52 protein-coding genes, 1 tRNA gene and 1 pseudogene (1 of these 54 cut by a window edge) are annotated in these 55,742 nt (G+C 65.0%); 22 read left to right on the forward strand and 32 right to left on the reverse strand.

Annotated features, from left to right (window positions below):
• The 7 genes from ACT6QH_RS12245 to ACT6QH_RS12275 form a co-directional block, all read right to left on the reverse strand.
• Nucleotides 1-202, reverse strand: the 5' portion of a protein-coding gene (locus ACT6QH_RS12245) for a head-tail joining protein (protein ID WP_199257459.1). The gene continues 110 nt to the left of window position 1, outside the view; only the first 202 of its 312 coding nucleotides appear in the window; its start codon is at nt 200-202; the stop codon falls past the left edge of the window.
• Nucleotides 202-537, reverse strand: a complete 336-nt coding sequence (locus ACT6QH_RS12250; protein ID WP_444975092.1) for a DUF2190 family protein — start codon at nt 535-537, stop codon at nt 202-204. The genes ACT6QH_RS12245 and ACT6QH_RS12250 overlap by 1 nt, the downstream gene beginning before the upstream one ends.
• Nucleotides 538-614: 77 nt before the next feature.
• The gene (locus ACT6QH_RS12255; protein WP_444975093.1) at nt 615-2,681 is read right to left on the reverse strand and encodes a prohead protease/major capsid protein fusion protein; all 2,067 of its coding nucleotides are present in this window, start codon (nt 2,679-2,681) and stop codon (nt 615-617) included.
• A gap of 5 nt (nt 2,682-2,686) precedes the next feature.
• Nucleotides 2,687-4,243, reverse strand: a complete 1,557-nt coding sequence (locus ACT6QH_RS12260; protein WP_444975094.1) for a phage portal protein — start codon at nt 4,241-4,243, stop codon at nt 2,687-2,689.
• Nucleotides 4,243-4,452, reverse strand: coding sequence for a phage head-tail joining protein (locus ACT6QH_RS12265; protein ID WP_444975095.1), 210 nt, complete (start codon nt 4,450-4,452; stop codon nt 4,243-4,245). Before ACT6QH_RS12265 ends, ACT6QH_RS12260 begins: the two co-directional genes overlap by 1 nt.
• 2 nt (nt 4,453-4,454) lie before the next feature.
• Nucleotides 4,455-6,458, reverse strand: a complete 2,004-nt coding sequence (locus ACT6QH_RS12270; RefSeq protein ID WP_444975096.1) for a phage terminase large subunit family protein — start codon at nt 6,456-6,458, stop codon at nt 4,455-4,457.
• A complete protein-coding gene (locus tag ACT6QH_RS12275) occupies nt 6,406-7,002 on the reverse strand; it encodes a hypothetical protein (RefSeq protein ID WP_444975097.1) in 597 nt (198 codons plus the stop codon). The genes ACT6QH_RS12270 and ACT6QH_RS12275 overlap by 53 nt, the downstream gene beginning before the upstream one ends.
• A 111-nt stretch (nt 7,003-7,113) precedes the next feature.
• Here ACT6QH_RS12275 and ACT6QH_RS12280 point away from each other — a divergent pair, with 111 nt between their 5' ends.
• From ACT6QH_RS12280 to ACT6QH_RS12295, 4 genes are all read left to right on the forward strand, one after another.
• The gene (locus ACT6QH_RS12280) at nt 7,114-7,383 is read left to right on the forward strand and encodes a hypothetical protein (RefSeq protein ID WP_444975098.1); all 270 of its coding nucleotides are present in this window, start codon (nt 7,114-7,116) and stop codon (nt 7,381-7,383) included.
• A gap of 5 nt (nt 7,384-7,388) precedes the next feature.
• On the forward strand, nt 7,389-7,577 hold the full coding sequence (locus tag ACT6QH_RS12285; protein WP_444975099.1) for a hypothetical protein: 189 nt from the start codon (nt 7,389-7,391) through the stop codon (nt 7,575-7,577).
• Nucleotides 7,578-7,667: 90 nt separating this feature from the next.
• A complete protein-coding gene (locus ACT6QH_RS12290) occupies nt 7,668-8,180 on the forward strand; it encodes a DUF3489 domain-containing protein (RefSeq protein ID WP_444975100.1) in 513 nt (170 codons plus the stop codon).
• Nucleotides 8,181-8,363: 183 nt separating this feature from the next.
• Entirely contained in the window at nt 8,364-8,762 is a 399-nt protein-coding gene (locus ACT6QH_RS12295) for a GFA family protein (RefSeq protein ID WP_444975160.1), read from the forward strand.
• 109 nt (nt 8,763-8,871) lie between these two features.
• Here ACT6QH_RS12295 and ACT6QH_RS12300 read toward each other — a convergent pair whose 3' ends face one another.
• From ACT6QH_RS12300 to ACT6QH_RS12385, 18 genes and pseudogenes are all read right to left on the reverse strand, one after another.
• On the reverse strand, nt 8,872-9,093 hold the full coding sequence (locus ACT6QH_RS12300) for a DUF7220 family protein (protein ID WP_444975101.1): 222 nt from the start codon (nt 9,091-9,093) through the stop codon (nt 8,872-8,874).
• A complete protein-coding gene (locus tag ACT6QH_RS12305; protein ID WP_444975161.1) occupies nt 9,090-9,572 on the reverse strand; it encodes a hypothetical protein in 483 nt (160 codons plus the stop codon). The genes ACT6QH_RS12300 and ACT6QH_RS12305 overlap by 4 nt, the downstream gene beginning before the upstream one ends.
• Before the next feature lie 202 nt (nt 9,573-9,774).
• Nucleotides 9,775-10,284, reverse strand: a pseudogene (locus ACT6QH_RS12310) (DNA cytosine methyltransferase); the annotation flags it as partial.
• Nucleotide 10,285: 1 nt separating this feature from the next.
• On the reverse strand, nt 10,286-11,626 hold the full coding sequence (locus ACT6QH_RS12315) for a site-specific DNA-methyltransferase (RefSeq protein ID WP_444975102.1): 1,341 nt from the start codon (nt 11,624-11,626) through the stop codon (nt 10,286-10,288).
• 417 nt (nt 11,627-12,043) lie between these two features.
• Nucleotides 12,044-12,424 carry a DUF6362 family protein gene (locus ACT6QH_RS12320; RefSeq protein WP_444975103.1) on the reverse strand — a complete coding sequence of 127 codons (381 nt, stop codon included), beginning with the start codon at nt 12,422-12,424 and terminating at the stop codon, nt 12,044-12,046.
• A complete protein-coding gene (locus tag ACT6QH_RS12325) occupies nt 12,417-12,617 on the reverse strand; it encodes a hypothetical protein (RefSeq protein ID WP_018303645.1) in 201 nt (66 codons plus the stop codon). Before ACT6QH_RS12325 ends, ACT6QH_RS12320 begins: the two co-directional genes overlap by 8 nt.
• Nucleotides 12,614-13,153 carry a hypothetical protein gene (locus tag ACT6QH_RS12330; protein ID WP_444975104.1) on the reverse strand — a complete coding sequence of 180 codons (540 nt, stop codon included), beginning with the start codon at nt 13,151-13,153 and terminating at the stop codon, nt 12,614-12,616. Before ACT6QH_RS12330 ends, ACT6QH_RS12325 begins: the two co-directional genes overlap by 4 nt.
• Before the next feature lie 340 nt (nt 13,154-13,493).
• The gene (locus ACT6QH_RS12335) at nt 13,494-15,809 is read right to left on the reverse strand and encodes an AAA family ATPase (RefSeq protein ID WP_444975105.1); all 2,316 of its coding nucleotides are present in this window, start codon (nt 15,807-15,809) and stop codon (nt 13,494-13,496) included.
• The gene (locus tag ACT6QH_RS12340) at nt 15,806-16,573 is read right to left on the reverse strand and encodes a PD-(D/E)XK nuclease family protein (protein ID WP_444975106.1); all 768 of its coding nucleotides are present in this window, start codon (nt 16,571-16,573) and stop codon (nt 15,806-15,808) included. Before ACT6QH_RS12340 ends, ACT6QH_RS12335 begins: the two co-directional genes overlap by 4 nt.
• Nucleotides 16,573-16,983, reverse strand: a complete 411-nt coding sequence (locus ACT6QH_RS12345; protein ID WP_230383231.1) for a DUF6511 domain-containing protein — start codon at nt 16,981-16,983, stop codon at nt 16,573-16,575. The genes ACT6QH_RS12340 and ACT6QH_RS12345 overlap by 1 nt, the downstream gene beginning before the upstream one ends.
• A 3-nt stretch (nt 16,984-16,986) precedes the next feature.
• On the reverse strand, nt 16,987-18,675 hold the full coding sequence (locus tag ACT6QH_RS12350; protein ID WP_444975107.1) for a DEAD/DEAH box helicase: 1,689 nt from the start codon (nt 18,673-18,675) through the stop codon (nt 16,987-16,989).
• Between the two features lie 14 nt (nt 18,676-18,689).
• The gene (locus ACT6QH_RS12355; RefSeq protein ID WP_444975108.1) at nt 18,690-19,313 is read right to left on the reverse strand and encodes a hypothetical protein; all 624 of its coding nucleotides are present in this window, start codon (nt 19,311-19,313) and stop codon (nt 18,690-18,692) included.
• A gap of 101 nt (nt 19,314-19,414) precedes the next feature.
• Complete coding sequence (locus ACT6QH_RS12360; protein ID WP_444975109.1) at nt 19,415-20,290, reverse strand: ATP-binding protein; 876 nt, start codon at nt 20,288-20,290, stop codon at nt 19,415-19,417.
• On the reverse strand, nt 20,290-20,586 hold the full coding sequence (locus ACT6QH_RS12365; RefSeq protein WP_036718273.1) for a hypothetical protein: 297 nt from the start codon (nt 20,584-20,586) through the stop codon (nt 20,290-20,292). Before ACT6QH_RS12365 ends, ACT6QH_RS12360 begins: the two co-directional genes overlap by 1 nt.
• 38 nt (nt 20,587-20,624) lie before the next feature.
• Nucleotides 20,625-20,819: a hypothetical protein gene (locus tag ACT6QH_RS12370; RefSeq protein ID WP_018303655.1), complete on the reverse strand. Its 195-nt coding sequence runs from the start codon at nt 20,817-20,819 to the stop codon at nt 20,625-20,627.
• Nucleotides 20,820-20,903: 84 nt separating this feature from the next.
• Complete coding sequence (locus ACT6QH_RS12375) at nt 20,904-21,626, reverse strand: RNA polymerase sigma factor (protein WP_444975110.1); 723 nt, start codon at nt 21,624-21,626, stop codon at nt 20,904-20,906.
• A 99-nt stretch (nt 21,627-21,725) separates the two neighbouring features.
• Nucleotides 21,726-21,971 carry a hypothetical protein gene (locus ACT6QH_RS12380; RefSeq protein WP_155046334.1) on the reverse strand — a complete coding sequence of 82 codons (246 nt, stop codon included), beginning with the start codon at nt 21,969-21,971 and terminating at the stop codon, nt 21,726-21,728.
• 78 nt (nt 21,972-22,049) lie between these two features.
• Nucleotides 22,050-24,293 (reverse strand): hypothetical protein, encoded by a 2,244-nt coding sequence (locus ACT6QH_RS12385; protein ID WP_444975111.1) that lies wholly within the window; start codon nt 24,291-24,293, stop codon nt 22,050-22,052.
• A 392-nt stretch (nt 24,294-24,685) separates the two neighbouring features.
• On the opposite strand from ACT6QH_RS12385, the gene ACT6QH_RS12390 reads away from it, so the two are divergent.
• From ACT6QH_RS12390 to ACT6QH_RS12425, 8 genes are all read left to right on the forward strand, one after another.
• Complete coding sequence (locus tag ACT6QH_RS12390) at nt 24,686-25,141, forward strand: DUF2924 domain-containing protein (protein ID WP_423206968.1); 456 nt, start codon at nt 24,686-24,688, stop codon at nt 25,139-25,141.
• Complete coding sequence (locus tag ACT6QH_RS12395) at nt 25,138-26,463, forward strand: recombinase family protein (protein ID WP_444975112.1); 1,326 nt, start codon at nt 25,138-25,140, stop codon at nt 26,461-26,463. Before ACT6QH_RS12390 ends, ACT6QH_RS12395 begins: the two co-directional genes overlap by 4 nt.
• Nucleotides 26,460-26,849 carry a ParB/RepB/Spo0J family partition protein gene (locus ACT6QH_RS12400; protein WP_444975113.1) on the forward strand — a complete coding sequence of 130 codons (390 nt, stop codon included), beginning with the start codon at nt 26,460-26,462 and terminating at the stop codon, nt 26,847-26,849. Before ACT6QH_RS12395 ends, ACT6QH_RS12400 begins: the two co-directional genes overlap by 4 nt.
• Before the next feature lie 121 nt (nt 26,850-26,970).
• Nucleotides 26,971-28,686 carry a DUF262 domain-containing protein gene (locus ACT6QH_RS12405; RefSeq protein ID WP_444975114.1) on the forward strand — a complete coding sequence of 572 codons (1,716 nt, stop codon included), beginning with the start codon at nt 26,971-26,973 and terminating at the stop codon, nt 28,684-28,686.
• A 20-nt stretch (nt 28,687-28,706) separates the two neighbouring features.
• A complete protein-coding gene (gene hsdR, locus ACT6QH_RS12410) occupies nt 28,707-31,073 on the forward strand; it encodes an EcoAI/FtnUII family type I restriction enzme subunit R (RefSeq protein WP_341870504.1) in 2,367 nt (788 codons plus the stop codon).
• Nucleotides 31,074-31,090: 17 nt separating this feature from the next.
• Entirely contained in the window at nt 31,091-32,656 is a 1,566-nt protein-coding gene (locus tag ACT6QH_RS12415) for a class I SAM-dependent DNA methyltransferase (RefSeq protein ID WP_374293130.1), read from the forward strand.
• Nucleotides 32,656-33,807: a restriction endonuclease subunit S gene (locus tag ACT6QH_RS12420; RefSeq protein ID WP_374398067.1), complete on the forward strand. Its 1,152-nt coding sequence runs from the start codon at nt 32,656-32,658 to the stop codon at nt 33,805-33,807. Before ACT6QH_RS12415 ends, ACT6QH_RS12420 begins: the two co-directional genes overlap by 1 nt.
• Complete coding sequence (locus tag ACT6QH_RS12425; RefSeq protein ID WP_374398066.1) at nt 33,804-34,391, forward strand: hypothetical protein; 588 nt, start codon at nt 33,804-33,806, stop codon at nt 34,389-34,391. The genes ACT6QH_RS12420 and ACT6QH_RS12425 overlap by 4 nt, the downstream gene beginning before the upstream one ends.
• A gap of 284 nt (nt 34,392-34,675) precedes the next feature.
• On the opposite strand, the gene ACT6QH_RS12430 is transcribed toward ACT6QH_RS12425, so the two are convergent.
• Nucleotides 34,676-34,765, reverse strand: a tRNA-Ser gene (locus tag ACT6QH_RS12430).
• Between the two features lie 180 nt (nt 34,766-34,945).
• On the opposite strand from ACT6QH_RS12430, the gene ACT6QH_RS12435 reads away from it, so the two are divergent.
• Nucleotides 34,946-35,611 carry an alpha/beta fold hydrolase gene (locus tag ACT6QH_RS12435; protein WP_444975115.1) on the forward strand — a complete coding sequence of 222 codons (666 nt, stop codon included), beginning with the start codon at nt 34,946-34,948 and terminating at the stop codon, nt 35,609-35,611.
• Here ACT6QH_RS12435 and ACT6QH_RS12440 read toward each other — a convergent pair.
• Complete coding sequence (locus ACT6QH_RS12440) at nt 35,608-36,783, reverse strand: hypothetical protein (protein ID WP_444975116.1); 1,176 nt, start codon at nt 36,781-36,783, stop codon at nt 35,608-35,610. The two genes, ACT6QH_RS12435 and ACT6QH_RS12440, sit on opposite strands and share 4 nt — an antisense overlap.
• Nucleotides 36,784-37,016: 233 nt before the next feature.
• Between ACT6QH_RS12440 and ACT6QH_RS12445 the strand changes: the two genes are divergently transcribed.
• Nucleotides 37,017-40,727: a hydantoinase B/oxoprolinase family protein gene (locus ACT6QH_RS12445; protein WP_444975117.1), complete on the forward strand. Its 3,711-nt coding sequence runs from the start codon at nt 37,017-37,019 to the stop codon at nt 40,725-40,727.
• 59 nt (nt 40,728-40,786) lie between these two features.
• On the opposite strand, the gene ACT6QH_RS12450 is transcribed toward ACT6QH_RS12445, so the two are convergent.
• Nucleotides 40,787-41,701, reverse strand: coding sequence for a DMT family transporter (locus tag ACT6QH_RS12450; protein WP_444975118.1), 915 nt, complete (start codon nt 41,699-41,701; stop codon nt 40,787-40,789).
• A gap of 117 nt (nt 41,702-41,818) precedes the next feature.
• Here ACT6QH_RS12450 and ACT6QH_RS12455 point away from each other — a divergent pair, with 117 nt between their 5' ends.
• Nucleotides 41,819-43,240, forward strand: coding sequence for an aminotransferase-like domain-containing protein (locus ACT6QH_RS12455; RefSeq protein ID WP_444975119.1), 1,422 nt, complete (start codon nt 41,819-41,821; stop codon nt 43,238-43,240).
• Nucleotides 43,241-43,299: 59 nt separating this feature from the next.
• Here the strand turns inward: ACT6QH_RS12455 and ACT6QH_RS12460 are convergent, their stop codons facing one another.
• Nucleotides 43,300-44,598: a lytic murein transglycosylase gene (locus tag ACT6QH_RS12460; RefSeq protein WP_444975120.1), complete on the reverse strand. Its 1,299-nt coding sequence runs from the start codon at nt 44,596-44,598 to the stop codon at nt 43,300-43,302.
• Nucleotides 44,599-44,893: 295 nt separating this feature from the next.
• On the opposite strand from ACT6QH_RS12460, the gene galU reads away from it, so the two are divergent.
• The 6 genes from galU to rsmA all read left to right on the forward strand — a co-directional run bounded on the left by galU (nt 44,894) and on the right by rsmA (nt 50,546).
• Nucleotides 44,894-45,778, forward strand: a complete 885-nt coding sequence (gene galU / locus ACT6QH_RS12465) for a UTP--glucose-1-phosphate uridylyltransferase GalU (protein WP_444975121.1) — start codon at nt 44,894-44,896, stop codon at nt 45,776-45,778.
• Nucleotides 45,779-45,897: 119 nt separating this feature from the next.
• The gene (locus ACT6QH_RS12470) at nt 45,898-46,548 is read left to right on the forward strand and encodes a DUF1007 family protein (RefSeq protein WP_444975122.1); all 651 of its coding nucleotides are present in this window, start codon (nt 45,898-45,900) and stop codon (nt 46,546-46,548) included.
• A gap of 29 nt (nt 46,549-46,577) precedes the next feature.
• Complete coding sequence (locus ACT6QH_RS12475; protein WP_444975123.1) at nt 46,578-47,603, forward strand: nickel/cobalt transporter; 1,026 nt, start codon at nt 46,578-46,580, stop codon at nt 47,601-47,603.
• A 128-nt stretch (nt 47,604-47,731) separates the two neighbouring features.
• Nucleotides 47,732-48,619, forward strand: coding sequence for a SurA N-terminal domain-containing protein (locus ACT6QH_RS12480; RefSeq protein ID WP_444975124.1), 888 nt, complete (start codon nt 47,732-47,734; stop codon nt 48,617-48,619).
• The gene (pdxA, locus tag ACT6QH_RS12485; RefSeq protein WP_444975125.1) at nt 48,619-49,698 is read left to right on the forward strand and encodes a 4-hydroxythreonine-4-phosphate dehydrogenase PdxA; all 1,080 of its coding nucleotides are present in this window, start codon (nt 48,619-48,621) and stop codon (nt 49,696-49,698) included. The genes ACT6QH_RS12480 and pdxA overlap by 1 nt, the downstream gene beginning before the upstream one ends.
• Nucleotides 49,695-50,546: a 16S rRNA (adenine(1518)-N(6)/adenine(1519)-N(6))-dimethyltransferase RsmA gene (rsmA, locus tag ACT6QH_RS12490; RefSeq protein ID WP_444975126.1), complete on the forward strand. Its 852-nt coding sequence runs from the start codon at nt 49,695-49,697 to the stop codon at nt 50,544-50,546. The genes pdxA and rsmA overlap by 4 nt, the downstream gene beginning before the upstream one ends.
• Before the next feature lie 36 nt (nt 50,547-50,582).
• Here rsmA and ACT6QH_RS12495 read toward each other — a convergent pair whose 3' ends face one another.
• From ACT6QH_RS12495 to epmA, 3 genes are all read right to left on the reverse strand, one after another.
• Nucleotides 50,583-52,124: a TerC family protein gene (locus ACT6QH_RS12495; protein WP_444975127.1), complete on the reverse strand. Its 1,542-nt coding sequence runs from the start codon at nt 52,122-52,124 to the stop codon at nt 50,583-50,585.
• Nucleotides 52,125-52,416: 292 nt separating this feature from the next.
• Nucleotides 52,417-53,607, reverse strand: coding sequence for a mechanosensitive ion channel family protein (locus ACT6QH_RS12500; RefSeq protein ID WP_444975128.1), 1,191 nt, complete (start codon nt 53,605-53,607; stop codon nt 52,417-52,419).
• A 130-nt stretch (nt 53,608-53,737) separates the two neighbouring features.
• Nucleotides 53,738-54,841, reverse strand: a complete 1,104-nt coding sequence (gene epmA, locus ACT6QH_RS12505) for an EF-P lysine aminoacylase EpmA (protein WP_444975129.1) — start codon at nt 54,839-54,841, stop codon at nt 53,738-53,740.
• 141 nt (nt 54,842-54,982) lie between these two features.
• On the opposite strand from epmA, the gene efp reads away from it, so the two are divergent.
• The gene (gene efp, locus ACT6QH_RS12510) at nt 54,983-55,552 is read left to right on the forward strand and encodes an elongation factor P (RefSeq protein ID WP_444975130.1); all 570 of its coding nucleotides are present in this window, start codon (nt 54,983-54,985) and stop codon (nt 55,550-55,552) included.
• Nucleotides 55,553-55,742 lie beyond the last annotated feature (190 nt).

Raw genomic sequence — 55,742 nt, forward strand, 5'->3', positions numbered from 1 at the left:
GGTTCGCCACCTCGGCGACGCGCAGGTCGATCCGCGTGGTCTCGGACCAGAGCCGGGCGTCCCCGAAGTCGGAGACGACATCCGCGCGCCTGGCGACGGCACGCACCAGCACGGGCGCGCCGCCGTCGGCGATGTAGACCGCATCCCGGCCGATGTTCGGATCGGCGAAGAGCGCGCTGAGCGCGGCGGCGAAGGCGCTCATCAGAAGGTCGCGTTCAGACGCACCCGGCCGATGGTGTCGCCCGCGCCGCTCGCCACCGCCTCGACAGCCACGCCGATGAGGGTGTTGTCGGTGGCGACCGTCGTGCAGCGCTTGTTGGTGTCGTCCCAATAGACCTTGGTGCCGACGGTCCAGGCCTGGGAGCCGACCTTGGTGATGTCGAAGACGCCGACGAGGGTGGCCTCGACGGGCTCGCCGAGGGCAGCGATGCCGGAGGCGACGCCGAAGATCGAGCCGACGAGCAGGCCATCGCCGGAGGCGACGGCATAGGGCGCGGTCAGGGTGATGGTGTTGCCGGGCTGGACGTAGTTTTTCATGGGGAGGATCCTCGTTGAAAGACGAAGGGCGGCCCGTCAGGACCGCCCGCGTGTCAGGGTTCAGCATGGGGTGCTGGTTACGCGCCCGGGTTCTTGTAGAGACCGCGCCAGTCGATGGCCTTGGCGCCGAAGTCGAGGCGGCACTTGATCTCGACGCCGTCGACGTCGAAGCCGTTGCGGGTCTCGATGTAGGCGCCCTGCTGGCCCTCGAGATAGGCGTACTCGATGGTGTCGATCTGGTTCGGGCTCGCGGCCAGATACCAGGCGGTCTCGCTGGCGGCGTCGAGGCGCGGCTCGCTGATCGGCGCGAGGGTGCGGATCGACTGCGGCACCACGTTGCCGCTGGACGCGGGCACGAGGTTCTGGGCGACCAGCTGCTCGGCTTTCAGTTCCAGAGAGGCGGGCACGATCAGGAAGGCCGGGCGGACGTTCAGCACCGTCTTCTTGTCGAGGCCGGTCTGCTTGGCCATCGCCGCTCGCGCCGCGCCGACGCTGCTCACATCGAGAGCCGCGCCGGTGCCCGCGAGGTTCTTGTGGGTGGTGTGGAAGAGCGCGTTGCCGTCGGCCATCGCCGGGTTGGCGGTGATGATCCCCCAGACCACGTCCGATTCCAGCTGGGCGATGGAGTTGCCGTACATCGCCGGGATCCGGGTGAAGGCGTCGAGGTCGTCGTTGATCAGCGTCTGGCGGGTGATCGCGACCACCCGGCCGTAGGTCTTGACCTTGTAGCTCTCCTTCGACTCCCCGAGCGTGCCGCGCTTGAACTCGCCGCTCTCGCCGACCTCGAGCAGCTGCGGTGCCTCGCCGAGCTGCACCCGGTGCATCGCCTTGAAGTCGGTGGCCAGCACCTGGCGGCAGAACAGCATGAAGGTGCGGGGATAGGCCTCGTAGGCCTGCCGCAGCGTCTTGTTGGTGACCGCCGAGAGGATCTCGGGGAAGTCCGAGGTCGAGTGCAGGGCGCGCGTCGCCACCTCGTCGCGCGAAAGACCCCGCGTGTTGACCCCGGCATTGCCGAGGCTTTCGCGGGCGAGTTCCAGCAGCGTCATGCCGCGGTACTGCCGGGCGGCGTCTTCCAGCTGGAACAGCGTCGGGCTGTAGCGGTGCAGCAGCGCGTTCGCCACCGCGTCCCGGCGGGTGATGCGCTCGTCCCGGCCGCCGAGCGGGACGGAGACATGGGGGAAGGTCCGGGTCTCGTCCGACTGGGCCGCGACCTGATCGAGGATCAGGCGGCGGGACTCGTCGACGCTGACGCCGCGCTTCACCAGATCCTCGGCGAAACCGCGCTCCAGGTTCAGCCGCCCGGCCAGATCGTAGATGGTCGAGACCCGGTCGCGCTCCGCCTCGCGGGCGCGGGTGGCGACCGTCTCGGTGTCGGGTGCCGCAGGGGCATCGATTTTCGGAGGCTTCGGCTGCGTCCGGGTTTCCACTGCGGCGACCTTCGGGTCGGGCGCAGCCGCATTCGGCTCGGTCATGGGGGTGTCCTCGGTTGCGACCGGCTCGGTCGGCTGGGTGGTGGCGGGGGTTGCGGCGTCGCGCGCCGGGGTCTGGGTCTTGTCCGTCATCGGGGTCGGTCCTTTCGTGCTTGAAGGGGCGTCCCGGCGGTGGAGGACGCAGTCGTGAAGGGGATGCTGGGCGCGGAAGACCGCGGCGGGGTCGGCGCCGACCGCGACGGCGGAGACCTCGAACGGGGTCCAGTCCACCGCCCGCCAGAGTTCGCGCGCGGCTTCGGGCTTCGAGACCTCGAAACGGTGGACCTGGTAGCCGATGGAGACCGCGCGGATGTGCCCGGCCTGGATGTCGCGCCAGATCGGCTCGACATCGGCACGCTCGCTGATCCGCACCAGCGCGATGCCGCGCCCGTTCTCGATCCGGGCCGAGCCCGGCACGACCGAACCGATCACCGCATCGAGCGTGTCGAGCTCGTGCACCTTCAGGAAGGGCGCGCCCGCATTCAGCCGGTCGAGCCGGACATGGGCGGGGTCGAGGCTCAGTTCCTCGTCATAGGGCTCGCCGAAGAAGGTGGCACGGCGGACGCGGGCCCCGGCCGACCAGACCACCTCGACGGTGCGGCTGTCGGCATCGGCCGTGTTCGGCGCAAGCTCCGCCGCCCGGCGCATGGCCGGCAGTTCGATCATCGTGTCCATGAGGGTCAGTCCTGTTGGTCGGCCTGCGCCGGGTCATTGTCCGCGTCGGCGGCCGGGTCGTCGGTGTCCGGTTCGTCGTCGGCAGGTTCGGACGCCGGATCGCTCGTCTGCGCGCTGCCGGTCTTGGTCACCCGCCGCGGATCGCTGTCGAGCACCAGCCCGAGCGCATCGAGCTTCGCGTTGGTCGCGGCGATCTCGGCCAGCACGGCGTCGGGGTTGCGGCCCTGCCGGGCGATCACCTCCGCCAGCGTCATGGTGCCGGACCGGATCGACAGCAGGTTCGCCATCGCGTCCTTCTGCGGATCGACAGCCTCGAACTTCGGCGGCGACCATTCGACCGGCACGGTCGGCGACGGGATCTGGCCCGCCGCCCATGCAGCCTCGGTGAACCACCGCCAGACGGGCGCGCAGAACATCGGGATGAACAGCTGCCACTGCACCGCGTCGATCTGGCGGCGGAATTCCACGAGCCCGGCCCGGATCGACGAATAATTCACCTGGCTGAGATCGCCGGTCAGCAGCTCATAGGGCACCCGGAAGCCCGCCGAGATCGTGTGCAGGCTCGCACGCTTGTATTCGCCGTAGCCGCCGGTCGCCGAGGGCTGGTTGAAGCGGATGTCCTTGCCGCCGCGGGCATAGGCGATCAGCCCCGGCTCGAACTGCTCGACCCGGTTGCCGTCGGCATCGACCACCGAGGGCGCGATGCCCTGCTGCGCCTCGTCGTCCCCGAAGACGATGGCGGTGACGCAGGCCTCGGTCTTCTTGCGGACCAGTTCGGCCACCTCGTAATCATCGAGATCGCGCAAGCTGCGGATCACCGGCGCGCCCCAGGGAACGCCGCGCGCCTGCGTGCGCTGCTTCTCGTAGACATGGGCGATCTCGGTCGCCGGGACCGGGCGGCTCTGCAGACCGTTCTGCAAGGCCCCGTAGGCGTCGCCCGGATGCTCGGCATGCAGCCAGTAGGCCCGGCGCGTGCCGACCGGGTCGAACTCGATCCCCTGCACGAGACGACCGGCGCCGATGGCGCCGGATTTCGTGGCGTCGAGAAAGTCGGCCTCCAGCACCTGCAGTTGCAGCGGCACCGGCAGACCGTCCGAGGATCGGCGCAGACGGCGGCGCACCAGGACCTCGCCCGCCTCGACCATCTCGCGGCAGATCAGCGTCTGCAGACCGTAGAAGTCGAGCTGGCCGTCGGCGTCGCACTCCGCCGTCCAGCGCTCGAAGAGCGCGTCGACCTTGCGGTCCAGCGTGTCGTCGCCACTGGCGGCGCGCGGCATGATCCCCGCGCCGATGATGTTGTTGACCAGCACCGCCACAGCCTTGGCCGCATGCGGGTTGTTGCGCACCAGATCGCGCATCCGGTCGCGCAAGAGCGCCCCGGCCACGCCGATCTCGGTGTCGGCCGAGGATCCGGGCGCACGCCAGCCCTCGGTCCGCCGGCCACGCGCGGCCCCGTCATAGCCGCGCGTCAGGGTCTCGAAGGCCTGACGCGCCATCACGCGGCGCGCGGCCATGCGCGGCGCCACCGTGGCGATGGCGTGGTCGAACCAGGTCGCCGACATCAGCGATCCCCGCGCGAGAAGCCAGCCAGCCCCGCCACCGGCAGCGGCCGTGTGGTGCCCGCGATGGCGCGCTCGATGGTGCGGATGCGGGCGAGCAGATCCTCGGCCGAGCCGTAGTCCACCGACTTGCCTTCATAGCTGACCCGGGTCGTGCCGCTGGCATAGGCCCGGCGCAGCGCCGAAAGCTCGGTTTCCGTCCAGTCGGTCATCTTCAGAACCATCCTCCGCGCCGCCCGAGCCAGTCGGAGCGGCGCTTGCCCTGCGGGGCCTGTCCCGGCCGGTTGATCTGTCCCGCGGGATCGGTGTCGGTGGGGGCGGCCCCGAGCTGATCCTCGAGGTCGCGCCATTTCTCGTCGGGCCAGCGGTCCGCGCCCGCAATCCAGGCGGCGGCGCGGGCATAGACCCGGCAGTCCAGCGCCTCGTTCCGCTCGCGCAGCTTCTGCCATTCCAGCCGGGCGAAGCCGCGCTTCGTGCGCACCGTCACCAGTTGCTCGGCCACGAACTGCTTCAGCCATTCGTTCTCGACCCAGTGCGGCAGGTGCACCGAGCCGGGCGGGAATGTTGCCCCGTCGGCCATCTCCTCATCGGTCGGGCGCGCCAGCCGCAGGAAGCGATAGGTTTCGGCCTTGAAGGTCGACACCGCCACAGTCCAGAGCCGGGCCCCGCGCCGCAGGCGTTTGCCGCCCTCGGTCGCGTCGACGAAGGTCGGCCCCGACACCGGGCTCGAGCGGTTGAACCCCTCGACGCCCTTGACCGGCGCTACCTGCGCGAACCCCTGCGCCCGCGACCAGGAATAGACCGCCGGAGCCTCGTAGCCCGTATCGACAGCAAGCCGCGCGATCCTGAGATGCGCGCCGCGTTCATGCGGCCAGGTTCGGTCAAGCAGCGCCGTCAGCTCCGACCAAGCGTCATGCCGGTCGGGCCCGCCCTCGATGACGACGTGATCGACGAGCCAGCTTTGCAGCCCGCGGCCCCAAGCCCAGACATCGACCTCGATCCGGTCCTTCTGAACGTCGGCCCCGGCCGTCAGGAACAGCCCGCCCGCAGGCACCGTGCCGGATGTCCAGCGCTCGCGCCGGTCGTAGAGCCGTTGCCAGTCGGGCGCTTCCCCGGTCTCGACCCATGTCTCGCCGAGGATCGTGTTGCGGAACGCCTTGATCGCCTCGTCCGACCCCTGTGCCGCGTCCCATGCCCGCACGATCCGCTCCCAGCTCAGCCAGCCGATCGGCGAATAGAGCGCCGAGAGGTGATACCCGACCGTCGTCGGATCGGCGGCCTTGGCGGTCGCCCGCCATTCGCCACCCTCCAGCATCGCCGTCTTGTGATGTTCCGCGATGGGCCGATCGCAGCCCTCGCAGTGATATTCCGCCGTCTCCGGGCGGCCTTTCTGCCAGCGCAGCCGGTCGAACTTCAGCCACTGCATCGCCCCGCAATGTGGGCACGGCACGTGGAACCGCCGCTGGTCGCTCGCCTCGAACTCGCGCTCGATGCGCGACAGCCCCCGGATCGTCGGCGTTGAGACCAGCAGCACCTTGCGCCGATGGGCGAAGGTCAGGGATCGCGCCTCGGCCAGCGTCACCGGATCGCCTTCCTCGTCGGCCGAGGCCGGATAGGCGTCGACCTCGTCGAGGAAGATGTAGCGCGCCGGGGTCGAGCGCAGCCCGACCGCCGAGTTCGCCCCGGTCATGATCAGGATGCCGCCCGCGAACTCCTTCGACAGCATTGTGTTGCCCGCATCGCGGGATCGCGCGGGCTTCACCCGCTCCCGCAGCTCCGGGCTTTCGTCGATCAGCGGGTCGATCCGCTGGCGCGAGTTGCGCTTGGCCAGTTCCACCGTCGGCTGGACCGCGAGCATCGGGCCCGGCGCCTGGTGGATGGCGAACCCGATCCAGTTGTTGCCCGCCTCGGTCGCGCCGACCTGTGCGGCCTTCATGAACACGATCCGCTGCGTGGGATCGCCGGGGCTCAGCCGGTCCATGATCTCGCGCATGTAGGGCGTGCGCACCGTGCGATACCGCCCCGGTTCGGCCGAGGCGCGGCCCGAGAGCATCCGGTGCCTGTCCGCCCATTCCGAGACGGTCAGGTCCGGGTCGGGCCGCAGCCCGCTGCCCCAGGCGCGCAGGATCTCGCCCGCGCCGTCGAAGTCCGTCAGGCCATCATCATCACCGAAAGTCGGGCCGGACCTCGGCGAGTTCGTCGAGGTGGGCGCGTACATGTTTCTCCAGGACCTTCTGCATCGCGGCCGGCTCCACGGTGATCGGCTGGCCCGCCGCGTCGCGGCACGAGGCCGAGAGTTCTGCCGCCATCAGCGCCGCTGCGCGCGCGGGCCAGTTCACCCACGTGTCCCGTTCCTCCCGCGCCAGCCGGAACACCAGCGCCAGCGCGCGGGCCCGCTCGATCAACTCCCCCTTCAGCTTCTGGAGCCGGATGCGCCGCTCCTGCGCCTTCAGCACCTCGTTCGCGGTCTTGGCCTGCAGAAAGGTCGTGCCGCCGCCGACGGCCGGGACCGCCAGACCCTGTTCGCGCAGCGTGTCGCCGACGGCGGCCACGGCAGCTTCGGGGACGGGCTTCAGCTTCGGCGCGGGCGGCTTGCGGGTCTTGGACGGGTCCGTCGTCTCCGCCCGTCGCGCGTCGCTGGCCGCCGCGTTGATGCTGCCGTCGGGGTAGAGGACCAGCCGCTCGGCCGTCTTCGCCTTCTGGATCGCGCCGCGCGAAAGGCCGACGCGGGCGGCATATTGGCGCTCGCTCAGCCCCTCCATGGCGCGCTCCGATTATCATTCAAAATCATGTGCTTATGTAGTTGATAAGCCTCCGCACCAGAGCGAACGTGGTTCCACGAAAACGATGCAACTCACCACGGAGCCGCCACGATGAGCCGCCTGAACCCGCAGACAACGCCCCGCCACGAGCTTCGCGCCGAGAAGACACGCCGCAACAAGGAGGCGGCTTTGAGTGCCTTCATGGGCAAGAAAGCCGAGATCGACGAAATGCTCGCCCGGTTGCAAGGCCTCAGCGACGAACACTTCAACTGCCACCCCGACGAGATCGGCTGGGCCACGGTGGGCAGCCTCGAGCACTACGCCAGCCTCCTGAAACGCATCACGGACAGCGCTTTCGGCGAAGGCGAATACGCGGAGTGAGCCCGATGACCAGCACCCTTGCAGAGCGCTACAACCGAGAGGCCAACCGCCTGATGCCACACATGGGCAGCGACCTGCAGGTCGACCCGACCATCAAAACCGCGAGCGAGATCGACGAGATCGTGTTTCGCCGCAGCGAATATCTCGGCGGCATGGCGGCCGTCCTCCTCGCCCTGATCGCACGCGACAACTGAGCGTCCGCGCGTCGGTCCCGGCCCGCCCAAGCGGCGGGCTCGCCTCGGTAGAAGCCACGCATTCCGCGCGGCCCAAACCCGGAGGCAAACATGACCAAACTCACAGACACCCAAGCCATCATTCTCAGCGCCGCATCTCAACGCGACAACCATATCGCCATGCCGCTGCCTGACAGTCTGCGGGGCGGTGCCGCCGCAAAGGTGGTCGGCGCGATGCTCGCCAAAGGCTTCCTCGAAGAGGTCGAGGCAGACATGCGCAACGGCGAACCCGTCTGGCGCGAGACCGGCGAAGGTCACGGCGTCACGCTGATCGCGACCGACGCAGGCCTTGCCGCCATTGGTATTGGGCCGGACACCTCCACCGCCCCCGAACCCACACCCAAGCCGCGCACACCGCGCGCGGGCACCAAGCAGGCGAAGCTGATCGAGATGCTCCGCGCCGAGGGCGGCGCGACCATCGACGAGATCGTCGCCGAAACGGGATGGCAAGCTCACACTGTGAGAGGTGCGATTTCCGGCGCGCTTAAGAAGAAGCTGGGCCTGACGATCACCTCCGAGAAGGTCGAGGGGCGCGGCAGGGCCTACATGATCGCAGAGGACTAACGGCGCACCACGACGGTCCCGATGCCGCCGTCCCGCATGGAGCGGCGGTGTCTCTGACCGTCGCCACGAATGCGACGAGCCGAATTTGACCTTGGTTTCGCACACGGATACTGATGGCGGGTCAAATCTACATTTGACTGGCGGCTCGATGGCTGCGCATCGAGGGAATTATGTATGGAAAATATGGCCACCGGTCAGTGCCTGTGTGGGGCTGTGAAGTTTCGTATATCGGGAGAGTTCGAGAGCTTCTTCCTGTGTCACTGTTCGCGCTGCCGAAAGGATAGCGGCTCGGCTCATTCGGCAAATCTGTTTTCGTCCACAGCGAGTGTTAGCTGGCTGTCCGGCGAGGAGTATATCAGGGTATTTCGGCTTTCCGGGTCGAGACACGTGAAGTGTTTCTGCACGAACTGCGGTTCCGCGCTGCCGTTTTCCGAAGAAGGTCAATCCCTGCTCGCAGTTCCGGCCGGGTCTCTCGATAGCCGGGTTGGCATGCGGCCCAACGCGCATATCTGCTGTGCCAGTCGCGCCGATTGGGACCACGACCTCGCGTCCGTTGAGGGGATCGACGGACTTCCAAGTTGACCGCTCCATCTGGCGCGCATCCCACAGAGCAACTAGACAACAAGGCGGCGCCAGTCCTCCTCGTCCGCATTGTCGCCGGACGGACCCATGATCGATTGATGGGAGTCGATCAAAGCTTTCGCAACTGGATCGCCTCGAAAAACCGCCGCAGGGCGAAGGACCGGGCGATGCTCACCACGGTGAAGATCGCGCCCATTTTCAGGTTCTGCGCCAGAGTCGTGTGCAGCCCGAAGATCGGGAAGATCAGGATCTGCGTAACCACAGCGACGCCGTAGCCTACCGCCACGTTGGCGACGGCTTCGACCAGCGACATGACGCGCGACTGCTTCATGCCACCACCTCATCCATCGGCCAACAGTTCAGTCGCGAGAGTTCGCAGCGCATGCGCCGCAACCAACGGGACCACGCCGTTTCCACAGAGGCGAAGCCGGTCCACCCGGTGGGCCAGCCCATCAGCGCCTCGACGAACAGCGGGTTCAAGCTCCGGCGCACGTCGGAGGTATTCGACCCAGCCATCGGCGTCACCAGGACCTGGCGGCCAAGCAGGCCGTTCACCGGCGTATTCGCCAGTGTCGTCGCCCCATCCTTGTGATCCCGCGCCGTCGGCGTCATCCACATCTGACTGGCATGGGTCAGATCGGCCGTCTTGCGATTGCCCGCGCTCGGCTTGTTGCCGTCCGTTGCCATAGGCGTCGGCCAATCCCGCGCCATCTGGTCCAGACCCTTCTCGTCGCGCCTTTCGCCACCCCGGCTGCGGAAACTGTCGATCTGCGGCGTCGGCCAGAGCGCGGCCGTCGTCGCCAGGTTCATGCCGTGCTGGCCCGCAGCCTGCGACGGCGTCGGCTTCGTCTGTCGGTTCTCGTTCGCGCTCGCCCTCGGCGTCGGCCAGAGCCGCAGCAGTTCCGTCCGGTTCCCGCCACTCGACCGGGTGCCAGAGCAGGCGCGTGGGGTCGGCCAGCTGATCTCCCTCGCGGGTGGCGAGGATGAACAGTCGCTCGCGCTTGTGCGGCGCGCCGACTTCCGCCGCCGTGAAGAGGCCTGCCGCAAGCTTGTAGCCCATGCTGACCAGTCCGCTGGCGACTTCGGGGAAGCCGAGGCGGAGATGATGGGCGACATTCTCGAGAAAGACGAAGGGTGGCTCGACCTCCCCGATGATCCGGGCAACATGCGGCCAGAGATGGCGCGGGTCGTCGGCGCCCCGGCGCTTGCCTGCGACCGAGAACGGCTGGCACGGATAGCCCGCAGTGACGATGTCCACCGCGCCACGCCAAGGGCGGCCGTCGAAGGTTCCAAGGTCGTCCCAGACAACAGCCTGATCCAGGGACGCGTCTTCCATCCGCGCCACGAGAGTGGCTGCGGCGAAGGTTTCCCGTTCGACATGGCCCACAGTTCGATATCCGGGCAAGGCGATGGTGAGTCCGAGGTCGAGACCGCCAGCGCCGGAGCAGAGGGAGAGACCGAAGAGGCATGCGTCTCCGGCTCCGGAAGCGCACTCGGAGGAAGGTAAAGCCAGGTCATGCATGTCACGCGGCGGGTTCGGTCAGGGTTTCGGGCTCGGCCGGGGCAACCCCCAGCCTCTCCGTTCTGATTTGCGCGAAGGTCCGACCGTCGCCGTCGAGGATCGCGTCGCGGCCGGTCTCGGCCTGCCAACGTTCCACCGCGACATCGACATAGGCAGGGCTGATTTCCATCGCGAAGACGCGACGGCCGTTGACCTCGCCCGCCATGATCTGCGAGCCGGAGCCAGAGAACGGCTCGTAGCAAAGGCCGCCCCGCGCCACATGCTGGCGCATCGGGATCCCGAAGGCGTCGAGCGGCTTCGGCGTCGGATGGTCGGGCCGGTCATCCTTGGCAAAGCTGGGCAGCGCCCATGTCGATGGCAGGGTTTCTTCCGCCACCTTGGGTGGGCGGTTCGGGCGACGCCAGCCCATGAAGCAAGGCTCGTGCTTCCACAGGTAGTGCGACCGGGTCAGAACCCCGCGGTCCTTCACCCAAATGATCTGCTGATGGACGAAGGCGCCGGCCTTCTCCCAGCAGGCTTCCAGCATCGCCTGGCGGCGGGAGGCGTGCCAGCAGTACCAGGCGGCATCCTCGGCGATGGCCTCGGCCACGGCGGCGGCGATGAAACCGTCGTAGAGCTCGGCCCCCTGCGAAGAGTCGTCCCAGGTCGTGCCATAGGAGGCCGACCAATCCTTGTTGCGGGTCGGATGGTTCGAGCCGTCATAGTCGACGAGATACGGCGGATCGGTGGCAAAGAGGATCGCCCGCTCGCCATTCATCAGGCGGCGCACGTCGTCGTGGCTCGTGCTGTCGCCGCACAGCAACCGATGCTCGCCGAGGATCCACAGATCGCCGGTGCGCGAGGCCGGATTCCGCGGCGGCTCGGGGATGGTCACCGGCGGCACGGAGCCCCCGGCGCCACCTTCTTCACTGTCCCCCTCCGGCACGAAGGCCAGCAGCTTGTCGAGTTCGCCGTCCGAGAAGCCGACCAGCGACAGGTCGAAATCCTCGGCCAGCAAGTCGTTCAGTTCGGCCGACAGCAGCGCCTCGTCCCAGATGCCGAGTTCCGTCAGCTTGTTGTCCGCGATCCGATAGGCCCGGCGCTGCGCCTCGGTCAGATGGCCCAGCACGATCACCGGCGCCTCAAGCAGCCCCAGTTGCGTCGCGGCCAGCACGCGCCCGTGGCCCGCGATCAGTTCGCCGTCCTCGCCGACGAGGCAGGGCACGGTCCAGCCGAACTCGGCCATGCTTGCGGCAATCTTCGCGACCTGGTCTGGCCCATGCGCCTTCGCGTTCTTCGCGTAGGGCTGCAGGCGCGACAGCGGCCACGTCTCGATCGCGTCCGGGGCGAAGCTCAGCGTCATGGTGGGCAAGGTTCCTTGGGGCGTGTGGATGCCGGTGGCTTCCGGACTCCGGATGCCGGGCCGGACTCCAAGCTGGGTCCAGCGGCCACCAGAGGTGTCCGGTCGAAAGGCCAGCGTTTATTGGTGTTTGCGAGGGGCGCGGGAGGCTCCGGCTTCCGGGTGGCTTCCCAAAAATCCGGCCCTGTCGCTGGCGATGTCCCGCGCTTCGCCCGCCAGCATACGAATATCGCCAGGAAGGAACCGGAAACTGCCGTGGGCTGGACCCCGGCCGGACCCTCGCTGGATGCCGGGGTCCAGAAGGCCCCCGTCAACGCAAAGGGGAGAGCGAGCCTTCCAGCGCACTCTCCCCATCTTGCCTTCGGAATAGCATGGATCTGTTGCAGATGTCGAAGGAAAAAGTGTTGCAACACATTGGAGTCACAGCGCATTCAGCCGCGCGGCGATCTTGGTCAGCGCCAGCTGCCAGCGCCGCCATGCTGTCGTGCGGTCGCAGCCGAGCTCGCCGCTGATCTGCTTCCACGGCACCCGGGCCGCGCGCGACCAGACCAGCTTGCGCTCCGCCTCCTCGATCCAGAGCACCCAGTCGAAGGTCTGCTCGAGCCGGGTGATCGCGGCGGCCGAGGGCCAGACCCGCATCGGCTGGGGTTCCATCGCCGCGATCTCACGGCTGGTCCGCACGATGTCGGGCCAGGTGTTGAAGTAGCCCTGCGCCTTCACCGGCGGCAGCTTGCGCAGGGTGCGGAACGCCTCCTCGAAATGGTCGGCGACGCAGTCGGCGGTCCATTCCCGATCAGCCATGACGCGCCTCCCTGTCGGAAGGGCGCGGGCCGTAGAGCTTCTCGCCGAGCTGGCGGACCAGTTCACGCTCGGGCCAGGTGAGGCGGTCGTCATCGGCGGAGACCGCGAGGACGCCCTGTTCGTGCCAGCCCTCGCGCTTGACCTGTTCGGGATCCCGGCGTCGGCCGCCGTAGCCGTGGGGATGCCATCTCATGCGACACCTCCCTTCGTCTCGATCGCCCAGAGCAGGATGGCGATGGCGTCGGCCTCGTTGTCGTCGGCCGGGCTGAAGCCGCGGGCGCGGACGGCGGCGACCATGGCGGCCTTGTCGGCGTTGCCCCTGCCAGCGGCGTGGCGTTTGATCGTGCCGACCGGAACGCCCTCGTAGGGCACGCCGCGCAGTTCCGCCCATGCGGTCAGCGTGGCCGTGAGCCCGCCGTAGATGTGGCTCGCGTCGGTGCCAGCGTGGCGGCGGACTTCCTCGAACCAGATGGCGGCGACAGGACCGGACAGCCGGTCGATCTGGGTCAGCCAGTTGGTGAAGCGCAGGTAGCGCATGCCGCCGCCGTCGAAGCGGCCGGGACGCAGCGAGACGGTGCCGCTGGTGATCAGGCCGTCATGGCCGCGGATCGCCCACCCGGTCGAGGTGCCGAGATCAAGCGCGAGGATGCAGCGGTTGCGGGGGGTGTCGAGCGGCAGCGATTCAAACCTTGCGCCGTCGCAATTCGGGATCAGAGTCGGCTGAGCCATGATGGGTCTCCTTTGCCGGTGGCCTGTGGTGGTGGAAGACGACGGCGGTCTGGTGCTTGGCGGTACGGGGCCGCCGTCGTCGGATTGGAGAGCACAAGGGAGCGTCACGGCGGCGCGCGCGGCTGGCCCGGACGTATGGGAGGAATGGCCAACCCTGTGGGGTGGCCCTCCCATACGTAGTATGGGGGTTTGACACCTAACTGTTCCGAGGTGTTCAAGTTGCTGAAATCATTGGGGAATAAGACTTCATGAAGTCTTCGGGCATGAGTTAGTGACCTAAGTCTTATTTGCCCGTAACCCGTTGATTTCGTTGAGTGCACAGTTGGCGCTGTCATATGAGTCAGGCCTCACTCATATGAGTTGGGTCGTCCTCCAGCCCCTCCGGGTAGACCCAGACGGCGGGGTTTTCGACCTGCAGGCAGAGCCCGGACTGGGGGCATTTGAAGTGGCTGGGCAGGACCGGACGGGCGGTTATGGTGACCTCGCCGGTGTCCGGATCGACATGCTCATCGGGCGCGCCGAACTGCATGCCTTCCACGCAGAGGTAGCCGAACCGGGACCGGGTGACGGGGAAGCCGAACCCCGAGGGGTCGCGCAGGAACTTCACGAACCCCTTGGTCGCCAGCACGCTGAGGCGCTCACGGATCGTGTGCTTGCTGCCCAGACCGCCCCGGTTCTCGAAGGTCTCGGCGAACTGCATCGCGGTGTACAGGCGCTCGCTCGCCGCCTCATCCAGCAACATGCCGAGGATGACGTCGTGCTTGCGCAGCCGCTCGGCATCGAGTTTGGCGCCGACCTCCTTGCGCACGAGGCGCTCGTTCAGCGGGTTCAGCTCGACCCATTCGCCCTTCACCTTGTCGATCAGCTTGCCCGGCAGCGCGGGGCCGTTGCGCAGCTCGATCTCCAGCCTGCGGACGCTGCTATCCTCGTCGGGCCGGTGCATGAGCAGCCCCGAGGTGTAGAAGCCGCGCAGCGCGCTTGCGCCGGAGAGCGCGAGGAAGGGATCGTCCTTGACCTGATGCTTGCTGGCCTTGCGGGTGTGGTGGGCGAGGATGACGCCGGCGTCCGGATTGACGGCCTCGCGGAGAAGCTCCACCCGGTCCTTCAGGAAGAACATCATGGCGGTGTTGTCGTTCTCGCCGCCACCCTCAGGTCCGCCGTCGAAGAGATTGCGGATCGGGTCGATGACGATGATGTCGGGCGGCGCGTCGGGGAATGCGGCCCGGATCGCCTCGGCCGCGCGGGCGACGCCCTCCGCGTCGAGCAGCAGCTTCAGCTTCGGCGTGGCGATGAAGGTGTCGCGCGCGGCGGCGATCACGGCGGCGGGCAGCGCGATCTGCTGCATGCGCTCGCGCAGGTAGTGATACTGGATCTCGGCCTGCAGGTAGAACACGCGCAGCGGCCGGGGCGGCGTGAAGCCGAGGAACGGCACGCCCGCCGCCATGTGCACGAGCCAGGAGATCAGGAAGTCGCTCTTGCCGACCTTGGGCGCGCCGCCCAGCACCAGGAGCCCGCCCGGCGTCAGCACGCGCGGCCCGATGACGTCCTCGGGCATCGGACTGGTGTCGTCGAGCAGTGCGCCGAGGCTGAAGGTCGGCAGCGGGCTGGCCGGGGCATGGGCGTGGGCTGCGCGCAGGAGCGGCGGACCGTTGCGCTTCACATGCAGCTCCCAGAGCCGTTCGGACTCGGCCATCAGCCGATCGAGCGGCCAGGACGGGCGCAGCATGGCGGCGTTGTAGCCGCAGATCGCCTCCCAGCCCGCGAACGGGTCGAGGCGGCCCTCGTGCACCAGGCGCACGTAATGGCCGATGGCGGCGCTGGCCCCCTGAAACCGGGACCAGTCGTCGACCGCGCCCTCCCGCACCGGCGTGGTGAGCACCGCATCGATGCCGGGCTTCGTGGTCGGCGCGGCAACGTCGCTGGCGAAGCCTACGCCGGGCAGCGGCGGCATCTCGGCGACCTTCTCGGCGAAATCCGCAAGATCCACCTCGACGTCTCGATGTTCGCGGATCTGCACGAGGCGCTGGTGGCCGTGCTTGTGATAGACGGTGCCAGGCACCCGGATCGGCTGGTGGGCCGAGCGGAAATGCGTGTCGCCGCCGACCTTCACGGCGATCTCGCCGCGAAGGCGGCAGAGGGTGACCAGGTCGTCGCCCTCGGCGGGTTCGGTCAGTTTCCACCAGACGTGCAGCTTCGCCGCACCCTCGGGAGTGCGCCCACCACTTTCGATGATCAGCGTGGGCGGGCCGAGGTGGCGGGTGACATGGTCCAGCTTCGCCGGGATGTCACCCGCGTCGAGATCGACCACGATGGCCTGCATCTGCAGCACGTCGGCGGCGCGGGCCTGACCCTGTTCCTCGACAGTGCCGGGGATGACATAGACGGCGGCGCCCTCCCGGTTCGCCCACGCAGCGAAGGTCGCGAGCTTTCCCGGCGCGGTGTCGTCGGCGGGGATCCAGATGTTGTGCGGCTTGCCGTCCCGGCCCTGACCCTTGTCGACAAAGCCGCGGAGCGGGATCAGCCCCTCGCACCAGCTGAACACGGTGTCGAGGAAGACGGCGATCTGTTCGGGGTCGCAGCCGAAGGGGTTCTCGGACGGCGGCCCGTCGTTGAAGTCCATCCACGGGTTGAAGTGCAGGACGCCGTCGTCGCTCATGCCGGCAGCCCCCAGCAGCGCTCGGACCACGGGCAGAAGCGGCATTCGAAGAAGTCGGGCGTGGTGGCGACTCGCGGCAGCAACTCGCCCGCATCGGTCGCCTGAAGGATCCGCACGCCGCGGTCGGACATGCGCTGCGCGAGGTCGGCGTCGAAGGCGACCTGCTCGTGGTGCAGCTCGGCGGTGTCCTTGTTGATCGCGGTGAAGAGCGCAGGCGCGGCCGAGATGCCGGGGACCGTCGCTTCCATGTAGGCCTGGTAGAGCGCGATCTGGGCGGCGTAGACCGGCTTCGACTTCGTGACGCCGTCCTTCACGCAGGCGCGCCAGTTCTTCGCGTTCATGGTCTTGCATTCCCACAGTGCGGGAACGGCCAGACCGAAACCCTCGGGCCCAGCGGCGATGATGCCGTCGACATGGCCGCGGATGCGCCCGCCCGCGACCGAGAAGCCGGACTGGCCGCCGTCGGGCCGGTTGCCCTTGCGGGTGTAGAGGTCGAAGCCCGCGCCGCGCAGCCAGGCGACGGCGAGATCCTCGAGCGCGTGGCCGATGGCGAAGATGCGCAGCGACTGGCCGCTGAAGTCCTGGCCCTCGTCCTTCGGCGTCGCCGTGAACTCGAACTGCAGGGCGCGCTCGCAGGCATGGCCGAGACGCGAGCCGCCTAGGTAGTCGCGGGGCGGCCGCGTCGCCTGATCGGCGGTCAGCGCGCGATCGATGGCGGCGTTGACCCGGTCGGCGAAACTGGGCCGATGATTGTGGTCCAGCATCAGAACGGCACCTCCGGCGTCTGCGCCCGGGCGATGTCGGACATGGACTCGCGGAAGCCCTCGACGGCCTCCTCGATCAGTGCGCGCACCTGCGCCTCGGTCAGATCGGAAAGCGGGGTGGCCCAGCCGATCTCGTCCATCAGCAGCGCCACGCGCTTCATGGTGGTGGTGACGGCGGCGCGCTCCTCCTCGGTCAGGTCAACCATGGCGAAACGCTCCCGCGCCAAGCGCGTCCAGAAGGACTGGCAGGGCATCGAGCAGAACCAGACCGATGGCCGGGGCTGCTTCGACCGGTGCGGATCGAACCAGCCAAAACCATGGGTGGGTTGCCGGCAGACAGCACAGAGCGTTCCACGCGGATGCCAGATCCGCCGCCGGTCCTCGGCCGTGATGGGGGTGGATGTGGACATGGGTCATGCCGCCCTCCGTTCGGGAGAGGCCGCCGTGTCGATCAGCTGGCGGATGGCGCGCTTGTTGAAGCCGAAGGTCATCAGCGCGGAGGCGCGGTAGCGCGTCAGGCCGAAGTCATGGCGGCACTCCGGCGGCAGGTACTGAAGCTGCTTTTCGGTCGGCGGCTGGCGCAGCCAGGAGCGAGTCTTGAAGGCGCTCTCGTCGGTCTCGTGGGTGTTCAGCCAGTCGTCGGCCTGCGCGAGGCAGACGGTGCGCTCGCCCACGCCCAGCAGATGGGGGCGTTCGCCCTTCGCCCCGCCGATGGCGTACCAGACCCCGTCCAGCCAGAAGATGCCGCCCCAGGCCGCGAAGCCCGTGGCCATCAGCGCATCGTCCGTGCCGTAAAGGTCGACCCAGGCGAAGCTGGACCGCTTTAGCAGGTCGATCTCGGTCATCATGAAGCCCGAGAGCGGCGCGGCACCACCGCCTTCACCGGCCTCTTCGTCCTCCCGCGGGAACGCCTCGCCGCAGAGCGGGCATTCGGTGGCGGCCAGCGGGATTTCCGCCTCGCAGGCAGGACAGGTCTTGGTCGGCGCCTCGCCGGTTTCGGACTTGCCGTCGAGATCGACATCCTGTTCCAGAGTGCCGTGGATCAGGCTCGAAGTGCCAAAATCCAGCACGACACAATCGGTCTTGACGATGCCGGGGTGTTCCTCGGGGTCGACGGTGCGCAGCCCGCGCCCGACCATCTGGATCATCGTGGACTTGTAGGAGCTGGGCCGCAGCAGCACGACGCATGAGGTGGGCGGGTGGTCCCAGCCCTCGGTCAGCACCGCAACGTTGACCACGACGCGGATGGCGCCCGCCGCGTAGTCGGCGAGGATCGCCTTGCGGGTCTCGGCTGAAAGATCGCCGTGGATCAGCGCGGCGGAAACGCCCGCCGCCCTGAAGGCGTCGGTGACGTGTTCGGCATGCGCGACGGTGGAGCAGAACACCACGGTCTGCCGATCGCCCGCCTTTTCCTTCCAGTGGCGGATCACCTCGTCGGTGACAGGGGCGCGGTCCATGATGCCCGCCACCTCCGCCATGTCGAAATCCGACATGGTCTTGCGGACCGAACGCAGCTCGTCCTGCACGCCCACGTCGATGACGAAGGTGCGCGGCGGCACCAGGTGGCCCGAGGCGATCAGCTCGCCCAGCCGCACCTGGTCGGCGACATTGTCGAAGACCTCGCGCAGACCCTTCTTGTCGCCCCGGTTCGGCGTGGCGGTGACCCCGAAGATGCGGGCATCGGGATTGGCTTCGCGCACGCGGTCGATGATGCGGCGGTAGCTGTCGGCGACGGCATGGTGCGCCTCATCCACGACCAGCAGGTCGAGGCGCGGCATGTCGGCGAGGTTCGAGACCCGCGCGAGCGTCGGCACCATGGCGAAGGCGACCTGGCCGCCCCAGGACTTCTCCGTGGCGTCGATCACCGAGGTGGCGACGCCCGGCACCACGCGCTGGAACTTGGCGCGGTTCTGCGCCGTCAGCTCGTCGCGATGGGCGAGCACGCAGGCCTTCGCGCCGTCGCCGATCATCTCGCCGGTGACCGCCGAAAGCATGATGGTCTTGCCCGCGCCGGTGGGCGCCACGCCCAGCGTGTTGCCGCGGGAGGCGAGCGCAGCCACGCTGCGCTCGACGAAGGTCTTCTGGCGGGGGCGCAAGCGCATGGCCGGTCTCCCCCTTACTGCGCCCAGCTCGGCCGACCGGCGGCGCCGGGGGCGGACGCGGGCTGGCTGGGCTGGGTGGCCGTGGTGGGCTGCTGCGCAGTGTGGCCCTGCGCCTGGGCGGCGGTGAATTGCAGCGCGACCGCGCCCATCAGCGCGGCGTAGTCGCGATGGTCGGGCGTGACCGCGGCGCGGATCTCGTTCTTGTCCTCGCCGTTGGTGTCGGTGCCGATGTCGATGCGGGCGACGAACTCGACGCCGTCGAGATCGCCGAACCCGTTGATCCGGCGGCGCGCCTGCGCCTCGGGCGAGTTGTCCTTGTCGGACACGCCGCGCGCGGAGTTGAGGATGCCACGGATCAGGCCGCGCCCCATGTTGGCCCAGTCCGGGCCCTTCGGGCTGTAAAGGCCGATCAGCGACCAGACCTTGCGCCGGGCATAGGGGCCTTCGAGCACCGTGTATTCGGCGTCGAGATAGACTGCGCCGGTAGCGGCGCGGCGCGCCCAGCCGCCTGTCCAACCCTGCGAGGGGTCGTCGAAGCCGCCCGGGCGGAGCGTCAGGCGCACCTTGGCGAGCGTGCCCTTGGGGATGACGTTGGTATTGGATTGCGCGGAGTTGAAGTCGTTCCAGGGTCCGGACATTGCGCGGCTCCTTTCAGTTGGAGGATGGGACGCGCAGCGGCGTCAGAAGGGAAAAGCCACTCCGGCGACCGGATCGGGACACCGGGCGTGGCGAGAGGCGCTCAGCCATGTCCGGGCTCCTGCGCGGGCGCGGGATCGGCCGGGGTCACCGGCGGCCAGGTCAGGCGTTCGGAGGCAGGCGCCGCAGGGCGCTGGATCTTCTCCATCAGCCGTCCGAGATGCGGGGCCTCGACCCTGTCAAGACGGCCCGAGCGGTCCTTGGCCGGATAGCCCCAGGGGTTCAGCGTCTGGCAGACGAAGGCGCGCTGCGGCTGGCCGCCGGGGTCCGGGATGTCGGCCATGGTGATGACCTGATCCACGATCCCGGGCAGCTCCAGCCCGGTCTTCGAGCCGTCGATCTGCGGCTGGAAGACCTTGCGATTGAAGTCGTCGAGCCGCTCGTCAAGGATGCCCACGAACCAGACATGCTTGCCGCGCGTGTGCTGCAAGTGGGTCAGCCAGCCTATCATCTCGCGGCCATGCAGCCCGTAGGCGCCGCGGATGTCGGGTTTGCCGGTCTTCTCCGAAAAGGCCTCGGGCTGGCCGCGGCACCATTGGAAGCAGAGCCGCCCGGCGACGGTGATCGAGTCGATGAAGACGGTCTCGTATTTCCCGATCACCGCCGGATCGCCGTAGCGGCCGCAGACCTCGTCGAAATGAGCCTGGCTGTAGGGCTGGTCCTCGCGCAGCGCCGGGTTCGGCCCGCCGATGAACACCGCGAAGTCGCGGCATTCCTTCCAGGTGCGGGGTCGGAGCGTGTCGATCTCCAGCCCCTCGACCGCCAGATCCCCGGCCTCGAGGTCGAGGAAGAGCGTGGTCGAGGCATTCAGCGTCCAGAGCAGGCTGGTCTTGCCGATGCCGGACCGGCCGAAGATGACGCCCTTGATTCCCTTGCGCTGCGCGAGCCGTTCGTCGGCGCCGATGATGGGAAGGGCCATCACTGGCCCTCCTTCTTCATCACCGACGCGGCGGCGCGATCTGCGCCGATGCATCCGGCCTCGCGGGCGAGCTTGTAGAGGCGCTTCAGCGCGTCGGCGCGGCGGTAGGCGGCCGTGCTCTCGCGCTCCGCCTCCACGATCGCGAAGGCGATCTCGTCGACGGTCGCCTCGACGACTGGCAGCGGCTCGCGCGGCTCGTCACCGGCGCGCTGCGGGAAGGCGATGGTTTCGGGGAGGTCTTCGAGCGCGTAGCTCGCCTTGCGAAGACGGTTGATGTCGTTCGGTTGGTCCGGCATGGCGTTTCTCCGTGGGATGATGTGATCGAGGAGGCGCATCACGCGGCCTCGCGGACGTCGGGCGCGGGCTCGGCGACGTAGATCGCCAGCAGCGGCGTCCCGTCGGCATGGGCGCCGGCGTCCTCGATCTGGTAGTTGCGGTTGGGCTCGCAGACCTCGGTCAGCTCCCAGCGGCGATAGAGCCCCGGAAGACGCCTGAAATCCTCGAGCGACAGATCGGCAGTGCGGTTCATGCGTGTCTGCTTTCGGTTGGAGGGAAGGCGCTCGGGGCGCTCGAATGGGAAAAGCCACCGGCGGGACCGGATCGGGACATCGGTTCAGGGGATTTCCTTGAGGGCGTCGTGCAGTCGGCGCATCGCGCGCTGGTACCGCTTGCGGGCGGCGGCCTCGGTCAGACCCAGTTCCACGGCGACCTCGGCCTGGGGGAAACCCTCGACCGCCACGCGGATCACCAGCAGGGCGTCATCGCCGAGCAGCTTCCGAACGGCGTCGTTCAGCCGTGCGTACCCGGTTGCGCCGATCCCGCTGTCGCCGCTGTCCGCCACCTCGTCGGGATCGGCGCGGCTGGCGAGATGTTCGCGCGCCGTGTCGCGTTGGCGCACGCGGATCATGTCGCGCTCGACATTGCGCAGGACCGTGGCCGCGATCCAGTTGACGCGCCCGAGGTCGAGGCCGCGGACCGCCTCGGTGGTGCGCGTCAGCACGTCGGACGCGACCTCGTCGGCGGTGCCGAGCCTGCGCCAGAGCGACCGGCGCCGGATGGCGTCGAGGCCGGGCCAGAGCGCCAACAGCAGGAGAGTCAGCGCGCAGTCGGACCTGGGCCCGTCGCCCTGCGCCGCCCTGACGAGCGCAGCGAGGATCACGTTCTTCTGACCCTGATCGCCGGGCGTGCGGTGCAGCCCGTCGAGCAGAGCCGCCGGATCTCGGAACGGCGTGAGGGCAGCCTGTCCACGCCGGACAGCGTCGAAGCTGCGCTGGAAGTGAAGGTTGGAGGAGGAATGCATGAGGTGATCACGGATCTCGTGCCACGCGAAGGACATCGGACGCCTGCCTTGCGGCCAGGCGTCCGGCGCCTTCTCGTGGCCAGGTCAGGACGTCGCGCGTCTCTGCGATTTCAGGGGGTTGGGTGGATGCGCGCGTCAGCGCGTGGGTGCGGGCGCGTTGTTCAGCGTGCCGCAGCCCCGGCAGGTGGCCTGAACCGGAAAGCCCACGAGATACTCGTGCCCCCGCGCGAAGCGCAGGTGCATGCGGCCGTCCCGGCAGACGCCGAGCAGCTTGTCACAGCGCGTGCAGCGCCATTCCGAGTTGTGGGTGGTGGGCTTGGTCGTCGCGGCGCGGGACCAGCTCGTCTGGGCTGCCTGGCGCGAGGGGAAGGGAGTCGGCATGAAAAAGCTCCTCTATGTGGAGCCCTTCCAATAATCAGCGGTTTGTTAGACCGTCCCCCGTCGCATGTTAGACCGTTGTTAGACGGGTTCCTCGACCGAAGCTTCGGCTACGTCTTCGGCTGGCTGTGCTTTAACCAGAAGGCGCCAGTATCCCCGTTTCGTGCCAGCGCCAATGTAGACGTCGCGGATGCTGTCCCAAGTTTTCGGCCGGAATGCCTGCTGCGGACTGCGCGACCCAAGCCCGTCCATCAGCGGCTTGACATGGACATCGGGGCTGCCGGCCTTCTCGGCTGCGACCAGTCGTTCGAAGATCGTGATCTGATCCGCACCCGTCAGCGCGAGCGATGTCTTGCCGGGAATGTGCAACGTCGCCGATTGCGTGCCCGATCGCAGGACCTGCGGCGTCGCACCGCCCCGCGCCAGCGAACGATTGGTTCGGTAGGCGAGCTCGAGCGCATCTCGCGAGAGAAGAAGATCGTCGGCGCCCGTTGACATGCAGCCAGAAATGGGGACGACGAGGTTCGGCCCAAGGTATCCAGGACCGTCAGTGCCTGCCGACAGCACGATCCCGACACCGGCCGCGTTGCGCGCGCGCATCAGCTGATCTAGGCGCGAAATCGTCTTGAGGTCGTGAAGGCGACGGGCGAAGTAGATCGGAACATCGGCACCGTCGATCCGCATGGAGCCGAGCATCGACAGGTCCGCATCCAGCACCTGCGCCGCGAGCTTGTTCAGCATCGGCTTCAAAAGCCCAACCACGGTTTCGTGCAGCCACTCGCGGTTGATCTCGTACATCTCGAGATCCGAAGTCGGCCTCAGGCCCCCATCTTTTCCGAAGGCACCGACAACACGCGACATGCCTTCGATGCCGGATGGCTTGACCTCGGCTTCTCCCCCCAGGTCATCATCGTCGATAAGCACAATGTCTTGGCGCCCCCGCCGGTCGAGAAGACCGCCTTGGATCATGCGGTCCGGATCGAGACCGAGCTCGCGCAGATACTCGCCGCTGACATCGTCCTCGGTCCGGTCGTGAAGCATGACCAGTTGCGGGAATATCCCGCGCAGGTCGGTAGGCTCGATCTGCTTGAAGGCGCTGAGAATGCCCCAAGCGTCGAGAAGCGCGAACCCGAGGTTGCGTTCATCCGGATCCTTGTTGCTCTGGAGATTGCAGCTCTTCGAGCCGGAAATGGTGATGTTGAGCGTGCGCACCTTGCCGTCACCGATGCGATTGTAGGTGACGGCGATCCCGACGCGGCTGAAGCCGTCGGCGCGCCGGAAGATATTGTTCGGCTTCAGATAGCGGTCGGCGACCTCCTCAATGTCGTCGTCGGCCGCCACCTTCAGAAGAAGCTTCCGGCTCCATGAGCCAAGGCGGATTTCAGCCTCGAGGACGCGCGCGTCCGTGATCTCGTATCCAGAGATACGCGGCAGATCGAGCCGCAGCGAACTGCGGAAACGCGAAAGGTTGTAGCGCTTCCAAGTCAGGGGCTTCTGCGACACGTCGTGCCCCAAGGCCTCGTCAGCGAATGACCCGGCAACGCCCTGCCGCACGACCGGACTGTCCGCGCAGACCTCAATCTGTCGGATGGCGGGCGTGTAGATGAGAGTGGCCTCGTTCGGCGGGCGATAATAGATCGTGCCCCGGCGCCCGTCGTCACGATGGTCATGGACGCTCGACAGCGGCCCGCCATGGCGAACGATCAGCATGATCGACGCTGGGTGCGCGGCAGTGGCGGGCAGATCCAGCGCCTTCACCGTGCAGGCGGTTTTAAGTTGCAGAACCGACGTGATCTTCGCGGCCAGAGCCGCTTCGTCGATCGACCCCGAATTGAGGTTGACCGCTTTTTCGAGTTCCACCTCGAAGGCATCGTAAAGTTTGCCATAGTCCCTGAATTTTCGAGCGAAGTGGAAACTCTCGGCGTCCTCGAATGTCTGGCGGGCATTCAGAAATGCCCAGATGCTCTTGCAGAGCGGATCGGGTTGCCGATCGAACTCGAGCGTTTGCTCATCGTCGAGTTGTTGCTCGGTGATTGCCGTGAGCGAATCGATACCCTTGCCTTCGGCGAGTGCCAGGACGCGGCGTGATCTCTGCTCGGCGGGCCGCAACTCGTCTGCATCGAATTTCGACAGGATCTGCAACAGATTTTGCCGAAACCCGTGTGCCATTTCCTCGTCCGAGGGATCTGGAATAGCAGTGGGCAGGCCGAAATCGGGTTCGTTGTCGCCCTCTCGCACCGCGAGGACAGCCCGGACGAGGTCAATGCGGGCATCCTCGATTAGGCTATGGATGTGCGGGCCAACCGGGGATGCCTTTCGCGCCATGAAACCACCTCAACGAATACATTCTCTTGATTGATTCAACTTCCGATAATTGTGGACAAAACCGCACCCTGCAAGACCCGATGTTCTTAACCTGTTCGCATCGAGGAAGCTCGTGGCGCTGTGATGTCCCGTCTCCATCGGCCGGATGGCTTTTGATCGGTAGCAACTCTACCGAACACGGCCGATCCCCGCATGAAACGCCCCAATCCACTGCCTCCCGCCCAGATGACGCCCGCCGAACGCCGCATTGAGCTGTGTGGCCTGCTCGCCCTCGGGCTGGTCCGCCTGATGCGGCGCAATCGGGGCGAACCTTCTGACGATACTGGAGAAATTCGCCTACACTATCAGGCCGACCAATGCCGTCATGCAACCCGGAAGCCAACGGAGAAAGCATGACGACGCACGACCCCATCCCCGCCCGCCTGGCCGCGCTGAAGACCACACCGACGCCTGACCTGAAAAAGCAGTGGCGCGATCTGTTCGACAGCGAACCGCCGCCGTTCAACCGGCGCTATCTCGAAAGCCGTATCGCCTACCGCATCCAGGAACTCGCCTATGGCGGCTTGAAGCCCGAGACGATCCGGCGGCTGGAACGGCTGGGCGAGGAACTCGACGGCGGGGACAAGAAGAAGCGCGGCATGCGCCTAGACCGCGACCTACCGATCACCGGCACACGCCTCCTGCGCCAATGGCAGGGCGTCGAGCATGTCGTCACCGTCATGTCCGACGGCTTTGAATGGCAGGGGCGCCCCTACAAGTCGCTGTCCGCCATCGCGCGCGCCATCACCGGCACTCGTTGGAATGGCTGGGTATTCTTCGGCCTCAAGAACCACAGGGGGCGGGCATGACAAAGCCGCCCGAAAAAACCAAGGTCGCCCGCAAGCTGCGCTGCGCGGTCTACACTCGAAAATCCTCCGAGGAAGGCTTGGAGCAGGAGTTCAACTCGCTGCACGCCCAACGTGAGGCATGCGAAGCCTATATCGCCAGCCAGCGGTCCGAGGGCTGGGTACTGGTCCGAGATCAGTATGACGACGGAGGCATCTCCGGTGGGACGCTGGAACGCCCGGGCCTCAAGCGCCTGCTGGTCGACATCGAGGACGGGTTGGTGGATGTTGTGGTGGTCTACAAGATCGACCGTCTCAGCCGTTCGCTCGCCGATTTCGCCAAGCTGGTCGAGGTGTTCGACCGCAACGGCGTGACCTTCGTCTCGGTCACGCAGTCGTTCAACACGACGACCTCCATGGGGCGGCTGACGCTGAACATCCTGCTGTCCTTCGCCCAGTTCGAACGCGAGGTGACGGCCGAGCGCATCCGCGACAAGGTCGCCGCCAGCCGGAAGAAGGGCATGTGGATGGGCGGCGTCCCGCCCTACGGCTACCGCGTCGAGAACCGGAAGCTGGTGATTGACGACGAGCATGCCGAGCATGTCCGCTGGATCTTCGCCCGCTTCCTCGAGATCGGGTCCTGTACGGAACTGGCGCGGGAGGTCGGCGCACGCGGCATTCGGACCCCGCGCGGCAACCGGATCGACAAGAAGTACATCTATCGGATGCTCAGCAACCGCGCATACATCGGCGAAGCCGTCCACAAGGGCGACAGCTATCCCGGCGAGCATGACGCCATCATCGACCGCGAAACCTGGGACCGGGTCCACGCCATCCTGCAAGAAAGCCCCCGCAAGCGCGCCGCACGCACCCGCGCCGAGACACCGGCGCTGCTCAAGGGGCTGCTGTTCGGGCCCGATGGCGCCGCCTTCTCGCCGACGCACACCCGGAAAGGCGACAAGCTCTACCGCTACTATGTCAGCCAGACCGTGCTGAAGCACGGTGCTGGATCCTGCCCGGTGGGTCGTGTCCCCGCAGGTGAGATCGAGGCTGCCGTCATCGACCAGTTGCGCGCCGTGTTCCGCCAGCCGGAGATCGTTGCGGGGACGTGGAAGGCGGCGCGCGCCGACGCCAACGACATCACCGAGGCCCACGCCCGCGCGGCCTTGCAGCAGCTCGACCCGCTGTGGGACGAACTCTTCCCCGCCGAGCAGGCCCGCATCGTGGCGCTGCTGGTCGAGCGCATCGATATCGGAACGAACGGGCTCAACTTCCGGCTCCGGATGGACGGCCTCGGAGGGCTCGCCCGCGAGATGCTGTCTGGCAGCATCGGAGCAGCGGCATGACCCGCGCGACGGCGGTCCCTGAGACGGTCACAATCCACGTGCCATTCCGCATCGTGAAGCGCGGTGGGCGGAAGGAGATGCAGCTGCCAGAAGGCGGCACGCCCCCGGCGAGGGCCGACAGCACGCTGGTCAAGGCGCTAGCGCGAGCATTCCGCTGGAAGCGGATGCTGGAGTCGGGCGAGTTCGCCACCATCGCCGAACTGGCCGAGCGTGAGGGGATCGCGCCGTCCTACATGACACGCGTCCTGCGCCTGACACTGCTCGCGCCCGACATCGTCGAGGCGATCCTCGATGGGCGGCAGGGGCTGGATGTGACGCTCGCCCGGCTGATGGAACCGTTCCCGGCAGAGTGGGCGGATCAGACTCTGGCATTTGCAAGGACATAGCGCCATCCGGCTTGCGTCAGGTGAAGTTCGCGGCTTAGTCTGCCGCAGTAAAAGGCGGCAATGTCAGCTCGATATCGGGGCGCTCGGCAAGGTCGCCGCCGTCCGATAGTAGAGAGCGACAATGGAAGCGGCCGAGCGCACGATCAGCCAGATTTTGACCGAACAGATTCGTTACGAAATTCCCGCGTACCAACGCCCATATTCATGGGAGAAGGGTAACGTCGAGCAATTTCTCGACGATATCTGGGAAGCCTACGAAGCCCAGGATGAAGAGTATTTCATTGGGTCGCTCATCACCATCGAGCGCGAAAAGGGCCGACTTTATGACGTGGTGGATGGCCAACAGCGACTGACGACACTGAACCTGATCCTCGCACGGCTTCGGGACCACATCGAGGATCCAGAGGTCAGGGCAGATCTTGGAAAGCGCGTACTGCCAAAAAATCCCTATACCGGCGAGGAAGAAACTCCGCGCCTGACGTTGCGCCAACGCGACCAGAGCTTCTTCCGTCGTCATGTTCTTGCCGGCCAGGCCATCCCAGATGCGATCCGCAAGGAGATCGTCAAGGACCAGGATGCGCCAAAGCAGCGGATTGTCGAAAACCTCGAAGCCATCGACGCCTTCATCGGTCAGCACGACCAGAAGACGCTGAAGCTCTTTGCCAATTTCCTGCTCAGCAAGGTCTATGTGGTCTTCGTGACCACAGCATCCTGGCAATCTGCGTATCGTCTCTTTAACGTGTTGAACGCACGCGGCATGGCGTTGTCGAACGCCGACCTGATCAAGAACATGCTTTTCGCCCGCCTCGGCGGCAATTCGACACGAAGCGGCGAGCTGGACGAGGCGTGGCTTGAGCTGGAAGAGCAGATCGGGATCGAGCGCCTGGATCAGTTCATGGCGCATCACCGCAGTTCCATCGTCGCCACCAAGGCCCGCAGGGCGCTCCACGAGGAATTCGAGCCGCTGGTCGAAGCCGCAGTGAGCCCGTTCTCGCTTCTCGGGGAGCTGAACACCTCTGCCCGGAACTACCTGCGCATCCTGCGAAATGATTTCGAGACACCCGCCGCACGCCGCGCCGTCAGGTCATTGCAGCGCGTGGCATTCGAGGAATGGATTCCGCCGCTGCTTGCCTTTCTCAACCGGCCGGAGCCTGCGCTGATCGCGAACGAGAACCCGGCGCCTGCCTTGACCGAGGATGAGTTCATCGACCTGCTCGAGCGGATCACCTATCAGAACTGGATCAGGCGCCTTGCGTTCACCGCGCGCCTTACTGTGTATTTCCAGCTGATAACGGCAATCCGGGCCGGCAAGTCGGCCGACGACATCCGGGCAATTTTCCTCAGCAACGCGAACGATGACGAGTTCCGCTCGCTGATTGACGGGGAGGTCTATGGTCGGCCCTTCGCTCAGGCGGTTCTGCTGCGCCTCGAGGAGGCGGACCAGGATGAATCGGTCACCAAGGATTTCGGCGGCAAGATCACCATCGAGCACGTCCTGCCGCAGGCGCTGAAGGATGATTACTGGCGCGAACGTTTCACCGATGACGATCATCGCCTTTGGCTGCATCGCCTTGGCAATTTGGCGCTGCTGGCCGGGATCAAGAATTACAAGGCAAAGTTCTATTCGTTCGATCGCAAGAAGGAAGTTTTCTCCAGAAAGAACGACAAGGTCTCGTTCGACACCACCAAGCCAATCCTAGCGGCAGACGAATGGACGAAGGATCAGCTGGCCTCGCGCCAGATCGACCTTGTCGGCCGCGCCGTAAGGGTCTGGTCGTTGGCCTCTCCGGCCGCCTCCGCCACCACTGGCCAGCCCCTTGTGGCTGAATCGGCATAGGTGGGTTTCGGGGTGCACCGGTGAACGAGGCCGATACCTGCCGCAAACTTGTCGTCCCGAAGCTGCAGGAAGCAGGCTGGGACGACCGGCCGCATGCCATCAATGAGCAGCGGACGTTCACCGATGGCCGGATCGTCTTCGTCGGCGGCCGGGCCCGCAGGGGCAAGCAGAAGCGCGCGGACTATGTTCTGCGCTACAACCCCGACTTCCCGATTGCCGTGGTAGAGGCCAAGGCCAGATACCGCCATGCCGCAGATGGCTTGCAGCAGGCCAAGGATTATGCCGAGATTCTTGGGCTCAAATTTGCCTACGCCACCAATGGCGCCGAGATTGTGGAATTCGACTACACGACCGGTATCGAGCGTATGCTGGACGCGTTCCCGAGCCCGGATGAGCTGTGGGCGCGCCAGCGCGCGGCAGAGGGACTAAACGACCCGCTCACAGCCGAGCGGTTGCTGACCCCGAGCTTTCCGGATCGCGCGAAGCCGTTGCGGTACTATCAGGAAATCGCGGTCAATCGTGCCGTCCAGGCAGTACTGCAGGGGCGGAAACGGATCCTGCTCACGCTCTGCACCGGGGCAGGCAAGACTGCCGTCGCCTTCCAGATCAGCTGGAAGCTGTGGTCGGCGCGCTGGAACGGCAAGGGCGTGAACCGCACACCAAAAGTTCTGTTCCTGGCCGACCGCAATGTCCTCGTCGACGATCCGATGGCCAAGGATTTCAGCCCCTTCGGCGACGCGCGCCACAAGATCGCCGGTGGCATCGCGGTCAAGAGCCGCGACATGTATTTCGCGATCTACCAGTCGATTGCGCGCGACGAGAACCGGCCCGGACTGTATCGGGAATATCCCCGCGACTTCTTCGACCTGATCATCGTGGATGAATGCCACCGCGGCAGCGCGCGCGACGACAGCAATTGGCGCGAGATCCTCGAATGGTTCGAGCCGGCCACCCAGATCGGCATGACCGCGACGCCCCGGCGCGAGGAGAATGTCGATACCTACACCTATTTCGGCGATCCCCTCTACGAATACAGCCTGGCGCAGGGGATCGCGGATGGCTTCCTTGCGCCTTACCGCGTGCATCGGGTGATCACGGACTATGACGCCGCAGGCTGGCGGCCAAGCCGGGGCGAGTTGGACCGATACGGCCGAGAAGTCCCCGACAATGAATACCAGACCCGTGACTTCGAGCGCGTCGTCGCCTTGCGCGCCCGGACCCGCGCCATCGCCCGCCATCTCGCCGACTTCATGGCCGAGACCGACCGTATGGCCAAGACCATCGTATTCTGCGTGGATCAGGAGCACGCGCTGGAGATGCGTCAGGCGCTGGCGGAACTGAATGCCGACCTCGTGCGCGACAACCCGGACTATGTCTGCCGCGTCACCGCCGACGAAGGCGACATCGGCCGGGGTCACCTCTCCAAGTTCCAGGATGTGGAGACCGACACCCCGGTCATCCTGACCACATCGCAGCTGCTGACCACCGGCGTCGATGCGCCTACCTGCAAGAATGTGGTTCTGGCGCGCACCGTGGGCTCGATGCCCGAGTTTAAGCAGATCATCGGCCGCGGCACCCGGCTGCGCCCGGACTACGGCAAGCTTGCCTTCAACATCATCGACTATACTGGCACGGCGACGCGCATGTTCGCCGACCCCGCCTTCGATGGCGAGCCGGTCCGCGAGGCCGAATCCGTCATCAACGAAGACGGCGAAACCATCGAGGAACACGAGGCTGAGGATGTGGCGCCCGAGCCGGGCGACATCCCCGAGGGACCAGAGGCGCCTCTGGGCGACCCCGAGCCGGAACCGGGGCCGCGGAAGTTTTATGTCGATGGCGGCGAGGTCTCTGTCGTCCGTCATCTCGTCTATGAACTCGATGCCGAGGGCAAGAAGCTCGCCTGCCGCCAGCTGACCGACTACACCGGCGACAAGGTCCGCACCCTCTATCCCAATGCTTCCGAGCTGCGCTCCGACTGGCTCGACCCTGAGCGCCGTGCCGAAATCGTCGAGCAACTCGAGGAAAAGGGCATCGACCTCGACACCCTGTCCGAGGCCGTGGGCAAGCCCGAGGCCGATCCTTTCGACCTCCTGTGTCATTTGGCCTACAACACCCCCCTGCGCACAAGGCGCGAGCGAGCCGACCGCCTGCTGCGCGAACAGGACGCCTTCCTAGCCCGTTTCGGCCCGGATGCCCGCAAGGTTCTCGACGCTGTTCTTGAAAAATACGCCGAACATGGCAGCGCGCAGTTCAAGCTGCCCGATATTCTCGAAGTCCCGCCTTTCAATGAATGGGGCAACGTCATAGAAATCGCCAGACGCTTCGGCGGGGGAAAGGAGCTTCGCAGCGCCGTCACCGAGCTGCAGCGATTGCTCTATACCGCCTGACTTGAAGGACTTCCCCAATGGCCAAACCCGCCCGCAAGAAGGCTGCGCCCAAGCAACTGACCACCGCCCAGCGTCTCGACAGCATCATCAAGTCCGCCCGCAAGATCATGCGCAAGGACAAGGGGCTGAACGGTGATCTCGATCGCCTGCCGATGCTGACCTGGATCATGTTCCTGAAATTCCTCGACGACATGGAGCGGATCGAGGAGGAACGCGCCGAACTGGCCGGCACGGATTATCGCCCGATCATCGAAGCCCCTTACCGCTGGCGCGACTGGGCGGCCCAGGCGGACGGCATCACCGGCCCCGACCTTCTGGCCTTCCTGACCGCGGAAAAGGCCGAACGCCCCGACGGCACCAGGGGCGCCGGGCTGTTCGCCTATCTGCGCGCGCTGCGCGGAGACAACGGCCGCCGAGAACGCCGCGACGTGATCGCCACCGTCTTTCAGGGTTTCACCAACCGCATGGAAAGCGGCTACTTGCTGCGCGACGTGGTGAACCTGATCGACGGCATCCATTTCGATTCCTCCGAGGAGGTTCACACCCTCGGCCGCCTTTACGAGACCCTGCTGCGCGAAATGCGCGATGCCGCCGGCGACTCGGGCGAGTTCTACACTCCGCGCCCCGTCGTGCGCTTCATGGTTGCTGTCACCGATCCGCAGCTTGGCGAGACCATCCTCGACCCGGCCTGCGGCACCGCCGGCTTCCTGACCGAATCCTTCCTGCATCTCGAACGGCAGGCTGACACCGTCGAAAAACGCCGCATCCTGCAAGACCGCAGCGTCATGGGCGGCGAGGCCAAGTCGCTACCCTTCCTGCTGGCGCAGCTGAACCTGCTTCTGCACGGGATGCACGCGCCCAAGATCGACCCGGGCAATGCCCTGCGCTTTCGCCTGAATGAAATCGGCGAGGCCGAGCGCGTGAACGTCATCCTCACCAACCCGCCCTTCGGCGGCGAGGAAGAGGCCGGGATCCTCACCAACTTCCCCGAGGACCGGCGTACCGCCGAAACCGCGCTGCTGTTCCTGCAACTCATCATGCGGCGCCTGAAGCGCGCAGGACGCGGCCGCGCCGCCGTTGTCGTGCCCCACGGCACGCTGTTCGGCGACGGCATCGGCGCGCGCATCAAGGCTGACCTGTTGCAGCAGTTCAACCTGCACACCGTCGTGCGCCTCTGCGAGGGCGTCTTCGCCCCCTATACCGACATCCCGGCCAACCTGATCTTCTTCGATACCACCGGCCCCACCCGCGACATCTGGTATTACGAGATGCCCCGCCCTGAGGGGCGCAAAAAATACTCCAAGACCGCTCCCATGGCTTGGGAGGAGTTCGCGCCCTGCCTTGACTGGTGGCAGGACCGGCAAGAGAGCGACCGCGCCTGGAAGGTGGATGGGCCGTCCCTGATCCAGCGCGACGCCGATGGCCGCGTCATCGCCTGTAACCTCGACCTCAAGAACCCCCATGCGCTTGAGGCAGAGGACCACCGCCAGCCTCTTGAGATCGTCGAGGCAATCACCGCCCGCGAGCGTGAGATCATCGCGATCATGGACGACATCCGTGCTGAACTGGCGGAGGGGCTGTGATGGTGCAGACGATCCGGGTTGGGGACTTTCTTAGCCGATCAGAGGAATGGGTCGAAACCCGACCGGATGAGCGATACAAGCAGATCACCGCCCGTCTTTGGGGCAAGGGCCTCACATTGCGGGGCGAGGCCCTCGGATCAGAGATCGCGGCAAGTCGCCAGATCAGGGCGCGGGCGGGGCAGTTCCTGTTATCGCGGATCGACGCTCGGCACGGGGCATATGGCATCGTGCCCGCCGAGCTCGACGGCGCCCTCGTGAGCAACGATTTTCCGTGCTTCGACATTGACGCGACAGCAATACTGCCGGGTTATTTCCTTTGGTATTCGAGCACTGACGCTTTCATCGACCTGTGCCGCCGTTCCAGCGAGGGTTCCACAAACCGGGTTCGCCTGAAAGAGCCCGCGTTTCTCGATATGCGCATTCCCCTCCCACCCCTAGCCGAGCAGCAGCGCATCGTGGCGCGGCTGGATCGGGTAGCGGGGCTGGTCAGGGTGCGGGCAGAGGCCGCTGCCGCGATGGAGGCCGACCTGCAGGCGATGCTGGCTAAGGCTTTCGCCCGCTGCATCGACGCCGCCCCCCGCCGCCCCATGGCCGAAGTCGCCCCCCTGATCCGCCGCCCGGTCGAGATCGAGCCGGACGGCGCCTATCCCGAACTCGGCGTCCGCTCCTTCGGCCGCGGCACCTTCCACAAGCCGGTGCTGCCGGGTTCAGAGGTTGGCACAAAGAAGCTGTTCGAGATCGCACCCGGCGATCTGCTGTTCAACATAGTGTTCGCATGGGAAGGTGCCGTCGCCATCGCGCAACCCGCTGATACTGGCCGCGTTGGCTCGCATCGCTTCCTGACCTGCGTGCCCGAACCCGCGACAGCAACCGCAGACTTTCTGCTGTTCTATTTCCAGACGCCAGAGGGGCTGCAGCGCCTTGGCGAAGCCTCACCCGGCGGGGCAGGCCGCAACCGGACCCTAGGTCTGAAGAAACTTGAAACCATCGAAGTCCCTCTGCCGCCGCTTGAAACCCAACGCTGGTTCGACCGCCTTCAGGCCAAGGCTCGCCAAATCCGCGACATCCGCGCCGCATCGGCCCGCGACACCGACGCCCTGATCCCCGCGCTTCTGCATCAGGTCTTCGGCGCCGGGGACAGGGCCGCATGACCGGCGGCGGTGACCAGCCCGATCTGCTGTCTGACCTGACCGATCTGGACTTCGCCCGCCATCTGCTGGCCGAGATGCACGACGACCTGCACGGCAAGGTCTCGCGCTATCGCATGCTGACCGATTTCAGCCGCGATCTCGGGCCGAACGGAACGATGATCTTCGGCGGCCAGGCCGCCCACTTTGCCTGGATCGAGGCACGCTCGTCCTTCGTCCACGGCAACTTCGCCGCCACAATCCTGCTGTGCCAGGGGCTGGTCGAGCATCTACTGGCGGCCTGGTTGCACGGCGGCCTTCTGATTGACGACATCCCCAACCGGATCTCCTTTCGTGAAACCCTGCGCCGCTGCCGCGAGCGGGACGTGATCTCCGATCTGGACGTGACCGACCTGCAAAGGCTGATGGGCCTGCGCAACCCGCTGTCCCATTTCCGGCACGTCGATGATGCCGGCAATCTCGACCGCCGCTCGCTCGACACCGGCCAGCAGGCCGCCGACGTCGTTCGCCACGACGCCATCTTCGCCATCGGCCTCGCCGTCAGAATGCTAGCCAAGCCCGCTTTCCGCCTTGGACCGACCGCCTGAGCCCGGCGCCCCGCCTCGATTATGGTTCGACCCCGGTTCCATCCCGCAAACGCCCCTCTCGTCGAAGTGCTCAGCCTGACCCTGAAATAAACAATCCCTGCCAATGGCTTGCAGAACTTTACCAAATCCGCGCAGTCAACAGGTCCGGAGAATATCGACCCGGAGAGAACGCTTCCGGGCCGCTTGGCGCCGCCGCCGGTGCTCAGCCCCTCCCGCATAACCCTCGAAAACAACGGAAAAATCCGGCCGCAGCCGGATCGGGAGAACGCTTTCGCGGGGGTAAGTGGCGGAGAGAGAGGGATTCGAACCCTCGATACGGTTGCCCGTATACACGCGTTCCAGGCGTGCGCCTTCAACCACTCGGCCACCTCTCCATCCATATGCGGGAAGACACCCGCATCGTTGGGGCTGGTTGCTCCTTAAAGCAACTGTGGCACCGGTTGAGTGTGCCGCTCCAACGTGGAGCCGGACTATACATTCCCCTCACGCTGACGCAAGATGGTTTTTTGCTGCGGCGAAATTTCTTTTCTACCTGTGCATGACTCGATCCAAAAATGGCAAAAATCCTGTTTTTGCCGGGGGCTGGCGGTAGCGCCGGGTTCTGGTGCCCTGTCGCTGAAAGGCTGGCGGAAAGGCAGAATCATCCAGCACTCTCCGCGTCTGCTGTCTTTCTCTCCTGGCCCGGCCTTGGGGCCGAACCTACAGAACCGCAGATACAAGGGCTGGATGATCTGGTCAGCCGCACCTGTGCACATATGGATAAACCGGTGGATCTGGTTGCGCAGTCCATGGGTGGACTGGTGGCGCTGAAAGCTGCCCTGAAGCGACCTCATCTTGTGCGGCGCATGGTGCTGGTCGCAACTTCTGGCGGCGTGCCGGCGGCCGATCTGGGTGGGGCGGATTGGCGGTCAGATTATTATACCGCCTTCCCCCATGCCGCCCGCTGGATTGGGGAGGCACATGAAGACATCTCCCCTCAACTGGGCAAGATCACCATGCCTGTCCTGCTGTTATGGGGCAATGCCGATCCCATCAGCCCGCCGGCCATCGGTCAGCGCCTGCAACATCTGCTGCCGAATGCCCGACTGCACGTCATTTCCGGGGGTGACCATGATCTGGCCCAAACCCATGCCGGGCCTGTCGCCGCGCTGATTGGCGCGCATCTGGCAGACGCCGGCTGGCAAGCCAGCATTGACCTTCAAGAGGCAATGGAAGGCTAGCCCACCCCAACTGACGCCGCCTTTACCGGCACCTGCGGGCTCATCTGCGCCTCGCCGGCTTTCATGGTCCTGATGATGGCGGGCAAAATACTCTGTCGCATGGCATGGCCATAGAACAGGGCGAAATGTCCGGCCCCCTGCACCAGCAAATGTTGGTGCAACCTGCGGGGAATATTCGGGCACAGGCCATGAGCTGCTTCTGTCTGGCTGGGGCCGGAAATATCATCTTCCGCCCCCTCCACGGTCAGCAATGCCGTATGGCGCAGATATTGTGGCCGCACCCGGTGGCCGGAAATTTCCAGCAGCCCCTGAGCCAGAGCATTGGCACGAAACAGAATTTCAACATTACTGATGAAGAACTCCGCAGGCACATCCATCAGGGTCCAGCACAAACGGGCCAGCGGGTAGCGCCACGGATCATCGCCATCATCAAAGGCCAGCTGGAAGGGCAGCCGCCCGCCACTCACGGCCTGCCGCCAGAGATAGAAGGCGAATGTATCGGTCTGTCGCCAGCCGGGAAACACCTGCCGGCCCGCACCGGGGAACCGTGGCGGAACCGTCTCCACCACCTTTTTCTCCAGGCTTTCCGCCGCCCGTGTCTGCAACAGCCGCCACAGGCGTGTGGGATTGCGCGATGAATCAATGGGGCCACCCATCAGCGTCAGGCTCAGGGGGGCCACATCCATCTCAGCCAGAATGGAAGCCCCTGCAAGCGCAGGCACGCCCCCCTGGCAAACCCCCACCACATGAAGCGGCGCCTCAGCCGGCGCGCGGGCCGCCATGGCCCGTATCATCTGGGTGGTTTCAATGCAGTTGGCCGCGAAATCAAACGCACCGGCAGAAAGCGGCACATAGCGGGCATTGGGCCATTCGGTAATGCCCACCTCCTCCGCCACGCCAAGCAGGGCCACCACCAGATCCCGCAGCAGGAAGGGATAGCCGCCCGCCATCGGGGCCACCACCAGAATGCGCCGCCGCACCGGCGCGCCTGTCCGCGTGAAAATGCGCAACTGGCCGAAAGGAAGCGTGGCCACCACTTGCGTGCGCACCGCGATCAACCCGCGTTCCGTGCGAATGCGATTGATGCCGAACGGCCGGAAAGCTGCTTCATTCAGGTGCCAGTCGGCACCGGGGGGGCCCATGGTCAGGGGGCGCAGTTCGTCGAGCCACATGGTGAGAGTCTCAGCCCCATTTTACATTCAGGCAAGGCCCTGTGGTTGCATTGCAGTTCTAACGCACCTCTATCTTGTTATCCTACCCCTTTCTTGCGGCAGTGGAATGGCGGCCGGTACATTTCCCGCATGCACCCCATATGCGATGAGGTGCACAACCAGAATCCAGACGGCGGAACATCGCGACGCCGAAAGGCCGCGCGGTTCGCACAAGCGGGCAAAAGGGGAGCAAGATGCCGACATCATCCAGCCAGAACAGCCATGCCACCTCACGGCGGCCGGCCTCTCACAGCCAGCCTGCGGCCCGCTGGGAGTTCTGGATCGACCGGGGCGGCACCTTCACTGATATTGTCGGGCGCGCACCGGATGGCCGGCTGCTGCCGCTGAAGCTGCTCTCGGAAAACCCTGAAGCCTACAAGGATGCCGCTGTTCAGGGCATCCGCACCCTGCTCGGCCTGCCTGCCGGTGCGCCGGTGCCAGAATATCAGGTTTCAGCGGTGAAGATGGGCACCACCGTTTCCACCAATGCGCTGCTGGAGCGCAAGGGCGAGCCGACCCTGCTCATCACCACACGCGGTTTCCGCGATGCCCTGCGCATCGGCTATCAGGCGCGGCCGGATCTGTTCGCGAAGAAGATCGTGCTGCCGGACATGCTGTTTGCCCGTGTGCTGGAGGTGGAAGAGCGTGTGCGCGCGGATGGCGCGGTGGAGAATGTGCCGGATATGGAGGCGGTGCGCGCCGGCTTGCAGCAGGCGTGGGATGATGGCCTGCGCGCTGTGGCAGTGCTGTTCATGCACGGCTATCGCTATCCGGCCCATGAAGCTGCCGTGGCGCAGTTGGCGCGAGAAATGGGCTTTCCGCAAGTCTCCGTCTCCCATGAGGTCTCGCCCCTCATCAAGCTGGTGGGGCGGGGCGACACCACGGTGGCCGATGCCTATCTCTCCCCCATATTGCGGCGCTATGTGCGGCAGGTGGCCGATGAACTGGCCGGCGATGCTGCAAATGCGGAAGATGTGGCCGAACCCATACGTCTCATGTTCATGATGTCATCGGGCGGGTTGACGGCGGCGGATCTGTTTCAGGGCAAGGACGCGCTGCTTTCCGGCCCGGCCGGTGGCGTGGTGGGCGCGGCGGAAACCGGGGCGCTGGCAGGTTTTTCACGCATTATCGGCTTCGATATGGGCGGCACCTCCACGGATGTCTGCCATTATGATGGCGAGCTGGAAACGGCCTTTGATACCGAGGTTGCGGGCGTGCGCATTCGCGCGCCAATGATGCGCATTCATACGGTGGCGGCCGGCGGGGGCTCGCTGCTTACTTATGATGGCGTACGCCTGCGCGTGGGGCCGGACAGTGCGGGCGCAAACCCCGGCCCGGCCTGTTACCGGCGCGGCGGCCCGCTGGCGGTGACAGACGCCAATGTGATGCTGGGCAAGCTGCTGCCCGCCTATTTTCCGCAGATTTTCGGCCCCGGCCAGAATGCGCCTCTGGATGCTGAAGCCGTGCGCACGAAATTCGCGGATCTGGCAAAAAAGATGGGTGGCACGCGCACACCGGAAGAGATCGCGGATGGCTTCATCACCATTGCGGTGGAGAATATGGCCAATGCCATCAAGAAAATATCCGTACAGAAGGGCCATGATGTCACCCGCTATGCGCTGAATTGCTTTGGCGGAGCAGGCGGGCAACATGCCTGTCTTGTCGCCGATGCGTTGGGCATGACAACAGTGCTTGTTCATCCGCTCTCCGGCCTGCTCTCGGCCTATGGCATGGGGCTGGCACAAGTGAGGGCGCAGCGTAGCGGCTCACTGGGAGAAGACCTCACCCCCGCACTGGTGCCGTCACTGGAAGAGATGCACGCCCGCCTTGCCGACGAAACGCTGGACGAGTTGGAAGGTCAGGGCGTCAGCACGCGGGAGGCCACCACAGAGGCACGCCTTCATTTGCGCTATGCCGGCACGGATACGGCGCTTCCCGTGCCTCTCGCCACACCGGAAGAGATGCGGGCGGATTTCGAGGCCCGTCACAAGGCGCAGTTCGGTTTCATCTCGCCGGAAAAAGCGCTGGTGGCAGAAGCCATGTCTGTCACCTCATCCGGTGGCGGCGCGGGCGTGGACGAGCCTGAACAACCTCTGAACGAGGGCGCTCCTGCAACAACCGAAACCACACATTTCTTCTCACGCGGGGCATGGCATGACGCACCCGTGGTGCTGCGCGCAGCCTTCCGCCCCGGCATGCGCATGCCCGGCCCGGCCATCATCATCGAACCAAACCAGACCATCATCGTGGAAGAGGGCTGGCATGCCGAGGTGAATGCGCGCGACCACCTCATCCTCTCGCGCACCACGCCCCTGGTTCGCGCAGAGGCTGTCGGCACCCATGCCGATCCGGTGATGCTCGAGGTGTTCAACAACCTGTTCATGTCCATCGCCGAGCAGATGGGCGTCACACTCCAGAACACGGCCAGCTCCGTCAACATCAAGGAACGTCTGGATTTTTCCTGCGCGGTCTTCTCGGCGCAAGGCGCGCTGGTGGCCAATGCCCCGCACATGCCTGTGCATCTGGGCTCAATGGATCGCTCGGTGGAAACCGTGCTGCGTGAGAATGCGGGGCGCATCCGCCCCGGAGACGTGTTTGCACTGAACGCCCCCTATAATGGCGGCACCCATCTGCCGGATATCACGGTCGTCACGCCGGTGTTCGAGGATGATGCCCAGCCGGATGGCGGACGGCTGCTGTTCTGGGTGGCGGCGCGCGGGCACCATGCCGATGTGGGCGGCGTCGCCCCCGGCTCCATGAGCCCGAACGCCACCACCATCGAGGAGGAAGGCGTCTATATCGACAATTTTCACCTCGTCGAGGCAGGACGCTTCCGGGAGGCGGAGGTGCTGGCCCTGCTCACCGGGGCAACATATCCCGCCCGCAACCCGGCGCAGAATATCGCAGATCTGAAAGCCCAGATCGCGGCGAACGAGAAGGGCGTGCAGGAGCTGCGCAAAGCCATCGCCACCTTCGGGCTGGATGTGGTGGAAGCCTATATGGGCCATGTACAGGACCATGCCGCCGAGGCCGTGCGCCGGGTGCTGGACCGGCTGGAGGATTGCGCCTTCACCTGTGAGACCGACAAGGGTGCGCGCATTGCCGTGAAGATCTCGGTGGACCGGGAAAAGCGCGAGGCGGTGGTGGATTTCACCGGCACTTCCCCTCAGCAGCCGGACAATTTCAACGCCCCCGCCCCGGTCACACGCGCCGCCGTGCTCTATGTCTTCCGGGTGATGGTGGAAGACGACATCCCCATGAATGCCGGCTGTCTGCGCCCCATTCGCATCGTGGTACCGGAAGGCTCCATGCTTGCGCCGGTCTATCCGGCCGCCGTGGTGGCAGGCAATGTGGAAACTTCACAGATGGTGACTGATTGCCTGTTTGGCGCACTGAAGGCGCTGGGTTCCTCGCAAGGCTCCATGAACAATCTCACCTTCGGCAACGCCACCTATCAATATTATGAGACGCTGTGCTCCGGCTCGCCCGCCGGACCCGGCTTTGATGGTACGGATGGCGTGCATGTGCACATGACCAATTCGCGCCTGACCGACCCGGAGGTGCTGGAAACACGCTTTCCCGTGGTGCTGGAGGATTTTCATATCCGCCAGGGTTCGGGCGGGCGCGGGCAATGGCAGGCGGGCGGCGGCACCTACCGGCGCATCCGCTTTCTGGAAGAGATGGAATGCGCGCTGCTCTCCTCCCATCGCAAGGTACGGCCCTTCGGCCTTCTGGGTGGGGAGGACGGACAGGCCGGCGAAGGCTTTGTGCGGCGGGCCGATGGCACGCTGGAGGTGCTGGCCGGCTGTGACCAGAAGCATCTTGCGCCGGGTGAGGCGGTCATCATCATCACCCCGACTGGAGGCGGCTATGGCGCTGCCACCCTGCGGCGCGATCCGGCCTGAGGCCGGCTCATCAACATAGGGCGCTCTCCCGGCCAGACGAGCCGGAAGAGCACCCGGATTCAGGACTGGGCCTCCACGGCGGGCTCCTCAACTGGCTCAGCGGCGGGCACCTTTGCTGAGAAGCGGCTGGCGGCGGCCACGCACAAGGCCACCCCCAGCGTCGTCATCAACATTTCCGGGCGCACCTCCTCATGCAGCAGCAAGGCAGCCAGCGCGAGGCCGAAGAAGGGCTGAAGCAGCTGCAACTGCCCCACCGCCGCAATGCCACCCTGCGCCAGACCGCGATACCAAAACACGCAACCAATCAGCATGCTGAACAACGCGACATAACCCAGCCCGACCCAGGCGCGCGCCGGCACTGCGGCAAAGTCCCCCGGCATGGTGAACAAAGACAGCGGCACCATGACAGGCAGCGCCACCACCAGCGCCCAGCAGATAACCTGCCAGCCACCCAGATGCCGCGCCAGCCGTCCCCCCTCTGCATAGCTGAGACCGCAGGTGACGATGGCCAGAAGCATCATCACATTCGCCATGGGGGCCGCTGTCAGCCCCTGCGCGGCGGCGTAGGCCACCACCAGTGCACTGCCGAAGCCGGAAAAGAGCCAGAAGGCTGGGCGCGGACGCTCACCACCGCGCAGCACGCCGAATAGAGCCGTCACCAGCGGCAGCAGGCCGATAAACACCAGGGATTGCGCTGAGGATATCTCCTGCAAGGCCAGGCCCGTGAAGAGCGGAAACCCCACAACCAGCCCGGACACAACCACCACCAGCGACAGAATATCCCGTCTGCGCGGCAGGGGCTGGCGCATCACCACCAGCATGGCGATGCTCAGAAGGGCGGCGATGACGGCCCGCACCCCGGTGAGAAAGAAGGGGTCCAGCCCGCTTACCCCCACCCGTGTGGCCGGCAGCGAGCCGGAAAAGATGACCATTCCAATGAAACCATTGAGCCAGCCCCTGGCTGTCCTGTTCATGATGAGATGCGCCTTTCCGCTCTTCTGATGGACGCATCCTCTGCCCGTGCAGCTCGACTGGCCAGAGACAGTGCAGTACAATTGGTAAAAACTGTTATGGCCACTGGAGCAGTACGGATGGCGCGAAACCCGGCGCAAACTTCAGGCGGAACACGCATTGATGCAGTCATGGATGCCGTGCGCGCCCGCATTCATGCACGTCAGTTCCCCTCCGGTGCACGCCTGCCTTCGGTGCGGGCGCAGGCCAGGGCAATGGGCGTTTCCGTCTCCACCATTGTGGAGGCTTATGAAAGACTGGCCGCTGAAGGGCTGATCCGCGCCCGTCCTGGCTCCGGCTTCTATGTCTGCGGCCCGGCCGCCCCGCTGGCGCTAGCGCAGATGGAGCCGCAACTGGAGCGGGAGGTGGACCCGTTATGGATCTCCCGTCACGCACTGGATGTGGGGCCGGAGGTTCTCAGGCCCGGTTGCGGGTGGCTGCCGGCCTCATGGATGCACGAGGCCGGAATACGTCGCGCCCTGCGCCAACTGGCCCGCGCCAATGCGCCGGCACTGGCAGATTATGCGCCCCCGCTGGGCCTGCCCGCTCTGCGGCAGGTGCTGGCGCGGCGCATGGCCGGCAATGGCATCGAAGCCGCCCCGGAGCAGATCCTGCTCACCGATTCCAGCACACAGGCCATTGATCTGATCTGCCGTTTCCTTCTGGAGCCGGGCGATACGGTGCTGGTGGATGATCCCTGCTATTTCAATTTCCACGCCTTGCTGAAAGCCCACCGGGTGCAGGCCATTGGCGTGCCCTATACGCCCCACGGCCCGGATATCGCCGCCTTCGAGGCTGCGGCACTGGCCCATGCACCACGCCTCTACATCACCAATGCCGCCATCCATAACCCAACCGGGGCGACACTTTCCCCCGTGACGGCGCATCGCCTGCTGCAACTGGCGGAACGGGCCGATATCGCCATTGTGGAAGATGACATCTATGCCGATTTCGAGCACAGCCCCTCTCCGCGCCTCGCGGCCTTTGACGGGCTCGCGCGCGTGCTGCATATCGGCAGCTTTTCCAAGACCTTATCGGCCGCTGCACGGTGCGGCTACATTGCCGCCCGGCCGGAATGGGTGGAAAGTCTGGTGGATCTGAAGATCGCGACCAGTTTCGGAGGCAGCCAGCTTGCCGCAGAACTGACGCTGGTGGCGCTGACGGATAGCGGCTATCGCAAACATATGGAGCAGGTGCGCCTGCGGCTGGCCTCCGCCATGACACAGGTGGTGAAACAACTCGCCCCGCTTGGCATCACCCCATGGCTGGAGCCTCAGGCTGGCATGTTCCTGTGGGCTCGCCTGCCCGAAGGCATGGATGCCGCCCATCTCGCCCGCACCTGCCTGAAGGAGGATGTGGTGCTGGCACCCGGCAACGCCTTCAGCCAGGCTGGCACAGCCAGCGGCTTCCTGCGCTTCAATGTGGCCCAGAGCCAGGATGAGCGCATCTTCCGGGTGCTGGCGCGAGCCATGGAGCCGTACGGATCAGCCCCGCCCTCCTGAACGCAAAACGCCCCGGCGCAGACCACGCCAGGGCGTTGTTTCAAATGAGAAGATCAGGTTCAGCGCCGCATCTTCTGCAACAAGGCCATATTCGGATAACCATCCGGCAGCAGCCCGGAACGGGCCTGGAAATCCTGAATGGCCGCGCGGGACTTGGAGCCCAGAATGCCATCCACCGGGCCGATATCATAACCCATGCGGGTCAGGCGGTTCTGAATTTCCACGCGCTCGGCACGGGAGAGACCCCGCTCTTCCTTCGGCCAGCTCTGAGCAAACCCGCCATAGCCCCGCAACCTGTCCGACAGATGACCGATGGCCAGCGCATAGGCATCTGCCGGATTATATTTCAGGATGGCGTCGAAATTGCCGAGCATCAGGAAGGCCGGCCCATTCGCGCCGGAGGGCAGCAGCAGATAGGCTTGATCGTTCGGGCGCGGAAAACGCGAACCGCTGGGACGGGTGATGCCAAGAGAGGCCCACTGCGCCAGAGACTGCTTGAACTTGCGATTGGCATAGCGGTAATCGAAGCCCGGCGGCAGCTTCACCTCATAGCCCCACGTCTTGCCATATTTCCAGCCATCCAGCTTCAGATTATTGGCGGTGGAGGCGATGATGTCTGGAATGGAGTTCACCACATCACGCTTGCCATCCCCGTCAAAATCCACGGCGAAGCGGTGGAAGGAGGTGGGCATGAACTGCGTGGGCCCGAAAGCGCCGGCCCATGAGCCCTTCAAATCCTTGTAAGGCACATCGCCGCGATCCAGAATCTGCAAGGTGGCGATGAATTCGGTGCGGAAATACTCCTGCCGGCGACCAATACAGGCCAGGGTGGCGGTGGATTCCAGCACATTGCGGCTACCAATGCCGGAGGGGTGGCCATAGGAGGATTCAATGCCCCAGATGGCCGCCACGGCATAACGGTCCACGCCATAGGCGCGCTCGGCCGCATCAAACACATTCTTGTATTTGGCGAGAATTTCCCGGCCCTTCTTCACCCGGTAATTGCTCACCAGCATCTCGACATAATCGCCGATGGGCTTGGAAAACTCCGGCTGGCTGTCCAGATACTTCATGATCTTCATATCGGGCTGAAGATTGCGCGTATAGCGCTCGAAGGTCTGGCGGGAGACACCCCTGGCCTGCGCCATGGGCCACAGCGAGGCGATGCAGCGTGGAAAATTCGCTTCGGCCTGCGCCAGGGCATGGGGCGCCATGAGCGGATGGCTGGAATGGGTGGAAAGTGAGCCTGTCGTCTGCGCCTGGGCATGAGCCGGCGCAATGAAGGCGGTCGCCGCGAGCGCCAGCGTGGCACACCATGCGCCCCGAAGCCACGCGCCTGTGGAAATCGTCTTCGCCATCTGCCTGAGCCCTTGTCCCTGTCCTGCCTGAAGGCGGCGCAAACTGCACCCCGCCTCGTCCTTCGCCTATTCAGCCTGCATATGATTGCCTCACGGTTAACGCAGCGCGATGATGTGCCGGTTACAAGACGCATGAAGGGCCCTGAGGGCAGGCGGGAAAAGGAATCTTTGCAGCCCACGACCGGGCCGGTTAAACCGGCACAAGCGCTGCTGGCCCTGCCGCAGCGCTGCTCGATACGGGTCAGCCCCAACAGGGCCAGTATGTCTGTGTTCAGAATTCAGGACGAGCTTTTTCATGCGCAAACCTATTCGCAAGGCAATCCTTCCCGTGGCGGGCCTCGGCACGCGCTTCCTGCCCGCAACCAAGGCGGTGCCAAAGGAAATGCTGCCGGTGGTGGACCGGCCCGTGGTGCAGCATGTGGTGGATGAGGCCCTGGCCGCCGGTATTGAACACATCGTATTCGTCACCGGGCGCAACAAGGCGGTGATCGAGGATCATTTCGACCGCCAGTTCGAGCTGGAGCGTACCCTTCAGGAGCGCGGCAAGCAGAAGCTGCTGGAAGAGCTGGGAGATGACACCCCCAAGCCCGGCACCACCTCCTTCACCCGTCAGCAATTGCCCCTGGGCCTGGGCCATGCGGTGTGGTGCGCGCGCGATATCATCGCGGATGAACCCTTCGCCCTGCTGCTGCCGGATATGCTGCATTTCACGCCAGAGGGACAGGGCTGCCTCTCCGATATGGTGGAAGCCTATGAAGAGACGGGCGGCAATGTCGTCTCCGTCTATGAGGTGCCGGACGATCAGGTGCACCAGTATGGCATTGTCGGTGTCGAGCCCCGGCCCGGCAAGGCACAGGCCATCACCTCCATGGTGGAAAAGCCCCGGCGCGAGGATGCCCCCTCCAACCTCGCCATTTCCGGGCGCTACATTCTCCAGCCCACCATTTTTGATCTGCTGGCCCGTCAGGACCCCGGTGCGGGCGGCGAAATTCAGCTGACGGACGCCATGCTGAAGCTGAATGAGCGCGAGCGCTTCTTCTCCGTCACCTTTGAAGGCCGTGTCTATGATTGCGGCTCGAAGATCGGCTTCCTCATGGCCAATGCGGCCTACGCGCTTTCGCGCCCCGATATCGAGCCGCAATATCGCACAGAGCTGGCCGCCCTGCTCGCCCAGGACTGATCCGGCCGGCCGTGTTTTTGCCGAAGTCGGCGTGCATGCAGGGCAGGAACCATCCGTCCTGCATGCACGCCATGGATGCAATTGCGGCGGGTGATGCTTCCGGGGGGAGGAACAACATCATGTGGCGGCGGCTGTTTCTGCATCTTGGCGCATGGGCGCTGGTGGCCGGGCTGGTCACAGGCTCGCCGCGCCCCGCTGCCGCCCATCCCCATGTGTGGGTGGTGATGCGTTCCGAACTGGTCTATGCGCCCAACGGCACGCTGACCGGCATCCGCCAGAGCTGGACCTTCGATGAAGCCTTCAGCGCCTTCGCCCTTCAGGGCCTCGCCAAACAGGCTGATGGTACCTATGGCGATGACGTACTCAAACCTCTTGCGGAGCTGAACATCTCATCTCTCAAGGAGTTCGAGTATTTCGTCACCGCCAAGACGGCGACCTCGAAAATTCCATTGAAAGATCCGGTCAATTACTATCTGACTTATGCCGACGATGCTCTGACCCTGCACTTCACCCTGCCCCTGACGCGGCCCCTTTCCGCGCACGGCATGGTTTCCATCGACATTTACGACCCGACCTATTTCATCGCCTTTGAATTTTCTCCCACACGCCCCGTGAAGCTGCTGGATGCGCCGGCCGGATGCGCGGAAAAGGTCATGTCTCCGGCCAAGCAGCAGACGACACAGCTTTCCGAAGCCTTTTTTGAAAACCTCACACAGGCCAGCAGCTTCAGCATGCAGATGGCGGACAAGATCGTGGTGAAATGCCCGTGAGTATACAGCCCCGTCCGGATGCGCGCCGCATGGCAGGTTTTCGCCTCAGAAACTGGAACATCATACTGGCGCTGGGGGCGCTGCTGGCCGGAAGCTTGCTGGCGGCGCTGTTGCTGTTTCCCGATTTTGCCTTTGCCCAGGCTCTGGGGCAGATGGTGAACCAGCAGGGCGGCGGCCCGCGCCCCACCCCTTTCGGCATGGGCGCCGGGCCGGAACCGGCAGGCGGCATTGGCGGCTATATCCTGGCCCAGCAGGCACAATTCTACCGTTCACTTGTGCAGGCCGTGCGTGCCGCCAAGGCTGATGGCAACGCCACCTGGATGCTGGCCGCCCTCTCCTTCGCCTATGGTGTGTTCCATGCCGCAGGCCCCGGCCATGGCAAGGCTGTGATTTCCTCTTATCTGCTGGCCGATGGCGGCACCTTGCGCCGTGGGGCCGCGCTGTCTCTCGCCGCCGGCATGGTGCAGGCGCTCGTCGCCATTTTGTTTGTGGGCCTGCTGGCCGCCATTCTGGGCGCGACCGCCGCCTCCATGGCGCAGGCCATGAATGTGATTGAGATCGCAGCCTATGGCGGCATCGCCCTGTTTGGTCTCTGGCTCAGCTTCTCCAAGGGCCGGGCGCTGCTACGCGCCCTGCGTGGCGTGCCGGACCACGAGCATGGCAATGATTGCGGCTGCGGTGACGTCCATATGCCAGATCCCGCGCTGATCCGCGATGGTGGCTGGAAGCGCGCCACTATCGCCGTAGTTTCGGCTGGCGCGCGCCCCTGCTCGGGCGCCATTCTGGTGCTGACATTCGCCCTCGCTCAGGGAGTATTCATCTCCGGCATTCTGGCGGTGATTGCCATGGGGCTGGGCACGGCTCTCACGGTGACGGGCATTGCCGCGCTGGCCGTTTATGGCAAACGCATTGCGGTGCGCCTCGCCGGCCAAAATGGACGCACCGCACAGGTGCTGATGCGCGCCGTTGAGCTGCTGGCTGCGGTTCTCGTGATGCTGTTCGGCCTTGGCCTGCTCACCGGCTATCTGGAAAGCGAACGGCTGCTGCCCGGTTGAGGGCGCGGCCACATGCCGGTATGCTGCCCCGGCCTTGCTGGCTGTTCATGCCCATGGGGCATGACCCATGGACCATAATGATGATATCTCACGGTAATCTGTCTGGGGATGAGGGTACGGAACGGCTCATGTTCATCAAGCGTCACTGTCTCGGTTTTCTGGCCGCTCTGTTTCTGGCCGTCATGGGGCCTGCGGTTGCGGCCCATGCGCAACAGGTCGTGGTGATCGTGAATGGCGATCCCATCACCACCTATGATGTCTCCCAGCGCCAGCGCCTGAGCCAGATGCTTGATCGCAAGAGCCTGTCGCAGAAGCAGGCTCTTGAAGAGGTTATCAATGAACGCCTGAAGCTTCAGCAGGCCCGTAACCTCAATGAGGGGATCGACCAGGAAGATCTAGACAAGATGTTCGAGAATGTGGCCTCCCGCTCCGGGCGCACAGCCGACCAGCTGGCGGCCATGCTCAAGCAATCAGGGCTGGACCCGCGCCTGTTCAAGAACAAGCTGGCCGCTGATTATGTGTGGAACCAATATGTGCGGGCGCGCGTCGGCAATGTGACCATTCGTGACGCGGATGTGGCCGCCGCCCTGCAAAAGCGCGGACAGACGGAAAATACCGCTACGGAATATATTCTGCGCCCCATCATTCTCATCGGCAAGGGCCGCATGGGTGATGCCAGGCGCCTGCGCTCCCGCTTCAAGAGTTGCGAGGCCGGCATTCCCATGGCCATGGCCATGAAGGAAGTGGTGGTGCGCCCACAAGCCCTGCGCCTGTCTTCCGACATGCCGAAGGAATTGCAGAAAATTCTGGACAAGACCCCGGAAGGTGGCCTGACCCCGCCGGAAACAACCCAGATTGGCGTGGAAACCTTCGCCATTTGCGAGAAACGCCAGATCCGCGGTGAAAGCTCTGCCAAGCGGGAAGTCAAGGATGAGCTGAGCGAAGCTCAGTTCAAGAAGGCTTCGGACAATCTGCTTTCCGGGCTGCGCAAAAGCGCGCTGATCCAGTACCGCTGATGAGCGCGCGGAAAAAATCACCGCTCGTCCTCACCTTGGGCGAACCTGCCGGCGTGGGGCCGGAACTGGTTATTCGCGCCTGGCAGGCGCGGGCTGGAGAAAATGGAGGGCCGGCAGATTTGCCGGCCTTTCTCGTGGTTGGAGATCCAGCACTTCTGGCCCGGCGCGCCGCGCAACTGGGTGTTTCGCTCCCCCTGGCACCCTGCACGCCGGAAGACGCCACCGACCTGTTTTCTGATGCCCTGCCCATTCTGCCCGCCGGCCCCAAAGCCACGGCGGAGCCGGGCACGCCGGATGCCAGCAGCGCCGCCTGTGTGCTCGCCGGGCTGGAAAAGGGCGTGGAACTGGTGAAGGCCCGCCGCGCAGCGGCCCTCGTCACCAATCCGCTGGCCAAATCCGTGATGTATGAAGCGGGCTTCCGCTTTCCCGGCCATACTGAATATCTGGCCGCCTGCGCCGGGGGGCCAGAGGGTCTTGCCCCCCGGCCGGTCATGATGATCTGGTCGCCGCTTCTGGCCGTGGTGCCCGCCACCATCCATGTGCCCTATCGCGACGTGCCGCAGCTTCTCACGGTGGATCTGCTGGTTGAAACCGGGCGCATCATCGCCCAAGACATGGCCTGTCGCTTCGGGCTGGCGCATCCGCGCCTCGCCTTTGCCGGGCTCAACCCCCATGCGGGGGAGAATGGCACGCTGGGCCGGGAGGATGAGGAGGTCGTCCGCCCCGCCATCGCGGCCTTGCGAGAGGCCGGCATTGATGCGCGCGGCCCGCTCTCTGCCGATACGCTATTCCATCCCGAAGCGCGGGAAAATTATGATGTGGTTGTGGGCATGTATCACGATCAGGTGCTGATTCCGGCCAAAACCCTGGCCTTCCATGACGGAGTGAATGTGACGCTCGGCCTGCCCTTCATCCGCACTTCGCCAGACCATGGCACCGCTTTCGATCTCGCCGGCACGGGCCGCGCCAATCCGGCCAGCCTCATCGCGGCCCTGCGTCTCGCCCGCCGGCTGGCGGATGAAGAGGCACACCACCAGCCGGCCCAGCCCGCAGGAAAGCCCGCGGGAGAGGCTTCATGAGCGCGCTGGATGATCTGCCCCCCCTGCGGGATGTGATCCGCGAGCATGGCCTTTCGGCGCAAAAGAGCCTGGGCCAGAATTTTCTGCTGGATTTGAACCTCACCGGCCGCATTGCCCGCGCCTCCGGCCCGCTGGAAGGCGCAACTGTGATCGAGGTCGGCCCCGGCCCCGGCGGCCTCACCCGCGCCCTGCTGGCGCTGGGGGCAAAACGCGTGATCGCCATTGAACGCGACCGGCGCTGCATGGATGCACTGGCCGATATTGCCGCCCATTATCCCGGCCGCCTTGATGTGATTGAAGGTGATGCGCTGAAGGTGGATGTGCGCCCCATGCTGGGCAATGAACCGGCGCGCGTGGTGGCCAACCTGCCCTATAATGTCGCCACGCTTCTGCTGGTGGGCTGGCTCTCCACGGACCCGTGGCCCCCATGGTTCAGTTCGCTCACCCTCATGTTCCAGAAGGAAGTGGCCGAGCGCATTGTGGCCCCGGCGGGCAGCAAGGCTTATGGCCGCCTGGCGGTGCTGGCGGGCTGGCGCACACAAGCCCGCATCGCGTTTGATGTCGCCCCCTCGGCCTTTGTGCCACCTCCGAAGGTCACGTCTTCCGTGGTGCATCTGGTGCCGCGGGCTGACCCGGCGCCGTGCACTCTGGCTCATCTTGAAAAGGTGACAGAAGCGGCCTTCGGCCAGCGCCGCAAGATGCTGCGCCAGAGCCTGAAATCTCTCGGCACGGCCCCATTGCCGCTGCTGGAACAGGCCGGCCTTGCCGAAACGGCCCGCGCGGAGGAAATCGACATTCCCGGTTTTGTCGCGCTGGCCAATGCCTATGGCGCGACCCGCAACAGCTGACTGAAACGGGCCGGCTCCAAGACCGGCCCGCCCTTCTCAGGTTTCGATCAGCCGCACCTTGCCGACGCTGCGTTTGTCGAGGGAGACGATCTCGAAGCGCAGCCCCTCCGCCTCGAAGGTTTCTCCTTCCACGGGCAGATGCCCCAGCCAGGTAAGGATATAGCCGCCCAGCGTGGAATAGCGGTTGGCATCATCCACCAGATCATGGCCGATAATGCCGCTGAGCTGGCGCACATCCACAAAGCCATCCACCAGCCAGGAGCCATCCTCCTGCCGGTCGAGCACGGCGGCCTCCTCGTCAAAATCAGGGAACTCGCCGGCAATCGCCTCCAGAATATCGGTGGGCGTTGCAATCCCCTCCAGCGAGCCATGCTCATCCACGATCATGGCCATCTGCACGGGAGAGCGGCGCAACTGCTCCATCACCTTCAGCACATCCGTCGTCTCATGCACGATGACCGGCTGACGGGAGACCTTGGCCCAGTCAATCGCCTTGCCGTCAATCATGAGATTGAGCAGTTCCTTGGTGATAGCCACGCCGACGAACTCATCCACCTGCTCACGCGCAAGGATGACGCGGCTGTGGCTCAGATCCCGGATTTCGGCCATCAACACTTCCGGGCTCTCGTTCAGATCCAGCCATTCCACCTCATTCCGCGGCGACATGATGGAGCTGACGGGCCGCTCCCCCAGATCCAGCACCCCGCGGATCATTTCCTTTTCCTTGGGGTTGAACAGATCGCCCTGGGCAGCCTGTTCGGCGATGACATCAACAGTTTCACCCAGCGGCTCATGGCCCACGCGCCCGCCCAGCATCCGCAGAACGGCTTCGGAGGTACGCTCACGCAGATCGCCCGTGGTGATGTATTTCTCGCGGTTGTGCCGGCCCAACTGGTTGGCCGCCTCGATCAGCACCGAGAAACCGATGGCCGCATAGAGATAGCCCTTCGGAATATGGAACCCAAAACCTTCCACCACCAGCGAGAAGCCGATCATCAGCAGGAAGCCGAGGCACAGTATGATGACGGTGGGGTGGCGAGAGACAAATGTCATCAATGGCTTGGAAGCCATCATCATGATGGCCATGGCCACGCAGACCGCGACAATCATGACCCACAGGTGGTTCACCATGCCCACGGCGGTAATCACGCTGTCCAACGAGAAGACCGCATCGAGAACGACGATCTGCACCACCACCTGCCAGAAGACGGCGTGCACCACCCGCCCTTCCTGCGGCTTTTGAGCACCCTCCAGGCGCTCATGCAGCTCCATCGTACCCTTGGCCAGCAGGAAGATGCCGCCAACGATGAGAATGAGATCTCGCCCGGAGAAATCAAAACTTGCCACCGTGAACAACGGCTTTGTGAGCGTGACGATCCACGAAATGGAAAACAGCAGCAGAATGCGCATGACGAGCGCGCAGCCCAGGCCAATGATGCGGGCCCGGTTGCGCTGCTCCGGCGGCAGCTTGTCAGCCAGAATGGCGATGAAGACGAGATTGTCGATACCCAGAACCACCTCGAGCACCACAAGGGTTACGAGGCCGATCCATATGTTCGGATCTGCAAGAAGCTCCATCTTCAACGCCTATCAAGAGAGATCCAACCAGCACAAAAAGCCCCGGAGAGAATCCGAGGCGCATTCTGGTGTTGTGCAAGTCAAGATATGAGGAAGTGGCCGCTCCCGCACCGGGGAGTCCGGCCTGGATCGGTATCGACTATCGCCTGTACTGTCGCCTTCGCCCGGCATGGTCGCAGGTCTTTTCCCACAGCAGTCTGATACTGAACAAGGCTTGCCTAGCACAGTTTCAAGCCGTGGGAAATGACGACCTGCATTTTTCATGGGCAGAAATGGCCTTGAAACCGGCAGATCAGGTGGACTGGAAAACCTTCAGGTCAAATTCTGCGAGCATGGAAAGCATATGATCGAAAAGATCAGCCTGAATGGCTTCATAAGCCTTCCACTCCGTGGTGCTGGTGAAGCAATAAAGCTGGAAGGGCAAACCATAGGGGCCCGGCTCCAGATGTCGCACCATTGATGTCATGTCCTTGTGGAGCATGGGGTGGGCATTCAGATAGGCTTCCATATAAGCGCGCAAGAGGCTGAGATTGGTCACCCGGCTCTTGTTTTCAGAGATGTCCGCCGGCGTATCCGCACCTCCCGCCGGGTGGGCAGCCCCGGCCTGGCTGCGGTTGAGGCAGGCGCTGAGGCTCGGCATGTGCGAGAATTTTTCCAGCTCGTCCGCACTCAGAAAACGCACCGTGCTCTGGTCGATCGGGATGGAACGACAGATCCGTCGCCCACCGGATTCCGTCATGCCGCGCCAGTTCTTGAACGGGTCGGAAGCCAGCTTGCGCACCGGAAAATTGGTATAGGTATTATCCCAGTTCCGCACCGTGACCGAGTAAAGAGACACCTCCACAACGCTGCCATTGGCGTTCATGGAGGGCATTTCGATCCAGTCTCCCACCCGCACAATATCGGTTGAGGACAATTCAACCGAAGCGACGAGAGACAAAAGCGTATCCTGAAATACCAGAATCAGAACGGCCGTCAGCGCTCCCAGCCCGGACATCAGGATCAACGGCGAGCGATTGATGATTTCGGCAATCATCAGAATGGCCGCAATGGCATACACCACGATGGCGGCGACCTGCACATATCCGGTCACAGAACGCCCCGAATCGCTGTGCCGGCGTTGCCACAGACGGCCCGCCAATTGCAGCCCGGCGACAATCGCCATCGCCACCGCCAGCGTGATGCAGGCCATGGCCACATGCCGCACAACAGAGGCGACCGTCCCATTCAGTCCGGGCACGGCCTCAATCCAGCTGGCGATCACCATGGCCGGCACGGCCATGGACAGGCGCTTGATGACCCCGGCCTGCACAATATCCCGAACGCGCACGAACTTTGCGTGGTCGATGAGCCGGCGCGCCATTATCACCAGCATGAACTTGACAGAATAATGAACAACAAGCGCCGCCAGGATCAGCGCAACAAGCCACAGGCCGGTGGCCAAACCCGGATAATTTTCCAGAATCCGCTCAATATCCGCCATTGCACGTTCCCGTTACTTTCCACCAGCGCGATCTACGCTTGCCCATTGAAGGCGTCAGAGACAAGACACCACCTGCCCAAAGACCCTTTTTCATGCCCAGAAGCTGTCGACAACCCCTTTCAAGGGCGGATCACCCCAGCGCATCCCCCAGACCCGGCCGGGCCACGGGCACCCACAGCACATCTTCAATGCGGCGCGCACCACTGGCCAGCAGCACCAGCCGGTCCAGCCCCAATGCACAGCCGCTGGCCTCTGGCATTTCGGCAAGGGCGGCAAGAAAATCATCATCCAGAGGGTAGCGCTCACCATAAAGGCGGGCCTTCTCATCCATCTCCAGCATGAAGCGCCGACGCTGTTCGGCCGGGTCCGTCAGTTCACCAAAAGCATTGGCCAGCTCCAGCCCGCAGGCATAAAGCTCGAACCGCTCGGCAAAACGCGGATCAGCCGGTTTCGGGCGGGCGAGCGCCGCCTCGCTCACTGGATATTCGCACAGCACGGTGGGCCGCCCCACACCCAGATGCGGCTCCACATGCGCCACCAGCACCTTGGAGAAGATATCCGCCCAGCCATCATCTTCCGCAATATGCACGCCCGTAGCCGCAGCGGCCTGCGCAAAGGGGGAGACAAGCGGGCCATTGTCTGCACCCGGCTCGGGCAGAAACCGCTCCAGATCCAGCCCGGCATGGCGCTGGAAAGCATCAACCAGCGTCAACCGCTCCGGTTCGGCGAAAGGGTCGCATCCTTGTCCACGAAACAGGAACCGCTCCATGCCGCCAGTGCGCGCCGCAAGGGCCAGAAGCGCGGCGCAATCCTCCATCAGCTGCTCATAGGGCGCGCCGGCGCGGTACCATTCCAGCATGGTGAATTCGGGATGGTGCGAGGCGCTGCGCTCGCGATTGCGAAACACCCGCGCCAGCTCGAAGATACGCTCTTCACCGGCAGCCAGCAGTTTCTTGGCGGCAAATTCCGGGGAGGTGCGCAAATAAAGTGTATCACGCACGCCATCCGGCCCGATCAGATCCGTGGCGAAGGCATGCAGATGGGCCTCATTGCCGGGTGAGCGCTGGAGCACCGGCGTCTCCACCTCAAGGAAATCCTCCCCGGTGAACCAGCCCCGAACCGCCGCCGTGATACGCCCGCGCGCCAGCAGAAAGGGGCGACGATCCTGATGCACCGTGCGCGCCCACCAAGGACTCGCAGCCAGCGACTGACGGGAACCAGATACCTTTTTCACGAGAAGACGTCCTTGCGGCGGGCAATTGGCGTGCCAAAGGCCGCCGCAAGGGTGGCGCTTGGCGCGAAGATGGTTATGGTGCGCGCCGATATCTCTACATTATAGCGGCCCGCCGCCGCAAAAGTTCAAGGAAGACGCGACGTGGTCAAGGTTATCGCCAGCTCCCTGCGCAAAGGCAATGTGGTCGAGATCGACGACAAGCTCTATGTCATCATCACCGCCGACAATATCCACCCCGGCAAGGGCACCCCGGTGACCCAGCTCGACATGCGCCGCATCTCGGATGGTGTGAAGATCTCCGAGCGCTACCGCACCACTGAGCAGGTGGAGCGCGCCTTCGTGGAAGACCGCCCGCACACCTATCTGTACGAGGATTCCGACGGCTACACCTTCATGAACCCGGAGACCTATGACCAGCTCATCGTCTCCAAGGATGTGATGGGCGATCAGGCTGTCTATCTCCAGGAAGGCATGGAGTGCATTCTCTCCACCCATAACGGCAACCCCATCGCCGTGGAACTGCCGCAGCGCGTGGTTCTGGAAATCACCGAGACCGAACCGACCGTGAAGGGCCAGACGGCCTCTTCCTCCTACAAGCCGGCCATTCTTTCCAATGGCGTGCGCACCTCCGTGCCGCCCCATGTCGCCACCGGCACCCGCGTTGTCGTCATGACCTCGGACGGTTCCTATGTGGAGCGTGCGAAGGACTGATCCGTCAAGGCGCGCCTCTTCCGGCGCATCAGGCATGATCGGCAAGACAAAAGCCCGGGCTGCGCCCGGGCTTTTTTCATGGGGCCGGCCGCTCCCCTTCCCCAACGGGAATAAAACGGAAGCACAAGATGACATCATCCCCGAACATCAAAGCTGAATGCTGCAATATGAAGAATTTGCGAAAAAGTTT

The organism is Haloleucobacter albus (assembly GCF_052492075.1).

What these genes read in the sequence shown, in the direction of transcription:
- ACT6QH_RS12480 (WP_444975124.1), top strand. Translation starts at nt 47,732, where the DNA reads ATGTTCATCAAGCGTCACTGTCTCGGTTTTCTGGCCGCTCTGTTTCTG.
- ACT6QH_RS12375 (WP_444975110.1), bottom strand. Translation starts at nt 21,626, where the DNA reads ATGTCCTTCGCGTGGCACGAGATCCGTGATCACCTCATGCATTCCTCC.
- galU (WP_444975121.1), top strand. Translation starts at nt 44,894, where the DNA reads ATGCGCAAACCTATTCGCAAGGCAATCCTTCCCGTGGCGGGCCTCGGC.
- ACT6QH_RS12390 (WP_423206968.1), top strand. Translation starts at nt 24,686, where the DNA reads ATGACGACGCACGACCCCATCCCCGCCCGCCTGGCCGCGCTGAAGACC.
- ACT6QH_RS12280 (WP_444975098.1), top strand. Translation starts at nt 7,114, where the DNA reads ATGAGCCGCCTGAACCCGCAGACAACGCCCCGCCACGAGCTTCGCGCC.
- rsmA (WP_444975126.1), top strand. Translation starts at nt 49,695, where the DNA reads ATGAGCGCGCTGGATGATCTGCCCCCCCTGCGGGATGTGATCCGCGAG.
- ACT6QH_RS12290 (WP_444975100.1), top strand. Translation starts at nt 7,668, where the DNA reads ATGACCAAACTCACAGACACCCAAGCCATCATTCTCAGCGCCGCATCT.
- ACT6QH_RS12455 (WP_444975119.1), top strand. Translation starts at nt 41,819, where the DNA reads ATGGCGCGAAACCCGGCGCAAACTTCAGGCGGAACACGCATTGATGCA.
- ACT6QH_RS12405 (WP_444975114.1), top strand. Translation starts at nt 26,971, where the DNA reads ATGGAAGCGGCCGAGCGCACGATCAGCCAGATTTTGACCGAACAGATT.
- ACT6QH_RS12400 (WP_444975113.1), top strand. Translation starts at nt 26,460, where the DNA reads ATGACCCGCGCGACGGCGGTCCCTGAGACGGTCACAATCCACGTGCCA.
- ACT6QH_RS12305 (WP_444975161.1), bottom strand. Translation starts at nt 9,572, where the DNA reads ATGAACCTGGCGACGACGGCCGCGCTCTGGCCGACGCCGCAGATCGAC.
- ACT6QH_RS12495 (WP_444975127.1), bottom strand. Translation starts at nt 52,124, where the DNA reads ATGGAGCTTCTTGCAGATCCGAACATATGGATCGGCCTCGTAACCCTT.
- ACT6QH_RS12395 (WP_444975112.1), top strand. Translation starts at nt 25,138, where the DNA reads ATGACAAAGCCGCCCGAAAAAACCAAGGTCGCCCGCAAGCTGCGCTGC.
- ACT6QH_RS12415 (WP_374293130.1), top strand. Translation starts at nt 31,091, where the DNA reads ATGGCCAAACCCGCCCGCAAGAAGGCTGCGCCCAAGCAACTGACCACC.
- ACT6QH_RS12420 (WP_374398067.1), top strand. Translation starts at nt 32,656, where the DNA reads ATGGTGCAGACGATCCGGGTTGGGGACTTTCTTAGCCGATCAGAGGAA.
- ACT6QH_RS12260 (WP_444975094.1), bottom strand. Translation starts at nt 4,243, where the DNA reads ATGTCGGCGACCTGGTTCGACCACGCCATCGCCACGGTGGCGCCGCGC.
- ACT6QH_RS12335 (WP_444975105.1), bottom strand. Translation starts at nt 15,809, where the DNA reads ATGAGCGACGACGGCGTCCTGCACTTCAACCCGTGGATGGACTTCAAC.
- ACT6QH_RS12385 (WP_444975111.1), bottom strand. Translation starts at nt 24,293, where the DNA reads ATGGCGCGAAAGGCATCCCCGGTTGGCCCGCACATCCATAGCCTAATC.
- ACT6QH_RS12370 (WP_018303655.1), bottom strand. Translation starts at nt 20,819, where the DNA reads ATGAACCGCACTGCCGATCTGTCGCTCGAGGATTTCAGGCGTCTTCCG.
- ACT6QH_RS12275 (WP_444975097.1), bottom strand. Translation starts at nt 7,002, where the DNA reads ATGGAGGGGCTGAGCGAGCGCCAATATGCCGCCCGCGTCGGCCTTTCG.
- ACT6QH_RS12425 (WP_374398066.1), top strand. Translation starts at nt 33,804, where the DNA reads ATGACCGGCGGCGGTGACCAGCCCGATCTGCTGTCTGACCTGACCGAT.
- ACT6QH_RS12340 (WP_444975106.1), bottom strand. Translation starts at nt 16,573, where the DNA reads ATGCTGGACCACAATCATCGGCCCAGTTTCGCCGACCGGGTCAACGCC.
- ACT6QH_RS12380 (WP_155046334.1), bottom strand. Translation starts at nt 21,971, where the DNA reads ATGCCGACTCCCTTCCCCTCGCGCCAGGCAGCCCAGACGAGCTGGTCC.
- ACT6QH_RS12450 (WP_444975118.1), bottom strand. Translation starts at nt 41,701, where the DNA reads ATGAACAGGACAGCCAGGGGCTGGCTCAATGGTTTCATTGGAATGGTC.
- ACT6QH_RS12315 (WP_444975102.1), bottom strand. Translation starts at nt 11,626, where the DNA reads ATGACGCTGAGCTTCGCCCCGGACGCGATCGAGACGTGGCCGCTGTCG.
- ACT6QH_RS12320 (WP_444975103.1), bottom strand. Translation starts at nt 12,424, where the DNA reads ATGGCTGATCGGGAATGGACCGCCGACTGCGTCGCCGACCATTTCGAG.
- ACT6QH_RS12350 (WP_444975107.1), bottom strand. Translation starts at nt 18,675, where the DNA reads ATGCGCTTGCGCCCCCGCCAGAAGACCTTCGTCGAGCGCAGCGTGGCT.
- ACT6QH_RS12460 (WP_444975120.1), bottom strand. Translation starts at nt 44,598, where the DNA reads ATGGCGAAGACGATTTCCACAGGCGCGTGGCTTCGGGGCGCATGGTGT.
- ACT6QH_RS12330 (WP_444975104.1), bottom strand. Translation starts at nt 13,153, where the DNA reads ATGGCTCAGCCGACTCTGATCCCGAATTGCGACGGCGCAAGGTTTGAA.
- ACT6QH_RS12475 (WP_444975123.1), top strand. Translation starts at nt 46,578, where the DNA reads ATGGCAGGTTTTCGCCTCAGAAACTGGAACATCATACTGGCGCTGGGG.
- ACT6QH_RS12325 (WP_018303645.1), bottom strand. Translation starts at nt 12,617, where the DNA reads ATGAGATGGCATCCCCACGGCTACGGCGGCCGACGCCGGGATCCCGAA.
- ACT6QH_RS12360 (WP_444975109.1), bottom strand. Translation starts at nt 20,290, where the DNA reads ATGGCCCTTCCCATCATCGGCGCCGACGAACGGCTCGCGCAGCGCAAG.
- ACT6QH_RS12295 (WP_444975160.1), top strand. Translation starts at nt 8,364, where the DNA reads ATGGCCACCGGTCAGTGCCTGTGTGGGGCTGTGAAGTTTCGTATATCG.
- ACT6QH_RS12300 (WP_444975101.1), bottom strand. Translation starts at nt 9,093, where the DNA reads ATGAAGCAGTCGCGCGTCATGTCGCTGGTCGAAGCCGTCGCCAACGTG.
- ACT6QH_RS12435 (WP_444975115.1), top strand. Translation starts at nt 34,946, where the DNA reads ATGGCAAAAATCCTGTTTTTGCCGGGGGCTGGCGGTAGCGCCGGGTTC.
- ACT6QH_RS12445 (WP_444975117.1), top strand. Translation starts at nt 37,017, where the DNA reads ATGCCGACATCATCCAGCCAGAACAGCCATGCCACCTCACGGCGGCCG.
- ACT6QH_RS12345 (WP_230383231.1), bottom strand. Translation starts at nt 16,983, where the DNA reads ATGTCCACATCCACCCCCATCACGGCCGAGGACCGGCGGCGGATCTGG.
- ACT6QH_RS12270 (WP_444975096.1), bottom strand. Translation starts at nt 6,458, where the DNA reads ATGTACGCGCCCACCTCGACGAACTCGCCGAGGTCCGGCCCGACTTTC.
- ACT6QH_RS12500 (WP_444975128.1), bottom strand. Translation starts at nt 53,607, where the DNA reads ATGGCGGATATTGAGCGGATTCTGGAAAATTATCCGGGTTTGGCCACC.
- ACT6QH_RS12440 (WP_444975116.1), bottom strand. Translation starts at nt 36,783, where the DNA reads ATGTGGCTCGACGAACTGCGCCCCCTGACCATGGGCCCCCCCGGTGCC.
- ACT6QH_RS12285 (WP_444975099.1), top strand. Translation starts at nt 7,389, where the DNA reads ATGACCAGCACCCTTGCAGAGCGCTACAACCGAGAGGCCAACCGCCTG.
- ACT6QH_RS12265 (WP_444975095.1), bottom strand. Translation starts at nt 4,452, where the DNA reads ATGACCGACTGGACGGAAACCGAGCTTTCGGCGCTGCGCCGGGCCTAT.
- ACT6QH_RS12255 (WP_444975093.1), bottom strand. Translation starts at nt 2,681, where the DNA reads ATGGACACGATGATCGAACTGCCGGCCATGCGCCGGGCGGCGGAGCTT.
- pdxA (WP_444975125.1), top strand. Translation starts at nt 48,619, where the DNA reads ATGAGCGCGCGGAAAAAATCACCGCTCGTCCTCACCTTGGGCGAACCT.
- ACT6QH_RS12470 (WP_444975122.1), top strand. Translation starts at nt 45,898, where the DNA reads ATGTGGCGGCGGCTGTTTCTGCATCTTGGCGCATGGGCGCTGGTGGCC.
- ACT6QH_RS12250 (WP_444975092.1), bottom strand. Translation starts at nt 537, where the DNA reads ATGAAAAACTACGTCCAGCCCGGCAACACCATCACCCTGACCGCGCCC.
- ACT6QH_RS12365 (WP_036718273.1), bottom strand. Translation starts at nt 20,586, where the DNA reads ATGCCGGACCAACCGAACGACATCAACCGTCTTCGCAAGGCGAGCTAC.
- ACT6QH_RS12355 (WP_444975108.1), bottom strand. Translation starts at nt 19,313, where the DNA reads ATGTCCGGACCCTGGAACGACTTCAACTCCGCGCAATCCAATACCAAC.